A 56,538-nucleotide genomic window follows, 5' to 3' on the forward strand; every position below is an offset into this window, starting at 1 on the left:
GATCGCGAGCGTATAGGTCCCGCTGGCCGGATCATAACCGTAGCAGAGCAGCCGGAGATGGTCGGTCCAGCCGCCGGTCTTGCCTTCGCCAGCGGCAATGAGTGCGAGACGAATGGTCGTCGGATCGACCGCCAAGCCGGATAGCGCGCTGGCAAGATCGCCGGATGGCGTGATGACGAACGCCGCTGCCGGATGTGCGTACTGGTCATGCTCGGTATCGTAGATGGAGCGAAATCCCAGCGCCCGTGCCAAAGTTCCGATTGTAGCGGCGTCGCCCCTCACAAAGTCCGTCGCTGAAAGAACTGCGTCCGAGCCGATCCGTGCCCGTTTCATGGCAGCGGCGTCAGCAGCCGTATCCTTGGGGTCCAGCCCGACCACGACCAGGCGAAAATCGACGCTTGGATGCAGGCCGCTGCGAGCAAGCGCATCTGAAACGATCGAGATCATCGGGCCGCAGAGCGTCGCGCACGTGTAATCCGCGAGCAGCCAGACGGTCGGTTTGTCGTCGAGCCAGAACCGTAGCGGTCTTGGCGCGCCGTTTTCACCGTACAGAACGAGGGAGACAGGCAGACCGGCCTCTGAAGGAGGGGCGACGTCAACATTGCCTAGCTGAAGCGGCGTCACAGCGCGTGCCGGAGCTGTGGCGGTGCCGCCGACGAGGATGACAGCCAGCACGATCGCGAGCAGTCGTATCACGGAGTGGCGCTCCCCGAATGGGCCACTGGCCCATGAAGTGCTCTCGTCTCGGGTTTCAATTTAGGAACGGCCGATTTGTTCCTGCGTTTTGCCGAAAACGGGAGAGCGAGAGTGAATGTTATCGATCATGTCATGCGGACCTTCGCCATGATGGCCAACTTGACTGATGAGGAGGCGCGGGCAGCGCGGAGCAGGCTTGAGCGTCATCTCGCCGCCTGCGAAGGTACCGAGCGTCAGCTTGCCGTAGAGGGTATCCGTTTTCTGCGGCAACCGCGACCGGTCAGGCGCCGCAGAAACAATCTGCAGCGTGATGATGTACGCGGCGGCGCCGATTAGAATGGCGAGGCCGACTGGCATGACGGCGAGAAACAGTTTTCCCAAGACGACGCTCCGTGCTTCCGATGCATGCAATGAATGGCGCCCTGATCCGTTCCAGCGTGGCGAAGCCCGCCAACGGTCCGAGTGTTGTTTCAGCGGTCAATCGAGATGATGATGGCACTGGAAGAGCAGATCCGAAATTATGCCTATCAGCTTTGGGAAAAGGCGGGAAAGCCCGAGGGGCGAGATGAAGAGTTCTGGCGGGCCGCGAAGGCCGAACTCGGAGCCGAAGACGAGGCTGCCGGTACCACTGACCAGCCCAACCGGACCATCCTGCCGGGTTGAAGCGGTCCCGGCGGCGCCGCCTAAATCGAAGAGGAGATTGTCTTGGCGATCGACGTCCGCAAGGGAATGCCGCCCACCAAACTCGACCGGCAGACATTCGAGAAGCGATTCCGCTCCCGTCTCGCCGATCCCGCCTTCGATCACCTTCAGGCCGAAATTGCTGCACTTCTCGACGCAGCGTGGGACAGTTATTCAAATTCGCGCAAATCACCGCATACGCGCAAGGCCGGTCCGGGTTACGCAGATCCGGACTATGATCTGGCTACTGACTGGATCAGAGCCAAAGAAGCAATCGATGACGCACGTCGCCGTCATGATGATCCGGCTCAAAGAGCTCGAATTCTCATCGTCAACGGCTCGTCTCGCAGTGAACATACCTGCCCGGGCGAAATGTCGAAGAGCTGGCGCATGGTGAAGCTCGCCGAGCCTTGTTTTTACGAAATGGGGTTCGATGTCGATATCCTCGACCTGTCACGCCTGACTTCGGAATACGGCAGGCAAATCCATCCCTGCAAATCATGCGTCTCGACTTCCATGGCGCTCTGTCATTGGCCCTGCAGCTGTTACCCCAACTACTCTCTCGGGCAGACGGACGACTGGATGAATGAAATCTATCCGCTGTGGGTCGCGGCGCATGGCATCATGATCATCGCGCCGGTCAATTGGTACCACGCGCCGACCGTCCTCAAGGCGATGATCGACCGTCTCGTCTGCGCTGATGGCGGCAATCCGGATCCGACGTCAACCCACGGCAAGTCCGCGGTTGAAGCCAAGGAACTGGAATTGAAGGGTTGGCCCTATCCCCGCCATCTGAAGGGACGCCATTTCGGTATCGTGGCACATGGCGACAGCATCGGCGCCGAGACAGTGCGCCGTTCGCTCGTAGACTGGCTGACGGACATGGAGCTGATTTCTGCAGGCGGGCTGGCCGAGAGCGACGGCTATGTCGGGTACATGAAGCCTTATGCCACATCGCACGAGGAATTCGACGAGGACCGGAATTTTCAGGAAGAGGTCTTGAACGTGGCTCGTGCCCTTGGAGCGGCGGTAGATCTCGCACGGACAGGGCGTCTGGAGAATCCTGGCAAGGATCTCAAGCAGCCTTATCCCAAGTAGTCTTGCTCCAGCGGACTTGCCTCGCGCCGCAGCAAAGTTTGCGGCGAGCAATGCCAGGTTCCATGGAAGCGGCCTTTGCCGTCAAACAGGAACTGTTCTCCGGATCGTGGTTTAAGAGCTGAGACCGAAGCGAGAGCGCTTGTGACCAAGATGGACACTCCGAAAATTGAGATCGCCTTGACCGTTAACGGCGTCCGCCACGACATCGCGGTGGCACCGTGGGAGACTTTGCTGGATGTTCTTCGCGAACGCCTGCACCTCACTGGGTCGAAGAAGGGCTGCGATCAAGGGCAGTGTGGCGCGTGTACGGTGCTGGTGGACGGCGAGCGGATCAACTCCTGCCTGGCGTTGGTCGTCTCCCGCGATGGGGCCGCGATTACCACCGTGGAGGGCTTGGCCGAGGGAGGAGAGCTTCATCCCTTGCAAGCTGCGTTCATCGAGCACGACGCGTTTCAGTGCGGTTACTGCACGCCCGGCCAGCTCTGCTCGGGTGTTGCATTGTTGCATGAGGGACGTGTCCATACGCGCGAAGACATCCGAGAGCTGATGAGCGGCAACCTCTGCCGTTGCGGGGCCTATACCAACATCGCCGATGCGATCGAGACGGTTCTGGATCGGCAAAATGCTGGCCGGGAGGCTGCTGAATGATCCGGTTCGACTATATCAGGGCAAACTCGGTCGCCGAGGCCGTAACGGCGCTTTCGTCGCCCGGCACCCGGGCCCTCGCCGGCGGTACCAACCTCGTCGATCTCATGAAATACGATGTCATGAAGCCTCGCCGGGTGGTCGACATCAATCGGCTTCCGCTCAAGGACATCTCGGAAAGAGAGAGCGGCGGTCTGAGAATCGGTGCCTTGGTCACTAATACCGCTCTCGCCTGGGACGCACGGATTGCGAAACGATATCCCTTGCTTGCCAGCGCCATTCTCGCCGGGGCGTCGCCACAGCTGAGAAACGCCGCAACGACCGGCGGAAATCTCCTGCAAAGGACGCGATGCTATTACTTCTACGATACGTCGACGCCCTGCAATAAGCGAGAACCAGGGTCCGGCTGCTCGGCCATCGGCGGCCTCAATCGCATCCATGCGATATTGGGCGCCAGCAATAGCTGCATCGCGGTCCATCCCTCCGACATGTGCGTCGCCTTGGCCGCACTGGACGCAGAGGTCGAGGTCGAGGGCCCGCAAGGCATTCGCACGATCCCGTTCCCGGAATTCCATCGGCTGCCTGCGGACGATCCAAAGCAGGACAATACGATGCAGGCCGATGAACTGATTACTGCGGTGATCCTGTCGCCTGCTAATTTCGGCCGCAACCACACCTATCTAAAGGTCCGCGATCGTCTGTCCTACGCGTTCGCGCTGGTCTCTGTGGCCGCAGCCCTCGAGATGCGCGATGGAATCGTGAGGGATGCACGTGTCGCGCTCGGCGGTGTGGCGCATAAGCCCTGGCGCGACAATGAGGCTGAAGACCTGCTCAAGGGCGAGAGGCCGGACGAGACCACGTTTCGTGCTTTTGCCGAGCGCCTCATGCGCGATGCGAAGGGGCAGGGCCACAACGACTTCAAGATCGAGCTGGCGCGGCGCATGATCCTTCGTGCGCTGATGCAGGCTGCCGCAGGCACGCCTCAGAACCAGTCAGACAAAGTCATTCGCTGAGGGCGCATCGTGGAAACGGCAAACATTCACCACATCGGCAACCCGACCAACCGGGTCGACGGGCGGCTCAAGGTCACCGGCGCGGCTCGCTATGCCGCCGAATATGAGGCGTCTGGTCTTCTTCATGGCGTCATCGTTTCGGCGACTGTCGCTGCCGGCCGCGTCGTGAGCCTTGAGACCGAGCGCGCCTTGTCTGTGCCGGGCGTCGTCGAAATCTTCACGCACGAGAATCGTGGAAGCGGTGCGTGGCTCGACCGCAATTGGAAGGATGAAGTCGCGCCGCCTGGCCATCCATTTCGGCCCCTGCATTCCGACCGCATCCTGTTCGCTGGCCAGCCTATTGCTCTCGTCGTGGCGGAGACTTTGGAGGCAGCCCGGGATGCCGCCTCGCTGGTGACGGCCGCCTACGAGGTCGAGCAGCATTGCACCGAGCTGGAGATCAAGCGATCCGAGGCTTACGAGCCCCCGGAAAAGAGATCAGGCATCCCGCCATCGCCAGAGCCCCGTGGCAAGCCGGAAGATGCTTTCGAGCGCGCCCGCCATCGCATTGCCGCAGACTACAGGATTCGCGCAGAGCACCACAATTCGATGGAGTTGTTTGCGACGACTTGCGTCTACGAAGGCAAGGACAAGCTCACGATCTACGAGAAAACGCAGGGTTCTCAGAACAGTCAGGGCTATGTCGCATCCGTTTTCGGCTTGAAAACCAAGAATGTGCGGGTCATCAATCACTATGTCGGCGGCGCCTTCGGATCTGCGCTGCGGCCGCAGCAACAGCTGTTCTTTGCCGTCATGGCGAGCCTCGAGCTCAAGCGGTCCGTGAGGGTGGTTCTCACCCGCTCGCAGATGTTCTACATCGGCTACAGGCCCGAGACCCGCCACGCCATCTCCCTGGCGGCAGACAACGAAGGGCGCCTGACCTCGATCATTCACGGCGCCGTTGCCGCCACCTCGCATTACGAGGACTACCAGGAAAGCATCGTGAACTGGTCGGGCATGATGTACCATTGCGACAACGTCAAGCTGAGCTACGGCCTCGCCAAGCTGAATACTGCGACGCCGTGCGACATGCGGGCACCGGGAGCGGCTGTCGGTGTGACTGCTTTTGAATGTGCCGTCGACGAGCTCGCTCATGAGGCGGGCATCGATCCGCTGGAGTTTCGCAAGCGCAATTTCGCGACGCTCGACGAGAACACGGGCAAGCAATTCACGTCAAAGGCACTCAGCGCCTGCTATCACCAAGGAGCGGCAAGAATTGGATGGGAACGGCGTTCCACCGAGCCGGGCGCGGTGCGGGACGGCCATGAGTTGGTCGGGCTCGGGATGGCGACCGGCATGTGGGAGGCCTTTCTCATGAAGGCATCAGCCGAGGCGAAGTTGACGCCGGATGGACGCCTTCAGGTATCGACCGCCGCCTCCGACATCGGGACCGGCACCTGGACGATCCTCGCTCAGATCGGTGCCGACGCACTCGGCCTGCCGGTCGAGGATGTCACGCCCATGATCGGGGATTCCTCGCTGCCAGCCTCTCCCGTGGAAGGAGGGTCATGGACCGCCGCATCGAACGGGTCGGCGGTCCTTGCCGCATGCGAGGCGATAAAGCAGACACTTTTCAAGCATGCCAGGAAGATGGCCAACTCTCCGTTGACAGCAGCCTCGTTCGATGAAGTGGTGTTTCTTAGCGGTCGTATCGCCCTTCGGACCGATCCGGATCGCGGATTGTCTCTTCCTGAGGTGATGCATGCTTCGGATCTCGACGAGATCAGGGGGAGCGGGAAGGCCGCTCCGAAGCTGTTGCAGATGCGCAAGTACGTCAGCTACACCCACTCCGCAGTGTTTGCCGAAGTGAGGGTGGATAGAGACATCGGTATCGTTCGAATTCCCAAAATCGTCTGTGCCGTGGCCGCGGGCAAGATCATCAACCCTAAGACGGCCCGCAGCCAGATCCTGGGTGGCGTGGTGATGGGCATCGGTATGGCGCTTCACGAGGAGGCCATGACCGACCACCGCCTGGGCAAAATCATGAACCATAGTTTGGCGGAATATCATGTTCCGGCACATGCCGACATCGCCGACATCGAGGTCATCTTTGTGGACGAGCAGGATGAGAAGGTCAGTCCGTTGGGCGTGAAGGGACTTGGCGAGATCGGTATCGTCGGAACCGCAGCCGCTGTTGCAAATGCGATCTTCAGCGCGACGGGGAAGCGCGTACGGGATTTTCCCATCACGCTCGACAAGATCATCAGGTAGTCGTGGGTGAGTTGCTTGCCTCTCCCGGTGCAAACGTCGTGCATCTTTGCATCGACATGCAACGATTGTTTGAACCGGGCGCTCCCTGGGCCACGCCTTGGCTCGAGCGCGCGTTGCCCCAGGTCGTACGTCTTGTCGAGCACGATTCACCGCGCACCGTCTTCACCCGCTTCATTCCGCCGCGTACCAAGGAGGAGGCGTGCGGCGTTTGGCGAGCTTATTATGAGAAATGGGAAAGCGTCACCCGTGAGAAGCTCGCGCCCGCTCTGCTCGACCTCGTGCCGCCATTGGTAAAATTTGTGCCGCCTGCCGTCGTCGTCGATCGTCACGGTTACAATGCCTTCGGAAATGGGAGTCTGCGGGCCTATCTCGTTGAGCACAACGTCGATGCGCTGATTGTTTCCGGCGGCGAAACGGACGTGTGCGTTCTGGCGACCGTCCTGGCTGCCGTGGACTATGGCTACCGCGTCATACTCGTCACGGATGCGCTCTGCAGCTCCTCGAACCAAAGTCACGATGCGTTGCTCGGTGTCTACAGCCAGCGCTTTAGCTTGCAGATTGAGGTCACGACGACCGAGTGCGTTCTCGAGCGGTGGCGGACGGCGATGTGATGGGGATTGGAGCAAATTTACTTTGGCGGCCTCGGCGCCAAGTCTTTGGCGTCGGCTGGCGTCGGCCTGGCTTCAAGATCGGCGATCAGGTTCTCCATTTCCCCGATCTCCCTAACCTGCGCTTCAATAATGCCATCCGCCAGCTTGCGGACACGAGGGTCTCTGATGTGAGCCCGTTCGCTCGTGAGCACGGCAATTGAATGATGCGGGATCATGGCCTTCATGTAGAAAACATCGGTCACCGTCTCTTGACTGCGGACCAGCCATAGCGAGACGGCAAACACAGCAATGCATCCAATCAAAATGGAGATGTTTGCGGTGCGGTTCTTGTACATACTCCACATGAAGCTGAGCATCACGGCGGCCATCACGGCTCCCATTAGAAGCGCCATCCAGGCACGCGTTTGACTGAACCATATGTGATCCATCGCGAACGTATTGAGGTACATGAGCCCGAACATGATCAGTGTGGAAGTCACGATCATGGCGGCGAAACGTCCGTAAGACATCAGGAGAAATTCCTTCACGCGCAGGTCACTTGACTCAGACGATGATCGTTACGCGGCTCTCCCAACATGGCTGGCGCAGACCGACCGGCCCGAACGAACACTGATCACTGCCAAGCGCTTTCGTTTTTGTTTTCATAGTCTTTGAACGGCTTTTCGAGGCCACCCAGAACTTCGGCCGCGGTCTCGAACATCGCCTTTAGCTAAGGCTCGTCGACCTTCTGGATGTCCTTGCGGAGATGGGTTCGAATTTCCTCGAGCGCCTTCTGCATCTTCTGCGTATGATGACGAGGATCGCGGTCTGCGGAACTTGCCATGTTGAATGTCCTCGTTGCGATGCGGCTAAAACCATCTGCAGAACGCCGGGTTCCAATCACGAAATACTGCTGGGATGGTCGGTGACCGGCGGAAAATCCGATTGGGGTCATTCATGACCAGGGCGAGCCAGTAGCATTTTCTAGGCCGGCAGGATGCGACCGGAATGACTGAAGACGTCGTATTCATGGCCTCGCGCGATTCCGATAACCGTTATGCCGCAGGCCTCGGCCGTTCGGACGGCGAGAGCCGTTGGCGCGGAGACCGCGATCAGAAGTCCCGCACCCATCATGGCAGCCTTCTGAACGAGCTCGACCGAGAGGCGGCTGGTCAGAACGAGGGCGCCGTCGCACCCGGATATGCCGCGCACGGCCAGTGCGCCAGCCAACTTGTCGAGCGCATTATGGCGACCGACGTCCTCTCTCACCAAAATCGTTCGTTCTTGCGGCAGATAGAGGCCGGCTGCGTGGGTGGCTCGTGTCCTGCGATTGAGCTCCTGCGCGTCGACCATCGCTTGCACCGCGGCTGCGATCTGGGGCGGGCGAAGCGATATGCCGCGCGGCACGGACGGCAGCACTCTTGTCGCGGACTGCAGGCTTTCAATGCCGCAAAGGCCGCACCCCGTCGGCCCGACGAGTTGTCGCCGCCGCTCCATAAGTTCGCGCCCGCGCCCGGTCGTCAGCCACGCCCGTAACTCGGTGCCTTCGGGATGGCAGATGATCTCCGTATCGCGAATTTCCGCAGGATCGCTGATGATGCCTTCGGTCAGGCTGAAGCCGACCGCCAGGTCGGTGAGGTCCGCCGGCGTCGCCATCAGGACCGCCAGTGATATTCCGTTGTAGATCAGGGCGACCGGCGCCTCTTCCGCAAGGAGGCGTGAGGACGCCTCATGGCGATGATTGAGACGGCCTGCATTCACCATGGCAGGCGGGAGGGCGGCACGGTCCTGATCGAGTGACGTGGGATGCAAATGAGCCTCCTGTGAAGTGGTGACGCCCGAGCTATCCGAATGGTTCCTTGACGACGAGCGTCGGTGGGATTGGCTGGATGGTCCCTGGTCGATGCGTTGGAACGAAAGATGCCGCCCGGTTTTCTCCCTTTAGGGGCAGGGGCTTTTTGGGAATCGGTCAATGGCAAAGTCACGCAGACTCAGCCCCAATCTGAAAGTCGAGCGATACGATGCGCCTGCGGGCGGATGGGGATCGGTCAGGTCGCTGGCCAGAAGCCTCGCACGCTCTCACGTTCCTTTCAGTGGTTCGCGCGTTCTTCTGAAGCAGAACAAACCCGATGGCTTTGCCTGCGTGAGTTGCGCCTGGGCGAAGCCCGCCGATCCGCGCGTCTTCGAGTTCTGCGAGAACGGTGCGAAAGCAACGACGTGGGAGATCACCCAGAAGCGGGTGACGCCCGGGTTTTTCGATCATCATCCCGTGAGCGAGCTGGACTCGTGGGACGATCATCAGCTTGAGGCGGCCGGGCGATTGACGCACCCGATGCGCTTCGACGCTGCAAGCGATAGGTATTTGCCTGTGAGCTGGAATGAGGCTTTTGCGGAGATCGGCCGGGAGTTGCGCGAGCTCACGCCCGACAGTGCCGTATTCTACACCTCCGGACGGGCCTCGCTCGAGACGTCCTTCATGTATGGGCTTTTGGCCAGAGCCTATGGCACCAACAACCTGCCTGACAGCTCCAACATGTGTCATGAGACCTCATCGGTGGCGCTTCCCGAGAGCATTGGCGTTCCCGTGGGAACCTGCACGCTGGATGACTTCGCCAAGACCGATTGCATCTTTTTCTTTGGTCAGAATGTCGGTACGTCGAGCCCGCGGATGCTGCATCAGCTTCAAGAGGCGGTGAAGCGGGACGTCCCGATCATCACCTTCAATCCCTTGCGAGAGCGGGGGCTGGTTGAGTTCACCAATCCGCAAGCGCCGGGCGAAATGCTCAGCGGCGCAGCGACGCCGATCAGCTCGCAATATCATCAGGTCAGGACCGGTGGCGACACCGCCGCGATGATGGGCATCGCCAAGGCGTTGCTGCAGCTGGAGGAGGCCAGCCCTGTGGGTGGCTCAGTCATCGATTGGGACTTCATCAAAGAGCATAGTCATGGCTGGGACGACTGGTCGACCGCCGTCAAGGCGTGCAGTTGGTCCGGTATCGAGGACAGATCCGGCTTGACGCGGGGCGCGCTCGAGGCAGCTGCTCACGTCTACGCGCAGAAAAATTCGGTGATGTTCATCTATGGAATGGGGCTGACGCAACATCGCAAGGGCGTGGAGACCGTGCAAACCATGGTCAATCTCGCGCTGATGCGCGGCAATGTCGGCCGCCCGGGTGCCGGCATCTGCCCGGTGCGTGGCCATTCCAACGTCCAGGGCCAGCGTACGGTGGGCATTACCGAGAAGCCTGGGATGGTGCCAGCTGACAAGATCAAGGCGCTGTTCGGCATCGACGTGCCGCAGAAGAAGGGTCTCACCACGGTGGAGGCCTGCAAGGGTATCATCGACGGATCGGTTCGGGCCGTGATCCAGCTCGGCGGCAATTTGGTACGCTCCGTACCGGAGCATCGCCTGGTGGTTCCAGCGTGGCGCAAGCTTCGGCTCACAGTGCAGATCCTGACCAAGCTGAACCGGTCGGCGCTCGCCCATGGCGAAGTATCCTATATTTTGCCGTGTCTCGGGCGGACCGAGATCGATCTGCAGGAAACCGGCCAGCAAGCTGTCGCCGTCGAGGATTCCACCGGTTGCATGCATGGCTCACGGGGACAGGCCCGGCCCGCAAGTCCTGACCTTCTGTCCGAGCCAAGGATCGTTGCCGAGCTCGCCAAGGCCACGGTGTCTGGCCGAACGACCATTTCCTGGGACGCCTGGGTTGCGGACTACGCCCGGATCCGCGACGCCATCGCGTCCACGTATCCGGACATTTTCCACGACTTCAATGAGCGAATGTGGAAGCCCGGCGGCTTTCACCGTCCGATCGCTGCCCGGCAACGATCATGGAGAACCAAAACGGGGAAAGCCAACTTCATCGTCCCATCGTCGCTCGTGACCGACATCGACACGCCCCCGGAGGCACGCGACGTGGTGCAGCTGATCACACTGCGGAGCAACGGCCAATTCAACACCACGATTTATAATTATGACGACCGCTTCCGCGGCATCTACGGCTCGCGGCTTGTGGTGCTTATGCATCGCAATGACATCGAGAGATGGGGATTGAAAGAAGGAGTGACGGTGACGCTGGCGACTGCGGTTGACGACGGCGTAGATCGTCAGGTGAGCGGCCTGCGCGTCGTTGCCTACGATATCCCGGAAGGCTGCATCGCCAGCTACTTTCCGGAATGCAACCCGCTATTGCCGCTGTGGCACCATGAGGAAAAGGCCAAGACGCCGGCCGCGAAATCGATCCCGGTCCGGGTGAAAGCCGAAGCCGCTGCGGTCTGACAGCCATGGCGGTTGAAGGAGGAAACGATGCTTGAAGAGAAGCTCAAGGAAGCAATCATCGGTGAACTGAAGCGTCAGGCCGCAAACAGCCCTCAGATTCTCAGAGTGGAAGGCTCGGACGAGTTGGTCGTCAACGGCAAGATCGACCTGTCGGAGCTCGTCATGGTCATCGCAGGGTCTGTGTCTGGCGGTCCGTGATGCGTCGAATGTCAGCCGAAAATGCCTAGACTAGTTCCTTCAGCCGTTTGGCATCGGCCGGCGCCGCGCTTTTCTGGTCGTTGTCGAAATAGACATAGACGTCGCAGCCCTGCCGCTTCCAGGACCTGATGCGTCTGGCCCATTCTTCCAGAATGGCCGGCGGGTAACGACCGTGATAGCGGCCGCTCGGTCCGTGGCCTCGAATGTAGACGAAATTCGCGGTTCGCTTCCAAGGCGCTGGTGCATCGTGATGATCGGAAAGACAAAGCGAGATGTTTGCCTTCCTCAGTATTTTCAGAATGCCCGGATGATACCAGCTGGGATGCCGAAACTCGAAGCTGTAACGTCGTTTGCGAGACAGAAGTTCAAGAAAGGAGGCGAGCCGATCTGCATCGGCCTCGAATTGCGGTGGAAGCTGGAAGAGGATGGGGCCGGCTTTCTGCCCCAACAGCGAACGGCGCTCTTCAAGTAGCTCAAGACTGTTCACCGACCGATCCGACAATCGCTTCCAATGCGTAATGAACTTTGAAGCCTTCCACGCGAAGACAAAATCCTTGCCGGTCTGCTCGCGCCAGCCTTTTACGGCCTCCGGCGTCGGCGTCCGATAAAACACCCCATTGAGCTCGGTCGTATCAAACTGGCTGGCGTAGTGGCAAAGCTGCTGCTTGATCGGCAGCTCCTTGGGAAAGAAAGGCCCCCGCCAAGATGCGTAGTGCCAACCTGACGTGCCGATATGAACGCGTGGCATGTGGAATTTCAACTCAACTCAGGACACCGCAAGCACGACCTTTCCCGCCGAATGCCCGCGCTCGACCGACGCAAGTGCCACCATCGCTTGCTCGAGTGGAAAGCTTTTCTCGACGTGCGGTCGGACGTTTCCAGTCGCGATCAGCGCGCCAATCCCGGACAGTTCGTCTCCGTCGGGCTCGACGGTATATCGCATCGCCTTCACGCCCGCGGCGCGAGCCCTATCCTGCGACGGTGCCGTCAGGGTGGAGATCAGCCGTCCGCCTTGCTTCAGCACGGCCCAGGATCGCTCGCGCGTCTCGCCATCGATCAAGTCGAACACCAGGTCGACGTCAGAAGCGGCGTCTTCAAAGCGTTGGTTCTTGTAGTCGATCACGACATCTGCCCCGAGGGAGCGGGCAAACGTGACGTGTTCTGTCGATACCGTGGTCAGGACACGCGCCCCGCTTGCCTTGGCAAACTGAACGGCAAAATGGCCGACGCCGCCGGACCCGCCGTGAATCAGGACGGATTCTCCGGCCCGCAATTGGCCGTGTCTAAACAGGCCCTGATGCGCCGTCTGTCCGGCCAGCGGTATTGCAGCCGCGTGGATATGGTCAATACCAGCGGGTTTGATGGCGATGGCGCGCTCCTCGAGGACGACCTGCTCGGCATAGCCTCCGCCCCAGACCGGGACCATCCCGATCACCTCATCGCCGACGCGCACGCGATCGACCTGGGCCCCGCATTGCAGAACGATGCCGGAGACGTCACGGCCGGGGGTATAAGGCAGCCGGTCATCTTTCACCGAGGGATATTTGCCGGAGCGGATCTTGAAGTCGACCGGGTTCACGCTTGCCGCGCGGACAGCCACCAGAATTTGGCGAGCGTCCGGCCCCGACTGCTCGACTTCGTCGAGTTGGAGTACCTCGTTGTCACCGAAACGGTGAAACCTGATCTTCCGTATCCTGGTCATCTCTGAACCGTTCCTCTCGCCATGACTGGACGATCAACGGTGTCCGTTACCCCTCGTTCCGAAAGACGGGCCGGGACCGAGCGCGACGCTTGGTATCCTCTTTGGAACGTCAGTTTATGGCACCGGGTTAGTCGAAGACTGGAAACCCAGGGAAAACCCCAGAACGAATGGTCGCTCGGTCTGGATGGCGAAACGACGAAAGGAATGCTGCATGGACATCACACGATGCCGGGCACCGTGGGCACGGCCTGATTCCAGCTCTGTCCAAAGGCTGCCGGACAGAACTCTCGCGCCTCTCGTGCGAAAATCAGGACCCCTTGAAAACTGATGCCGCGAGATCGGTTGAAGGTCCGTTCTCTACCCGCGCGCTGATATCGCCCGAATCTGAGACGGCCTAGTTGCGCCGCCAAGCCAGGAGGTCCGATGTACGCGTTGTTCGAACGCGACAGACAAATCGGCGCTGCATTTCCGACCGAAAAGGAAGTGTGGGAGGCGGCGCTGATAGAAGGGCTCGTCACCGACGTTCCGGTGGCTGACGAGGAAGGTGGCCAAATCCTGCCAGACGGCTACCACGTTAAACGGGTCGAGCCGTGAATCGGGAAGCTCTGGAGCACCAAGCCGATCGAGCCGAAGCCCTCGCTGCCGAGGCCGCCGATGACGACGTCAGGAAGGATCTCCTGGACGCGGCAAGACGATACAGAGCTCAGCTCAAGGTCGGAAGATGCAAGCCAAGGCCCGAATGGAAGCTTTCGGACGAGATTTCCTGACGGGCTATCTTATGTTGCTCTTGAGAAAAGTCAGGCCGTCGACGGTTAGCCGGTTCTCGCTGGTCTCGCCGTCCGCGACGAGGCCTTCCAGGTAAGTCTCCAGTTCCGGCAGTCTTTGCTCGAAGTCGGAACCACGACCCATCAGATCGCAGGTCTTCTTGATCCGTTCGATTGGCTTTTCAAAAATGTTGATCTGCGCGTTCATCACCCCCCGAACACGCTTCCGAGGCAGTGGTTCCTTGTGTCGCAGAGCCAAGGTTCGTCAAATGCAGCGCATCTGTTGGCTAATGAACGAAGCACAATGGTCTTGCGACGAACGCCCGGCTCCGGTCGGACGATCCCCAGATGCCATTCCGACACGCGGTCAGCGGCTCCGACAAACCGGCTGTCTTTGTTCGCTCCTCGCGACGCTTCTTCGTGCTCGAAATATGCTGCTTGCGCGTGCGCTTCGCGTATGTCGGGAGCTGTCTCGACGACCGGTGCCGTCCGGCCGCTCGCAATTCAGCATCCGTGAGATCGCTGTCGGCTCCTCAGTGAGCCTGCCGTGGCGGAAAGAGGTGAACGACACCCTTCACGAAGACCGGCGGAGCGGGTGATCTCCTTCACCACATCGCGGAGATAGCCGAGAAGCGCCACGAACGATCTCCACGCAACACGTGATTCAAAGTGGCATAGGCGGAATCGTTCCAGAACCGCGTATCCTTCCCGGCGTTGGTCGCAATTGTGAAGGTTTTCGGATGCCGGCCCCATGACGGTGGCTCGGCGCACACCGGGGCCGGCGTACGCAAACCTCCAAGGGAGGAAACCGCGGGAGTTATGGCGAGGTGGGGCGTCAGACGCTATGGGGATTTCGTCGCTGACGATGTGCGTGCAAGGTTTCGTTGCGCGCGTTTTGCGGACGCGATTGAGCAGCTTGGCCGTTTGATCGGACGACCGCGATGGGCATAGGCAGAGCCGGCGTTGAGCGTCGATTTGTTGATAGGCCTGTAGCCGAAGTTGCCGTGACGGCAAGCAATTTGGTTGCCGGTCGAGGGCCGGCGAAATTGGTGCGCAGATTTGTGATGTTGGCGCACCGCCGCGATCATGACGTGTCGATCCTGATCACGATTGGGGATGCCGCCGGCCGGTAGCGCGGCGAGCCATGGCTTCGTCTCCCTTTCTGGCGGGTTTTGTCGGCTTAACTCGGCTGCTATCGGGGCGTTCCAGCTTCGGAGAACATGTCGCAGCGCCGATCGCCAATCTATCGTCGCTGACATCGACTCTGACAACCTCAGCTCCAATGACCCCATGGCGAGAGACCTGCATCGAGATCGCGGTGTCCATTCAGCCTCGCTGACGGAAGTTGCCCTTGAGGCTCGCCAACTCCGCCACTCTTCAATGTTGGCGCTGCTCTCTCGCGCGCTCGGAACGGAAGGCCTGTATTTTTGTTCAATCGTCCAGAGAGCTCAAAGGAGAAGAGCTATGATCGCTAATAGACTTATGATCTTGGGCGCGGTGCTCGCCTTCGGTGCCAACTCCGCTTATGCCGGTCCCTGCAACACGGTGAGCCGCGATGCAGGATCAGGGAATGTCCCTGGCTATACCGGACAAACCACTGGTTCCACAGCAACTGATTCCAGGCAGCATCCGCCGACATCTTCGATGGGCAAAGCCTCGGAGCATACCGCAACGTCGTCGGAAGACGCGCAGCGTCAGATGCAGGGCCAGCCCACTGCTGCCGAGCAATCAACGGCGACCAAGCCTGCACCCTCCGCACAGTCGCCGGATCGGACGGCAGGCACAGTCGAGCAGACCCGCCCCGCGCCCACTGAACAATCAAAGAAGGCGACGGCTGGTGCGGCCGAGCCCGCACCGTCCGAGCAAAAGATGACGGCGGCCGAGCAGGACTGCGACTGAGCGCGGCGACAATGGTTTCATGGGGGCAAATCGAGGGCGGCCGAACGCCTTTTCCGCTTCTGTGCAGGTTTTCGGAGGGCGCTGGGAAGTAGACGGTGCAAGTCCCTTACGGTGAAGGAGTAGCGACCCACATCGGCCCTGAGCCGTGCGCAGACGTCCGCAAGGGCGACGGCGAAGCGTCGGCAGGATTGTACAGGCCAGCCATTGAACCGCGAAAGACCTATCATCCCGGGTACCGACACAGTTCCGGCTCCATGAAGGTTGCGCTGCGCACACCGGGCCGGCGTCCGCAAATCTCCAAGGGAGGAAACCGCAGGAGTTGGCACGTAGGTGGCGCGGCGTGGGCTATGGGGATTTGTGCGCCACCGCCCGCCGCAGTGGCCTACCGCGCGAGCGGTTTAGTCCCTTGGCGCTAAGCGGCCATTGAGCATACGAATGGGCGAACGGGCGCGTTTGAGCGTCGGCGAGCCAATCGATAAGCTGCCGAGAGCCTATTCGGCGAATGTCGGAGCAATGACGCACGGCAATCGCAGCGGATAGCGCTGGCGTGTTGCGTGGCATCATTAGCATCCGACAGGAACCTTCCGAACCAAATGCAATTATCAGGCCGGAGCGGAACTGGAGGACTGAAATGAACCAGGTGATCTATCTGATCGGCCTGATCGTCGTGATAATGGCCATCCTTTCGTTCTTCGGTCTGCGCTGAGGACTTCGATCATGACCATCGAAGCTCCCACGCTCATCGAAGACGAAGCGCTGACAATTCCCGATCAAGGGCAATATTTGCGATGGACGCCCATCGTCTTAGGCGCGTTCGTCGCGACGGCATTCAACTCTACTCTTGTGACCTTTGGCGTCGCCATCGGTCTCGGTGTCAGCTCAACCTCGCCAACATGGCGAGACGCGTCTATTGCACTGTCGCTGCTCTCCGGCCTCTATTTGATCTTGCAGGCGCTCGTCAGTTTTGGTCTGGGCGGCTACATTGCGGGGCGAGTTCGCGGCGACATCGATGCGACCAGTAGTGCGGAAGGCGAGATGCGTGACGGACTTCATGGGCTGGCGGCATGGGCGCTCGCGGTTCTGCTTGGCGCTGTTCTGGCAGGCATTGTTAGCGCAGCCCCGGTCAATCGCGCATCTTCACCAACGACATTGGCCAACAATACGGTTGCCGAGCCGCTTCTGAGCTACGAACTCGATCGGCTCTTGCGCTCGTCGCGTCGATCTGCGAATGCCGATATCAGTGCCGAACGCGCCGAGGCAGGCCGGATTCTCATGACCTCGTCGAGCCACAACGGTGTGAATGGTGATGACCGGACCTATCTGATCCAGCAGATCCAGGCGCTCACGAGCCTTTCGGCCGGGGACTCCGAGCGACGGGTCGATCAGGCGCTCGCGAGCTCGAAAACGGCGATCGCTCATGCTCGTCGCAGCACGATCGTTCTCGCGTTCTCCTTGGCCGCGGCCACACTGCTCGGGGCTGTGAGCGCTTGGGCCGCGGCAGTTGCCGGCGGTCGGCACCGCGACGGCGCGCCGCTCCCGGAGTGGATGGCCTTTGCCGACAGATTAGAGCCAAAGAGAACGGCCGCGCCATAGGCTCAGTCCGTGGGCAGACCGGCGTGCCAGCCCATTCGATCGTGGCGGCGCCGCCGGACGCCAGGGCAGCGATTGCGCCCTTTCGGGCCAGATATTCGTGCGGCACATCATCAGAGAATTCCGGCGAAATGGCTGAAGATCTCGAATTCGCGTCCGCTTGCGATGCGGACCAGCGTGATGCCGTTGCAGCCGCCCGTATTGCGAGCCGGTAGGCGCCGAAATTGCGACGCCGGCACCGATCGCGGCGGTCCTTTGCACCATCTCCATCGATATCCGGCTCGTGAGGGTGACGGCGCCAGCGCGTCCCGACACTCCCTCCACCGCGAGGGCACCGGCAAGCTTGTCGAGCGCGTTGTGGCGGCCGACGTCCTCGCGCACGATCATGTCTCTCCTGTCGGGCTGGAAAAATCCGGCGGCGTGGGTGGCGTATGTCTTGTGATTGAGGAGTTGCAGCGCAGCCAGGGTCTCGATGGAAATGCAAATCTGTTTGGGCGTGAGGTAGACCTGCCGATGAACCGGTCGAGCAACCCGGTTGGCCTCACGCAAGCTTTCGATCCCGCATAGCCGCAACCCGTCGGCTGCGGCCGGAGTTCGATCGCAGCCACATTCGCAGTTCGCCAGTGCGCCGTAGAGCGACTCAGCCATGTTGCTCCTCCTCTTTCTTTTCGTGGAGAAGCTCCTTGCGGACGGATACGGCGGAGTTTCCAAGCTTATCGATCGCCTTTTGCAGTTGCGTCGTCGTCCAGTGCTTGGCCCCGTAATCTTCACTCATGTTGATCTTGCTGGGGTCGGACGGTCCTTTCTTGTTAAGTTAAGATTGTCCACCCTCGGCCTCCGCGATGGGGTGCCATGTTCCGGCGGCAAACCTCGTCAATGGGCTTCGCCAAGTCCAGCCGACTAAGCGGACATGACTTCGCTTTGAAAATTGGAGCGCAGAGCGCGGCGGCAGACATCTCACACGATAGCTCAAGCGACGCTACACCGAACCCGGCGCGGCTCGCAGAGCGGACATTTCAGACCATCCTTACGGCAATGTCGAAATCCAAGTATCAACATCCTTGCGGGCTTGATCCTTTGCATAGCCGTATCGCTTCTGTAGGCTGCCTTCGAGTTGATCGCGCTTGCCGTTGATCTCGGTCAGATCATCGTCCGTCAGCTTGGCCCATTTCTCCTTGACCTTACCTTTGACCTCTTTCCAGTTTCCTTCCACTTGGTTCCAGTCCATGTGATTTCCTCCTATTATAAGATGATAAAATGCCGAAATTGCCGCCCCAGTTCCTGTCCTATCCGGAACATCTCGCGACGCTGCTATCCTTGTACGGATCACCTGGGTCCCCTCTCCAGCTGCACGTTGTCCAGATCTGCGCATAACTCGTCGAAGGCATCACCGCCATTGGTTTTCCCGCGGCGGCCGTTTTTGCTAACCGTGAGGTGCATCAGTGACGAAGCCCGCTTCGAAAATAATGCGTCGCCCGAAGATGGTTGTTGGACCTCAAAGCTTGCGCGGGAGCGGGACTGGTTCGCGCGGAACCCATTGACTGCCCACTGATTGTCACGTGGCCGCCAAGACATCCGGCTGGACCAACGAGGCAGCACTTGATCGACGACCTCTGGTACAAGAATGGCGTTTTCTATTGCCTTTCCGTCGGCACCTATATGGATGCCAATGGCGACGGCATCGGCGATTTCAAGGGGCTGTTGCGGCGGCTGGATTATCTGCATGGGCTCGGTATCACAGCGATCTGGCTGATGCCGTTCCAGCCCTCGCCCGGCCGGGACGACGGCTACGATATCTCGGATTATTACGGCGTCGATCCGCGCTACGGCACGCTCGGTGACTTCGTCGAATTTACCCACGGCTGCCGGCAGCGCGGCATTCGCGTCATCATCGATCTCGTCGTCAATCACACGTCCGACCAGCACTCATGGTTTCGTCAGGCGCGGCGTCACAAGGATTCGCCCTATCGCGACTGGTACGTATGGTCCGACAGAAAACCCGCGAATGCCGACAAGGGCATGGTGTTTCCCGGCGTCCAGAAATCGACGTGGACGCACGACAACGAAGCCCGCGCCTGGTATTTTCATCGCTTCTACGACTTCCAGCCCGACCTTAACACCTCGAACCCGTATGTGCAGGCCGAGATCCTCAAGATCATGGGTTTCTGGATCCAGCTCGGTGTCTCCGGCTTTCGCATGGACGCCGTCCCGTTCGTGATCGCCACCAAGGGCGCCAAGGTGCGCAAGCCCATTGAGCAATACGACATGCTGCGCGCCTTTCGAGAATTCCTACAATGGCGGCAGGGCAATGCCATCATCCTCGCCGAGGCCAACGTATTGCCGGAAACTGACATGGAATATTTCGGCCGTGACGGCGATCGGATGCACATGATGTTCAATTTTCACGTCAACCAGCATCTCTTCTATGCGCTCGCCTCCGCGGACTCCCGGCCGCTTGCGAAATCGCTGACGGCGACCAAGCCGCGGCCTGCGACCGCCCAATGGGGCCTGTTCCTGCGCAACCATGACGAACTCGATCTCGGTCGCCTGACCCAGGCGCAACGCGAGGCCGTATTCAAGGCGTTCGCTCCCGAGACGAGCAATGCAGCTTTACGACCGCGGTATCCGGCGGCGGCTTGCGCCGATGCTCGGGGGCGACCGGCGGCGGCTCGAGCTCGCCTACAGCCTGATGTGCACGCTGCCGGGAACGCCGGTCATTCGCTATGGCGACGAAATCGCGATGGGCGACAGTCTCGATCTGCCCGAGCGAGCTTGCGCGCGCACGCCTATGCAATGGTCGACCGAACTGCAGGCCGGCTTCACCGAAAGTGACCATCCATGCACGCCCGTGATCGACAATGGGCCCTACGGATACGAACACGTCAATGCGGCCAAGCAACGGCGCGATCCCAACTCGATGCTAAATTGGACCGAGCGCATCATCCGGATGCGCAAGGAGGTCCCGGAAGTTGGCTGGGGCAACTTCAAGATAATCGCGACGCGTGACCCGGCCGTGCTGGCGATCCGCTACGACTGGCGCAACAACTCGGTACTATTCGTGCACAATCTCGACGAGGCGCCGCGCGAGGTCTCCTTCGCGGTCGGTCTTCCCGGCAAGGCTGGTAATCTTTTGGTCAATTTATTGACGGAAGATCACAGTCGCGCCACTGAACACGGCCGGCATACGCTGCTGCTCGAAGCTTATGGTTATCGCTGGTATCGCGTCGGCGGCCTCGACTACCTGCTCAAGCGGAGCGATATCGATGCAGATGCCGCGGGCGAAATCGGTCATGCTGCGTAGCTAGTCGTGCGTGAACAAGCCTCTAAGCGATTGAGCGGGAATCTGACCTACCGGCCTAAGCCCCCAATTATCCGCGACCGAGGGTAAATGGCCGCTTCCGCGATTGCGATCTGCTACGAAAGGTGTTCGCGACCGTGGTCCCGGCGCTGCATGGCAGAAGGGGTGGGTCGAGGGGGCCGCTTTTGCGGTCGACGCCAGCTTGATTGCCGCCGATCCCAATAAACAGTTTTGCTGCTGGGTCAGACGACGTCGACTGGGAGGCAATCGCCAGGACGCGCCGATCCGTCCTGTCTCGACATCCCAGATGAGGCTGCGTGGGGCGCGGCGAGCGAGGCGAAGTTTATCTCCAAGTCGGATCCAGCCTCACAATGGACCGGCGGTTACAAAGGGCATGCCTTAATTTGCCTACGCCGACAATTACCTGATCGACCCGAAGGCCGCGATCATCATCGATGTTGAGGCGACGCGAACTATCAACAGGCCGCGGTCGGTGCGGCGCGCCCAATGATTGAACGCACCGACAAGCGCCTCGGCTCTCTCCCGAGCGCCTGGGCGCCGACAGTGCTTATGGTTTGGCCGAGATGCTGGGGCGGCTCATTAACGAGCATGCGATCAAGCCGCATATTCTAGTGTTCGATAAATCGGCCCGCGAGGATGGGACGTTGTCCCGCGAAGACTTCGCCTACAATCAGGAACGCGATCTCTACGTCTGTCCGGCAAGGCGACCTCCGCCCCGCCCAATCGCGCTCTTGTCCCCACGCCGCCTCGCAGCGCTTGGACACGAAGGCAGTCCATTTTAGATCGTCGCACCAACCTCTCAGCAGATTTGGTGCTGGCCTGCATGCTCCGGAAATCGGGGAACTCTGAACTCTCGGACGCGTTACAGAACCGCCGAAAGGATTGAAGGATGAGCGGTCGTGTAGCGCAGTGGCACGCGGCATCTCTCGTGATCGCGCTCGTCCTTTGTTCGGCGGTACTTGAATAGAGAGGCGACAATGAAAGCACCACTTCTGCTCGCTGGCGCATTAATCATCGGATGCGCCGCCCCAGCACTAGCCGATGAATACTACGTCGTACAAGGTCCGAGCCATCAATGCACGATTACCACCACACGGCCGGCGGACAAGGAAGTCGTGACGCAGATCGGTCCAATGGCCTTCAAGAGCCGCGTGGAAGCTGAAGACCGCATCAAGCAGACCAAAGTCTGCGAGGAAGGCACGGTTGGTAGCAGCAGCACGACCGTTATCAAAGAGAAGTAATCGACGGCTCATTCCTAATCGAATTTGGCAAATTCGAGAAAGGTCGCGCTTGTTTCTGTCGGCGCGACCTTATTGGTTTGCAAGACCACCTGGTTGGACAGCCGGTTCTCAGGCTTGAACCAGCCGCGCCAGTGCGGCGATGAGTGTTGCGAATGGTGGTGACAGGCTGCCCGTCCGTGCGCGGCGCGCATCAGCGCCAACCGAGTGCATCGAGATTGGCCCCGGCGCGATTGGTCGCGCCGGGGATGGGAATCGTGTGACTATCGCGCGCCAACAGCCAGTTCAGTGCGACCTGGCTGATGCTGGCCCCGTGCGCAACGGCAATCTCGGCGAGACATGTCATCGCGTCAATGCTGTCCGACGGCTGCGTGAGAGTGGCCCCGGTTGCGCCGATCATGTCCGCCGCGAGAATGGTTGCCTGGTCTTCATGAGGGATCTCTGTACGTGTCACGCCGTCAACGTGGGCGGAATTTGCGCGGGTGCTACCGGCAGAAAGATGCCGGCAGATCGCCGGCACCAAGTTGTCGTCTCGATAGACTATTACTTGCTGGACTGGCCGACGCTCGGGGCTTTGCCGAGCTCCTGGGCCATCTCGAGATGGTGCCTGAGGGCGGGAAGCGTCTTGCCGGCCCAGTCCTTGAGATCGGCATTATCGCCCCCCTTGGCATAGCGTTCAAACAACGATACCGCGTCCTTGTGGGCGCTGACCTGATAGGAGTCGAAGTCGGAGCTGAAATCCTTGCCCGAAGCACCCCTGAGCTTGTCAAGCTTGCTCTGGTGGGAGCTGTCGATCGTCGTCGGCAGCTCGGCCTTGACCTTGCCGCTCGTCACGAGTCCCTTCAGATCGTTGCTGGTCTTGGTGTGATCGGTCACCATCTGCTGCGCGAATGTTTTCTCCTGCGCATTGCCCTTCTGCTCGGCGAGCTTGTTGGACTCGATCTCGAACACGTCGCTGATCGCGACCTCCTTGACGAAATCGGCCGTTGTCGGTGCGACCCCGAGCATGGAGTTCACGCCGGTCTTTTCGCCGACCGACTGAGCGAGCGCCGGGCCTGCCAGCAGAATGCAGCCCAGGACGATCATGGTGCGTTTCATGCGTCACATCCTCTTAAGCCATGCCGCGCGTGCGCGCGGCGCGTTGGATTGTGCCGACCAACCGTAGCTGGAGGCGTTTGTTCCAAATGGGTGGGCACCCGGCCAAGGGTGCGTCGTCTGCCTACGTCTTGTCGGGCAGGATGGACTCGAGCATCTGGCGGGCAGCGCCCTTAATTACGCCTTCCTCGTTCGGGTCGCCCTTGATCAAGGCCATCGAAAAATTCTTCGCCTGCTGGAGCGTAATATGCGGCGGTAGAGGGGGGACCTCCGGATCAGTCTTCACTTCCAGCACCACTGGCGTCTCGCTCGCAAGCGCTTGCTCCCAGGCCGAGGCCAAAAGCTCGGGTTGATCGACATAGATGCCGCGCAGCCCGATCAGCTCGGCGAAGCGCGAATAGGACACGTTGGGAATGCGCCGCGATGCCTCGAATTTTGGGTCGCCGTTGATGATCCGCTGCTCCCAGGTCACCTGGTTGAGGTCCTCATTGTTGAAGATGCAGACGATCCAGCGGTGGTCCTGCCAGTCGCGCCAGTATTTGGCGACCGTGATCAGCTCGGCCATGTTATTCATCTGCATGGCGCCGTCGCCGACCAGGGCTATCACCGGACGGTCCGGATGGGCATATTTTGCTGCTATCGCGTAGGGAACGGCTGCCCCCATCGACGCCAGCCCGCCCGACAGCGATGCCTTCATGCCGGGGCGCATCTTGAGATCGCGGGCAAACCAGTTGGCACATGAGCCGGAATCGCTGGTGACAACGGCGAGGTCCGGAAGTCGCGGCGACAACTCCCAGGTCACGCGTTGCGGATTGACGGGGGCGGCAGGCTGCTTGGCGCGCTCTTCCAGCATCTCCCACCAGGTCCGGACGTTCGCCTCGATGGCCTTGCGCCAAGTATCGTCGGTCTTCTGACGGAGCCGGGGCAGCAGGGCGCGCAGCGTCTCTACCGCGTCTCCGACGAGGCCGACTTCCATGGGAAAACGGATCGAGAGCATGCTGGCGTCGACATCGATCTGAACGCCGTGGGCACTGCCTTCCTTCGGCAGGAATTCCGCGTAAGGGAAGCCTGAGCCGACCATCAGGAGCGTGTCGCAATCCATCATCATCTTGTAGCTGGGTTCGGTACCCAACAGGCCGATCGACCCGGTCACCCATGGCAGGTCGTCGGGCAGGGCTGCCTTGCCAGCAGCGCGTTGGCGCAGCCGGCGCCCAGCCGGTCGGCAACGGCGATCACATCGTCGGTTGCGGCCAGCGCGCCGGCGCCGATGAGCATCGCGACCTTGGTGCCAGAGTTGAGAATTTCAGCGGCGCGATCGAGATCCTCGTCATGCGGCATGATCCTGGGAGGCAAGTACCCTGTGCTCGATCGCAGCGTGCCGTGAGTGCGGGGAGGATCGGCATAGGTTTCTTCCTAAAGGTCGTTCGGCAGGACAAGCGCTGTCACCGTCTTGCGCGCAAGCGCGATACGCGCGGCGCGATCGACCAAATGCCGAACCTGGGCCGGCGAGGAGGCTGCGCGACATAGGCGCCGGCAACGTCCTTGAACATGGAGACGAGATCGAGCTCCCGCTGGTAGTGGCCGCCGAGCGGGTCGCGGGCCTGTCCCACGATTGCCAGCACCGGCTGATGATCCAGCAGTGCGTCGTAGAGGCCGGTGATCAGATGCGAAGCGCCGGGGCCCGAGGTCGCAATGCAAACGCCGAGCTTGCCGGAGAATTTCGCGTAAGCGGTTGCCATGAACGCGGCCATCTCCTCGTGCCGCGCCTGGACGAAATTGATTTTGCCATTGGCACGGTTGAGCGCACCGAACACGCCGTTGATGCCGTCCCCCGGATAGCCGAAGACGTGGCGCACACCCCATTGCGTCAGGCGCTGGATGATGAAGTCGGATACGGTCGGGGACATCGCGATCTGATTCCCAGTTGGACTGCTTTGATGTGGGAGAACCGGAACGGTTTCGCGTTGTTCCTGAATGCCGGGGAAGCAAGAAGCTTACCGTCGCCAGGCGGCCTCGTTCTTCTCATATTGCCCGGCAGGCCCTTGACGTTTGAAGAGTCCTGCATCTGAACCGGCGGGTTCTTCTGGTTCGTTGTCGAGCTAGAACCAACCGTTTCTCCTGATTTGACGGCAGGACCACTTTTGTTTCCCGGTTGACCCGGTATTCCATGAAGTCGAGCTTTGGGACGGCGCGCGCAAGAATCGCGACATACAAGCCAGAAGAGTGATTGCTGCTTGTAACTGCCCAGCTCATCGTTTCGAGGGCCGGACACGAGAGACGCGGATGAATGGCGAGGTCCCGCGGCTAATCTACCAAGTCTGGATCGGCGGTCTTAATCCCGACGATGAGAGCTCTCTGCTTCTTGACCGCACGCGTCTTTCCGCGTGAAAGCAGCGTGAATTCGGGCGGCCGCTTGCTTAACGGTGTTCTCGGCTTGCGCCGTCGCATAACCTTGTCCTCCTACGCCCGAACAAGGCTAAAAACACGCCGAGCAAGTGGCGCGCGAAGTCCAAGGAATACCCGCTCCACAAACCGACGACGAGGCGAACCGTACACTAACCCGTCGCGCCACGGTGCGCCTTACGTACTCTCTCGGTTCTCCGCTCGACCTGTCTGTTCGTGGCGACAGCCTTCGCGCGTTCCTCGCAACGCTTGCGCAGATCCTCGAGTTCGTCCGCGGTTAAATGCTCGATTCCGACGAATGAATTCTGGACGGCGCCTGTTCGGATAAGTTCATCTAGCTTCACCTGGATGGCTGCGCTGTCCCGGTTCTGTGAGTTCTGGATCAGGAAGACCATCAGAAACGTCACGATGGTCGTTCCGGTATTGATGACCAGCTGCCAAGTGTCGGAGAATCGAAACAGAGGCCCTGTAACAGCCCAGATGACAATCACCGTGCAGGCCAGAATAAAGGCCGATGCACGGCCGGCCGCTTGCGATGCCCTGTTCGCAATCGACGCGAAAAGTCGACGTGGTCGCTCGCTTTCCTGATGGCGCTGCTGCATTCAGTCCTCCTATATCTGGAACGACTGGCCGTAAGCATCACTGGAGCGATGAGCGTCCCGCGGCGGCCGCTAAGGTTGGTCAAGGCCTCCCTTAGCGCTGTCCTGCCCCCAGCGTCTGAACCGGCGTTCGACCTTCTTACGGTTGCTCCCGACCTTCTTTGACCGGCTGCTTTCATTGGCCGGTCTTCACCGCTTCGAAGCGAACTTCGTGCGCTTCTTCTTTTCTCCGGCCAACGCGGCGGAATTCATCTAAGTTCCCGCCGATTCAATGGGTATCGACGGTGGTTGAGAGGTTCGCGTGAAATCGCGCACCTGCTGGCGACTGGACACACATGGCGGCTGGAGGTCGCCGTCCAGTCGCGTCAATCTGCCGCCTTCTGCTGCGGTCAGCACTTGGCCTGAAGCCGTGTCAGCGGAAGTACCTCATCAAAGCAAGGTTTTTATTGAACGGCTTCTTGCCTCGTCCGGGTGACTCGCCCGAGAAAACTATCCTGACTGCACTATTGGACTTACCGTAGGGAATATTGGACTTACCGTAGGGAACATGAAGCTTCCTTAGCCTGACGGTTCCGTCTGGGGCTGCGGTCAGGAACATTCCCAGTATCGTCTCGTTTCCAAACAGACCGCAAAGTCGGATTGCGCTTCGCGCCGCGTCGTAGCGCGCGATGGATTTCAAGTTTTGTTAATCCGAAAGTGCCGATCGAAGACACTGCGAGCAATGAATATCGGAGGAGATGCAGATGAGCATGAGAAAGAGTAGGTTCCTGCTGTCCACAGCAGTACTGCTCGCCGGCGTCAGCCTGGCGGCAGCGCAAGACATGCGTGAAGGTGGCGGCGGCGGAATGAGTGCCGGCGGCGCCGCGGAGCACGACAAGTCCGGAGGCGGAACGTCGCAAGGTCCGGGCGGTGCATCGCGCGGTGAAGGCATGACGCAGGGCCGGGCCGCAGAGCCGCGCGGAGGCCGAGCGGAAAGCCCTGCGGCCGGTCAGTCACGCACCGAGCGTGACGAAGGTATGAGAGAGGGCGGGCGCGCTGCTGAGAGAGACCAGATCGGCAAGGATCAGCACGGTCAAGCGACTGGTCCGTCACGCACCGAGCGTAGCGAAGGTACGAGGGAGGGTGGCCGCGCTGCGGAGAAAGGCCAGATCGGTAAGGATCAGCAGGGTCAAAAGGACCAAACCATCGGCCAGCGTCGTGGCGATCGCGACCAACCTCGTCAATCCGAGCAAAAGGCGCAAGACAAGGATCAGTCCTCGGGCAAGCAAAACAGTCAGGCCGTCGGACAGCGCGGCGAGCGCGAGCAGACGCGACAGTCCGAGCAAAAGGCGTCGCAGGGCCAGAAGGACCAAGGCCAGAAGGACCAGAGCACGACAGCCGGCGCCAACACCAGGCCGAGCAATGCCCCTACCCAGGGTCAGGCCGCGCAGGGTCAGATGACGCAGGGTCAGACCACGCAGCAGAACCAGGGCGCAACGACCGGCACCCAGGCCACTGCGCCAGCGCAAAACCAGACGACGACTACCCAGAGCATGTCGGGCCGCGTATCGGTAAATGCGCAGCAGCAGACAACGCTACAGCAGTCGGTACTCAACTCCCGCAATGTGGCGCGGATTAACGCCAGCTCGATCAACTTCCAGATCAATACGGGTGTGTTGGTGCCGAGCAATATCAATGTGGTGTCCGTCTCGGCCTTCCCGGCGCTGATCGACGTGTTCCCGGACTTCCGCGACGACAGCTTCTTCGTGGTCGACGACGAGATCGTGGTCCTCGATCGCAGTCGCCGGATTGTGGATGTTGTTCCGGCAGGGCCGCGGACGCGGTTCAGCCGCGCCGGCAGCGTGGGCGGTGGCGGTGTCAGCGGTGGCAGCGTCGCTGCGCTCAATCTGAGCCCCGAAGAAATCCGTGTCGTGCAGCAGGTGCTGATCGAGCGCGGATTGCTGACCGGTGAAGCGGATGGCGTGCTCGGCTCGCGGACGCGCGAGGCGTTGATGACCTTCCAGCGGCAGCAAGGCATCCAGGCCAGCGGTTCGATCGATACCAGCACGGTCTCGGCGCTCGGCGTATCCAACAAGATCAGTGCCACCCAGAGCCAAACCACGACTGGTCAGGGACAGGCGAGCCAGCAGCAGCCGGCGCAGCAGGGCACGACCGGACAGAACACCGGTCAGGCCAATGCTCCGGCCCAGCAGAACCAGCCGACAACTGGCCAAGCGCAGCAGAACCAGCCCGCGACAACCGGGCAGGCTCAGCAGAACCAACCGGCAACGACCGGGCAGGCCCAGCAGAACCAGCCGACAACGACCGGACAGGGCGGGACGCAACAGCCTTCCGGTCAGACGACCGGACAAGCGGCGCCTCCGGCCCAAGGTAACAATCAAGGCAACAATCCGCCGGCCGCCAACCAGAACATGCCGTCCGGGCAGCCCAACCAGAACAATCCTCCGGCATCGAGCCAGCCCGCCGACAATCAGGGCAAGAAGTATTGAGCACATCATGCTGAGCCCCGCTTCGGCGGGGCTCTTTTGCGCCGCGGTGCCGCGGAGCGTTGCAAATCCAGGCCGGTCAATCGCGTCCGTACGATCCACCGCGGCCGTAGCTGTCCGCGAAGGCGGCGAGAAGGCCGTCCGAGCGACGGCTCGCGTTCGACCGCCACGACTTCTCTGGCGGATGGTAAAATCGGCAAGCTCATTCGGCCCACGGCGACGTCGATCGGCGCCAATCTCTGGTCGATTCAGCAGAACCGGAACCGGGCGTGCCCCCCTCCTATGTGCGCATCCTCTACCGAGCCGGCCTTGGGAGCAAGCAAACGCCTCTCCTTTTTCAAATGCTAAAGCTGCACCACGGCATTCCATTCGGGCGTCGTCGGCACACATGGGCTCGAACGCGAAGGCCTCTATTCAAAGGAACGGTTGCGCTTTGCCCTTCGTTTGTACGCCGGAGGACAAATGCCATGAACGTGCTGGATGAGGATACCAAATCGCTTTGGATGGAGACGTTCATCCCGGCGGCTTCGCGCTTTTCGGGTCAGGAACGTGCCGATGTCGGCGTGGTCGGCGCCGGCATCGCCGGTCTGTCGGTGGCCTATGAACTGGCGGCGCGCGGGCGCTCGGTCATCGTGCTCGACCGCGGCAGAATCGGCAGCGGAATGACGGCGCGCACCACCGCGCATTTGGCGACAGCCCTGGACGACGACTACAAGGAGTTGATCAGGGTCCGCGGTGAAGATTGCGCCCGGCTGTACTACGAGAGCGTCGCCGCCGCGATCGACCGCGCGCAGGCGATCCAGTCCGCCGAGGGAATTGACTGCGATTTCCGCCGCGTCGATGGCTACTGGGTGTTGGCGCCGGAGACGCTGCCATCGCATCTGGATGAGGAATTCGAAAGCTGCAGGAAGCTGGGAATCCCCGTCGAGCTCTGCAGCGATCCGACACCCATCCATCACGGCGGTCTTGCGCGCTCGCTTCGGTTCCCCCGGCAGGCCCGCTTTCATCCGACCAAATATCTTGCCGGATTGGCCAAAGCGCTGCATCGGCGCGGCGCCAGGCTTTACGGTGACACCTGCGTCGAGACGATCGAGCACGGCCGCGGAGAAATCGTTCTCAAGACGTCAGGCGGCGAGGTGCGGGTCACGGACGTCGTCGTGGCGACGAACTCGCCGGTCAATCTGCGCGTCGCGATCCATACCAAACAGGCGCCCTATCGCACCTATGTGATTGCGGTCAAGGTCCCGGCCGGTTCGCTGCCGGATGCGCTGTATTGGGATACGCTCGACCCCTATCATTATGTCCGCCTGCAGCCGAGTTCGGCAGACGAGGACATCGTGATCGTCGGCGGTGAAGACCATAAGTCCGGCGAGGCCGACGACGGTCAGGCGCGCTTTTCCGCACTTGAGCAGTGGACGCGCGCGCGGTTGCCGAACATCGGCGAGATCACCCATCGCTGGTCGGGGCAAGTGCTCGAACCCATGGACTTCACCGGCTTCGTCGGACGCAGCCCGGACGAAGAGCATGTCTTCCTCGTCAGCGGCGATTCCGGGCAAGGCATGACCAACGGCATGGTGGCGGGCCTGCTGATTGCGGATCTGATCACGGTCGGCGGCAATGGCTGGGAGGCCGTCTATTTGCCGGAGCGCAAGGTCTTCAAGAACATCACCACCTTCGTCAGCGAGAACATCACGCCGCTGAAGAACTTTGCGGAGTATCTCGGCGCCGATGCACTTGCCTCGGTAGAGCGGCTTCGCTTGGGCGAGGGCCGGCTGGTTCGCAGCGGATTGAAGAAGATTGCCGCCTGCCGCGACCGCCAGGGCGAATTGCACCTGCTGTCGGCAAGCTGCACTCATCTTGGTTGCGTTGTGCATTGGAACTCGCTGGAGCAGTGCTGGGATTGCCCCTGCCACGGGTCTCAATTCGCGCCGGACGGCACCGCGCTCAATGGGCCCGCCGTATCTCCGCTCGCGCCGGTGGAAATTTCGCCAAGTGTCCAGGCCGCGGAATAGCGACAGGTGACAGCCGCGGAGGAAGAGGCCTGCCACCGCAATGGGTAGCAAGGTTCGTTCCGAGCATTCGTTTGCATTGGGCGAGATCATGCGGCGGAAGGCTGGTTGTCGATGAAAAGCAGCGGAGCTGCGATCAGAGGTCTTTATGGAGCGAAGTTGATCGCTTGAGCCATGTTCAAAATTGCTAGAGTTTCACCAAGTCGCCTTAGAGGGCCAAGCTTTCCGGTCACTGTCCGGCCGACCAGAGCTGATGTCGTGGCCGCGCGCTTCATCGCCCGCAACACTGCGCCGGCTCCGGAGATGGTAGCCCGCGCCCTGACTTGGGGCGCCGACGAGAAGGTCCTTCTGGTCCTGGCGGCGGCTGGTTGGCTTGCGTCGCGCGGGCGAGGCGAGCCGCTGCGGCGCGCCGGCAACCATGCTCTCCTGGTCACGGTCTCGGCGTCGCTGCTGCCTCATGGTTTGAAGCTTCTGTTCGACCAGACCCGACCGGACCGCAGGACAGTGATCGGGCACCTCCACGGCGTCCCATTTTCCGGGAAAAGTGAGGACGCCTTTCCCTCCGGCCACGCGCTGCACATGGGAGCCTTGGCATCGGCGGCCGGCGCGATGCCAGCCGGCCCCCGTCGGGCGATCCGCACCGTTGCGGTCGGCATCTCGCCGACGCGCTTAGTCGTCCTGGCGCACTGGGCGAGCGATGTCGTCGCAGGTTTCGCGCTGGGAGCGGCTCTTGAACGGTTCCTGCGGCTGTGCACCGGCTACCCGCTCGACGCTTCAACGGAGAACGATCATGCCGACCCTTGAGGATCTAAAGGGGTATGCGGAACGCGCCACAGGTTTGCGGCGCCCCGGCAAGCGGAAAGCTATGGACCTTGCGCAAGCGCGAAAGCCTCACACTATTTGCTTCAAGGACGACGGTCTTGTTCCCAATCATCCGCGATGGCCACTGGTCATCTACCGCGGCGCCGTCGATCTCGATGAGCGCCACGACCCTGCCGCCGTTCTCGAAGATCTGTTCGAAGCGAACGGATGGGGCGATACCTGGCGCAACAGCATCTACGACTACGAGCATTACCACTCCCGGATCCACGAGGTGCTCGGCGTTGCGCGGCAAGGGGCGCGTCCGTTTCGGCGGTAAGAAGGGTAGAATATTCACGTTGAAGGCCGGCGACATCGTCATTCTGCCGGCCGGCACGGGTCACGAATGCCTATCAGCAGACGATGACTTCCTCGTCATCGGAGCCTACCCGCCGACGGGGACGTACGACGAGTGCACCTCGGTCGAGGACCGTCCGCGCGCCCTCAAGACCATTCCGAAGGTGCCGCCGCCGCGCAAGGATCCGGTCTACGGGACTGGCGGGCCGCTCGCGAAAATCTGGAGGAAAGTGAAATGACCGAGTACGTCATCCGCTTCCTCGCCGGAGGCGCCATTGTGTCGGCCTTCGCGATGCTGGGAGATCTTCTACGTCCCAAAAGCTTCGTCGGTCTGTTCGGAGCAGCACCCTCGGTCGCGCTCGCCACACTCGGAATCGCGGTGTACCAGCATGGGGCCGCTTACGCAGCCTTGCAAACGCAGGCGATGATTGCGGGAGCGATTGCGCTCGCCATCTACAGCGTCGTCGTTTGTCAAATCCTCGCTCGCGCGCGGCTGCGAGCATTGCTTGCCACTGTGCTATCCCTCGTCGTCTGGCTGATCGTCGCCTTCGGCGTACTGATGTTTGCCGGAGGGCAGACATGACGCCGATCCATTTTTCGCCGTCATCTCTCAAGGAAGGCCGCTGGTACGAATACCTGATCCGCTTCGCGCTCGGCGGCGCCGCGACCATCTTCGCTGGCCTCGTCAGCAGCCGCTATGGAGCCTCTATCGGCGGGCTTTTCCTCGCCCTTCCGGCGATCTTCTGCGCCAGCGCGACGCTGATCGAGAAGCATGAAATTCGCCGCAAGCGTGAGGCGGGCCTCGCCGGCGAGCGTCGCGGGCAAATGGCGGCCGCGGTCGATTCCGCCGGCGCCGCGCTCGGCGCGCTCGGCATGCTGGCCTTTGCGATGGTCTTTTCGTTAACGGCGGAAACCAGCATCGCAGCCGCCTTCATAGGTGCATCGCTTGCTTGGCGGGTCATCTCGATGATGGCCTGGTACGTGCGGCGCAAGACGCGATCAGTGCGGAGAGGGCGGATGGAACAAAAAGGCAGCGGCTCCGCGATTGTGCGAAGCCGCTGAGGTCGATCCACGCTGCCATCAAGCCGCGCTCGACGCCTTCCTGTTCACGCCCTTGCGTAGCGCAACCGTATTGAGTTTGGTATTCGCCGCCTTCTCCTCGTTGAGGTTCGTGGTGAGAAAGCGCACGATGTCGTCGTGCCCGAGCTCCTCGGCCCAGGCTATGAGCGTGCCATAGCGGCAGATTTCATAGTGCTCGACGGCCTGTGCGGCCGCGACGAGGGCGGCATCGAGTACGGCTTTGTCCTCGATCTCGCCGGCAATCTCGTCGGCCTCCTTGATGATTCCGTCGATCGCTGGACAGTGCGTGCCGCCAGACTCCTTGCCGAGCTTCTCGAACACGTTCTGAAGCCGCTCGACCTGCTTGTTGGTCTCTTCGAGATGGCCTTTCAGCCCCGCGACGAGGTCTCGGTTGGTCGCCTTTTCGATCATCTTGGGTAGTGATTTGATGATCTGCTGCTCGGCGTAGTACATGTCCTGCAGACCGTGCATCAGCAGGTCTTCCATCGATTTTATGTCCTTCGTGAACATTCCCATATTTGAATCTCCTCTCCCAACGATGGCAATGGAACGCGGCTGACCGGCTGCCGTTCCTGTCCCTGCAGCGCATTCGGAGGATCGAAATGAACGGGAAGAACATTTCGTCAGCCTGCTGGTATGGGCGCGGTGGACGGGCGATATGCCGCGGGCATCCAGGAGGCGTTGTTCGAGACCGCGATGAAGGGGGCAGGGCAGGGAGCGTCAGGAGGTTTGCGCGCCTGCTTCTCTGTCTCCCAAGCGTGCACCGGTGAGACCGGTCTAGCCAGGCGAGGAACGGGATAACCCTAAGCGTCGTTGATACAAACCGCACGTTTACTTGCGGCTTGTCTAGGGCTCAAGATGGCTGACGAAACGATCAAGACCACCGGCATCGCCGCTCACGGCGCCTCCCGCCTCCCGTCAGTGGAGGTCGACAGCTTCAACATTGAGCTGAAGGATGAGGAGGGTTTTCTTGGGGATCGTGCCAGCAAGGGCGCTTTCCGGGATGCTCTCGAAAAGTGGCGGAAGCCGCTGCGTAACACCGGCGAAGACCCGCTCGGCAAGGAGCTTTCCGAAAACATCAGTAAGAAGGAACTCGACGCCATCCTGGTCGGCGACGATACCGACGCTTGGGCGGTCGTGCAGAGCGCGATCGAGGACTTCGCACAGGAGCTCGCCCACGTGACGCGCCGCTTCCTCAAGACCAAGGCCTGGGAGAAGACTGAGCGCATCGTGGTGGGCGGCGGCTTTAGCAATAGCCGGCTCGGCGAACTCGCCATCGCGCGCGCCGAAATCATCCTGAAGGCCGAGAACTTCAAAATCGAGATGCTGCCGATCCATCAGCACCCGGACGATGCAGGCCTGATTGGCGCGCTGCATCTCGCTCCTTCCTGGATCTTCGAAGCTCATGATTCCATCCTTGCCGTCGACGTCGGCGGCACGAATATCCGCTGTGGCGTCGTCGAAACGCGTCGCAAGAAGGCGCCGGATCTCTCCAAGGCGTGCGTGTGGAAATCCGAGCTGTGGCGTCATGCCGACGGCGAACCGAGCCGAGAGGAAGCGGTTAAGCGTCTCGTCAAAATGCTCAAGGACCTGACCACGAAGGCGGAGAACGAAGGCTTCAAGCTCGCGCCGTTCATCGGCATCGCGTGTCCTGGCGTCATCGAGAGCGACGGCTCGATCGCAAAGGGCGCGCAGAACCTGCCCGGCAACTGGGAGAGCACTAAATTTAATCTGCCGGCAGCTCTGGTCGAAGCCATCCCTCAGATCGGAGAACACGACACGACGATCGTCATGCATAACGACGGCGTGGTGCAGGGCCTGTCCGAGGTTCCGTTCATGAAGGACGTGAAACGCTGGGGCGTGCTGACGATCGGCACCGGCCTCGGTAGCGCCCGCTTCACGAACCGCAACGGCAAGAACGGCAAGAGCGAACGCTGAGCCTAACCTTCTTTCGAGGCAGGCCGGCACAGCAAGAATATCCGGAAGGGAGGAACGTCGCGCCCCGCCAACTGTTTGCTCAATCATCGCGGAGCATAGGAGGAGCATCCATGCCTACGCAGATTGTTTTGAACCATAGCGGGGACACGCGGCAGGAATTTGACGCGGCAGACCTGGAAGCATTGGCCGAGGCGGAGCAGCGCTTTAAGAAATTGACCGGCAAGGGATTCACGGCAGCAACGCGGACGAGGCCCGGCGAAGTCGCCGTAGTGCGGGCGTTCGATCCGACGGCCCAGGAGACGTTATTTTACCCGCGCCTCGTCGGCTAGGTGAGCGCTGTGCCATGCTTCTGTTCGGAGCTCAACGCCGGGCGGGTTCGCGGCTGCAGACGCTCCGCGAACTCTATGCCAGCTTCATCGGAGAAAACTCGCCAGAGGCCCGCGGCCGCCATCTGCTGCGCGAGTGGCTGTCACCGGTACAACTCGCCCAGTTCGATGAACACCGGTACTTCGATGTGGTCGGCTGCGATACGGCTAAGCGCTACCACATCAACTATGGGACGGCTGCGAATATCCACGAGCTCGACGGGGCGGGAACGCCGAGGGTACGTTGGTGCTTCGCGCCTTCAGCACGCCTTGTGCCCGGCGACGTGATGCTCGCGCAGAAGATCGCTCTAGAAACCAATGAGAATGCCGCGCTCTCGGTGGCGAACGAGTTTCCGCCGCGGATGGCGTTTAACCGATAACCGCAGGGAGAATGCCATGCTCGATTATCCGCGCCCGCCTTATCCCAGCCAACAGCAACCGATGCCCGGTTCGACCTCGGCGATGAAGCCACGTCCGGACCATGGCGAGGACAGCTACAAGGGATCGGGCCGTCTTGCAGGCAAGAAGGCCGTCATTACGGGAGGAGATAGCGGGATCGGGCGAGCGGTGGCAATTGCATATGCCCGCGAGGGAGCCGACGTGCTCATTTCTTATCTCGATGAGCATCAAGATGCCGAGGAGGTGAAGGCTCTCATCGAGAAGGCAGGCCGCAAGGCTGTCTTGTTTCCCGGAGACCTGCGAAAGCCAGATTACTGCCGCGCCGTCATCAAGCGTGCCGTCGATGAGCTCGGCGGGATCGATATCCTCGTCAACAATGCGGCCCATCAGGCCACGTTCAAGGATATCGCTGATATCAGCGATGACGAATGGCAGAGCACGTTCGAGGTCAACATCCATGCGATGTTCTATCTCTCCAAGGCTGCTGTTGCGCATATGAAATCGGGGTCCGCCATCATCAACACCGCCTCCGTGAATGCCGACATGCCAAATCCCATCCTGCTGGCCTATGCGACCACAAAGGGTGCGATCCAGAACTTCACGGGCGGACTTGCCCAGATGCTTGCCGAAAAGGACATACGCGTTAACGCCGTCGCGCCGGGCCCGATCTGGACGCCGCTGGTCCCGTCAACCATGCCGTCGGACACAGTAAAGAACTTCGGCAAGCAGGTGCCGATGAAACGCGCCGGGCAGCCGGCTGAGCTCGCAACCGCCTATGTCATGCTGGCCGATCCGCTCTCGAGCTATACGTCCGGTGCGACGCTCGCTGTAACAGGCGGGAAACCTTTCATCTGATCGCGAGAGCGACGAGACGGAAGCTTGGTGTGGCACAGCGCCCAGCGCGCACACCACTGCTAGTGGTCGCGGATCTCGTCCTGCTTGTTTGTTCTTCTTAGGTTTGTCGGTCGCGGATAGCGAACCCCGGCATTGAAACCCGCAACCTTCACGGACTGGTAGCTGCTCACCACGAAATCCTGCCCGGCAGTTTTTGAGCGCCGAGCTTTGGGCTTCATCTCCGATCGATTGCTGGCTAACGCCAGAACAATGCAAGCAGCAGGATCACCGGAAGCGGAATGCCCAGCAGCCACAATAAAGCGCCTCTGCCAAGTGTCATGGCGCTATCCTCCTGTTGTTTCCCGGAAAACCAAGTCCAGAAGCCGCCCGAAGTTCCTGCAACAGGAACGGACGATTCAACCGCGCGTTGGAACCAGAGCATAAGCTACTGGAGGAGTTCGCCATGGCTACACGCACCGTTCCCAATGTGTTTTTTGGTTGGACATGGTCAGCCGTACTGGCCGGCGAGTTCACTTCGTTGGTTGTCCAGATCCTGCTGACCATGCTGGGGTTTGGCATCGGTCTGCTCGCGATCGACATTCCCACTGCTGCATCGGCGCCTGCTGGCGTAGGCTGGGCCGCATTCGTGTGGTGGGCGGTCTCAGGGATCATCGCCGCATTTCTGGGTGGCGCCGTTGCGGCAGCCAATTCGCCGGATCAGACCGCCCTCGGTCGAGTCGGGCATGCGATGGCCGCCTGGGCGGTCGCAACCGTCGTGGTGGTCGGTGCGGCGGCGATGTTGCCGGCTTCGGCGACCAGCATCGCCAGCAACCTCGTCGGCCCGTCATATTCCGCCAGCACGCGCATCGCGTACTGGTCGAACAATACGGGACGGGAAACCGTCGGCGCGACAACGAGAGCTGCAACGCCCGCTCAAATTGATGCAGCCCGGACGCACTTCGCATATGCAATGTTTGCAAGCTTCTGCGCCCTTCTTCTTGGCGCGGGAGCGGCCTACGCCGCCGGAATGGCGACCACGGCCCAGGCTGTCAAGGAAGCGGCCCGACCTGTGACATGACGGGTCCTAAATGGCCGAGGTTTGGTGCAGAGCTCCGTGCACTGTTGATAACGTGTCCGTATCGTGAGTTCCGCCTTGGGATGGGAGCGGCGGTTTGGTGTCGGCGAAATCCTCCTACCGCCCAACCGATGTATCTCGGATTCTTTCCGTCCTATTTCCCGTACGTAGTACCAGCCATCGCGCATCTGGGGGCGACCGAAGCCACTGGAGCCAATGAAGTGCATCCGGCATTTGGCCTGCACAAACGGGGAGGCTAGAACCCAAGAGCATATGGCTCAAGCGAATGAGGACGAGATACGAACCTACGCCCATCAGCTCTGGGAAAAGGCCGGGCGGCCTGAAGGCTGCGACAAGGAATTTTGGGAATTGGCCCGACAAGAGTAGCGAAATCAGAACAAATCTTCTCGGATGCGCACCCCCGATAGCCTCTAGGAGCAAGAATAGCCCAATCTGCGCATTTGCTGGGTTCGTGAAAACGATCCGCAGCTAGCTTGGACCCAGGACCCAATGGGCGTCAGTACGGCGCGGGATGCCATAGTTGTCGGCAGGAGGAGGCTCACGATGTAAGGGCTGAGCCCAATGAGGCTTAGCGACGCGAACCGCGCCGATTGTAGGGTGAACGGTTGACGGGCTTCACGGAAATCCCTTCGCGCTGCGCCTTGCTGCGGATAGCCGCGACGGGACGTTGAAGTTTGACACTCATGACTCCGGTCGGCGTGTTGCCCTTCGCGAGCTGCTTGAGCATTTTTACATCCGCGGTCGACCACGGTTCACGCGTACGACGCTTGTATTATGAGGGATTTGCCTTGCGCGGGCCCTTCTTGCCGATCGGCGAGCCGGGTCGCTTCCATGATGCTCTTGCCATTAAAGTCCTCCTGTAGGTCATTCTTGAACGAAGGAATCAGCAATTCGGTTCCGATGAACAGGAACGGCAAGATCGGCGGCAAGTTCTTCGTTGATCAGTGTCAACGGAGGTGTCAGTGCGCGTCCGACTAGCATCGATATGTCTTGTGCTGTCCGGTGGCTTGGCGATAGCACAGCCTGTCAGGCCGGCGGACGACCTTGGCGCGCCGAGCGGGCGTTCGGCACCCGAAGACAAGGGTCAATTGCAGCCGCAGGGCTGGACCGGGCCTACCAACACCGGTTCAGGTGGTGCGCCTCCGGAAAGTCCCCAAGGGCAAAGCCCGCCACGGATGCAGCCGGCGCCGGACGGATCGACAAAAACCACGGTCGAGCCTCATGGGGCTATTGCGCGTCGGCGTGGGTAACGCCGGCGCGGCGTGGAGGGAGGAACAAACGATTCACGTTGCCGTTTCAAAGGCCAGACAACGCAGCGACTGCAGCCCATGACGAACCTGAGCAAGCTCCCGACGTGGGCCGACGAGAACAACATCTACGCCGTGATCGAAACGCCCCGTGGAAGCACCTGCAAATTGGAGTTCGATCCGGAGCTGAAGGTGTTCACGCTTGCGAAGCCCCTAATGGTGGGGCTCACCTATCCGTATGATTGGGGCTTCATTCCCTCGACACAAGCCGAAGACGGCGACCCGTTGGACGTCCTCATCATCCACGCATCCCAGACGTATCCGGGCGTTGTGCTCCGATGCCGGCCGATCGGAATCCTCGAAATCCTCCAGAAGCGGAAAGGCAAGGAGGAGCGCAACGATCGCATCTTCGCTGCGCCAGAGCGCTCGCCGTTAGAGAGCAATCTTGAAGACATCAGGGATCTGCCGTCTCGGGCCGTCGAGGAGCTCGAACAGTTCTTCCGCGCGACGAACGCGCTCGAAGACAAGGAGCTTAAATTCCTAGGGTGGCGCGGCCCTGGAGCCGCCATCAAGGCCATCAGGCGGCTATCAATTGCGATGGGTGGCTAGAGCGTCCACCAAAAGGATCCGTCGGCCGTTCCAATCTGCTTGCCATGGGGCCGATTTGTAGATCCCAGAACCCCTAGCAACTCATGCGTCCGAGGCGTCATCCTGCATGCTCTTCCTCACGTGAGAACATGCCGTCAGTTCGACGGCCCGCCCGTCACGATCCTTGACGAGTACGATTGATTCATCCAATCGGAAACGACCCGTAGACGTTTGCTTGGGCGCGACCGGCAGATCATGTGACAAACCGCGCATTCCCGCGGCTCGCAAAAGGCCATGTGAGAAAATCAATGTTTGAGCCATGTTCCTGCCGTGTTGCAACAAATTCTTCTGGCACGTAAGGCAGATACGCCGATCGCAGCCGAGGAACAAAAGGGAACATCCGACCGTAATTAGGGGGTGAGCTGAGTAGAACCGAAACCGAGCCTTTGAGATATGCCGGGTACATCCCGCCTGTGGACTTTGCCTGGAAGCCACATCGCGAGCTCTCTCTTGCCTGCGGTGGTCGCGAGCAATCTCTTCATCGGTCTGGCCCTTGTGGCATTGCTCTATTTCGGGCGTGAGCTCTTCGTGCCGGTTGTCGTTGCGTTGCTGTTGAGCTTCGTGCTCGCTCCGGTCGTTCGGCTTTTTCGTCGCTTTTATGCCGGCCGTGTGGGCTCAGTTCTTGCCGCAGTGGCGCTTGCATTTCTGCTGATTTTCGGGCTCAGCGCCATTATGACCCAGCAGGTCGCACAACTCGCCGAGAACCTGCCCCGCTATCAGCTGACGATCAGCGATAAGATTCATTCGGTCCAAGACGTCGCGCTCAGTCCGGGAATCTTCAATCGGCTAAAGGATATGCTCGGAGATCTGCGGCAGGAAATGTCCAAGCCGCAGGAGCAAGGACGAAAGAATGCTCCTGGACCCGCCCAGACTTCTGCAGGAGAACCCGAGGCTAAGCCACTGCCGGTGGAAATCCAACAGCCGCCGCCTAAACCGTTCGATGTCGTGCAAACAATCGTCGGGCCGCTGTTGGCGCCTCTGGCGACGACGGGCATTGTTATCGTTTTCGTGATTTTTATGCTGCTTTTTCGCGAAGATCTGCGGGGCCGTTTTGTCCGGCTCGCAGGCGCAGAGGATTTGGGGCGCACGTCTGAAGCAATCGACGATGCCGGTCGACGGCTGAGCCGGTATTTCCTGACGCAAACCTGCATCAACGCAACGTTCGGGATTGTCATCGGGATCAGTCTTGCGGTGATCGGCATTCCCAACCCAGTGTTGTGGGGCATCTTCGCGGCTCTAATGCGCTTCATTCCTTATATCGGCGCATTCATCGCTGCCGCAGTCCCTGCGGCGCTTGCCATCGCGGTTGATCCGGGTTGGTCCATGTTCTTATGGACGTTGGCATTGTTCGTGATCGTAGAACCAATCCTGAGCCAAATTGTGGAACCCATGCTGTATGGCCACAACACAGGGCTCTCGCCGGTAGCTGTGGTGGTGGCTGCAGCCTTCTGGACCTGGTTATGGGGACCAATTGGACTTCTGCTTTCGACACCCCTGACGGTGTGCCTGGTCGTATTGGGGCGTCACGTCGAGCGATTGGAGTTCTTGGATGTGATCCTAGGTGACCAGCCGGCGCTCACGCCAGAACAGAATTTCTTTCAACGTATGCTGGCCGGTGATCCCGACGAGGCCGCGGACCAAGCCGAGAAGTTTATGAAGGAAAAATCCCTCTGCGCCTTTTACGATGAGATTGCGATCCCTGGGTTACTGCTGGCGCGGTCTGACGCGCGACGCGGCGCTCTGGACCTGGAGCGCCTGCAACGGATTAAGGAAACTGTCGAGGGCGTTATCGACGATCTTTCCGATCACGATGACTGCGCACCACCTGTCATGAGCCACGAGGGCCTCCATGATTCCAACACACTTGAAATCGAGGTGATCGAAACTCCCGATCTATCGCCGCCCGTTGTACCGACTGGAACGTCAAGACCCGATTGGCGAAACGGAAAGCCTGTATTGTGCATCGGCGCGCAAGATCCTCTTGATGAAGCGACGGCGAACATCATCGCGCAGCTTCTCGCAAAACATGGCATCGGCGCCCGCGTCGAGCCTTCGACGGCTGCCTCGGCTTCCAACATCTTTGGGCTTGATACAGCCAACATCGGGATGGTGTGCGTATCTTGCCTTGGAAGCGGAAGTCCGGTGCATCTCCGCTTCCTTCTTCGGCGTCTGCGTCGCAAAATGCCACACGCCACGCTGCTTGTCGGCCTATGGGGGTCGACCAAAGATTCGGAGAATGAAGAGAGCCTGGATCACGAACCGATCGGCGCGGATTTCTATGCGAAGTCCCTCCGCAAGGCGGTAGAGCTTTGCATCGAAGCGGCACACCGCTCGACCGCCGCACCCGAAGGAGAAACAAAACGCACTGAAGCGCACCGGTCTCGAGCACCGCGATCTGCTGGTAGGAGAAGGGGGCGCAACTGAGGACGCCTCCGCCTGCTAGCAGTGTGGGACGATCAGATCGGAGAGCAAAAATGCGCTTATGCTGCTCCAGATGGCCGTTATCCTGACTTTCGGCGCCGGCCGGGAACTGCGCCGCCGACGTACGAAGGCGGCAACATAGAGCGAATAGATTCATGTTCTGGGCTGGCCCCGCGGTGACGCCGACCCTGCGAGCAGTCCACCATCGATGGTCAACTCGCCGCCGGTCATGTAGGGCGCTTCATCGGACGCGAGCATCACGGCGAGTGCGGCGACCTCGTCTAGCCGGCCGAAACGTTTCAAGGGCGTGTCAGCGACCAGGGCGGTCATGCGCGCCTCGCGGTCCGGGCCGATTCCCGGCGTTGTCTTCCACATTGTCGTGAGGATCGCGGCGGGGTGGATCGAGTTGCAACGGATTTTCCAACCCTGTTGCGCAAAATAGAGCGCCACTGTCTTCGTGTGGTTGCGCACCGCAGCTTTGGACGAGGCGTACGCGGCCGCCAGCGGAATGCCCACCAGACCGGAACGCGAGGAAATGTTGATAATAGACCCCGTTCCGCGTGCTTTCATCGCGCGGATGGGCATAGTGGCAACCCAGAAATGTCCCGTCAAGATTGACCTGATGAACCTCGCGCCAGGCGTCCAGGGTCGCGTGCTCCGGATCGTGCGCAATTGTGCCGGCTTCGAACCCCGCGACACCGGCATTGTTGACCACCACATCGGCCTCTGGAATCTCACGCGCGAGTGCCTCCCAATCAGCTTCGCGTCGAACGTCGAGGCCGATGAAGCGGCAGCCCGTGCTTGCAGCCATGGACGCACCCCCGGCCGCATCCTTATCGGTCGCAACGACGGTTGCACCTTCCGCACGGAATGCCTCAGCGATAGCGCGGCCAATGCCTCGCGCGGCGCCCGTGACGATACAAGCCTTGTTGTCCAGCCGTTGCATGGCGATCTGCGGGCTCCAAGTTATCGCCGTACCGCCGACGCGTCTATGGAACGGGATCCTGGACGACGCGTCCGTGCTCCAGCCGATCGAGCGTCCCGTCGTAAAGCGAGATCGGCGGATGACCGCCCGCGTCGGTCAGCACGTCGAGAAGCGCAATGACATCGGACCTGGCCGCCCGATCGAACGCGGCATCGAGATGGCTTGCACGCTCGACCGTTTCACCATGCCCACCACAGGCACGCGCGATGGCCGCATGGTCGACGTGACCGAGATGGGCCGCCGCCGTGTAGCGGCCGAACTTGGCCTTCTCGGCGTCCTTCTGGTAGCCGAGCACGCCATTGTTGAGCACCACCACCGTCACCCTGATGCCGCTTCGCACAGCGGTCTCCAGCTCCGCCCAAGCATGCGCAAAGCCGCCGTCGCCAACCACGACGATGACCTCTCCCGCGGGACGCGCCAGCTTCGCGCCGAGCGCGAGCGGCAAGCCCCAGCCGAGACCCGCTAGTCCGCGTGGCGAGATCACGCGCGTGGTCGAATGGGTGATGCGAAGCTGGCCGGCGACCCAGCTCGACGCGTAGCTGGCATCCGATACGACGATGGTTTGGGCGCCGAGGCGCTTCTGGATCGCGGCAAGGACGCGTTCGGCACGGATCGGTTCGGCATCCGCCAAGAAAGGCGCACGTTCGCGCTCGAACGTAGCCCAGGCGTCGGCGACGCAGCGCTCAATCGCATCCCGGTCGCGGGAATGGCCGCCGAGCGCGTCGGTGAGCGCTTCGAGTGTGGCCCGCGCGTCGCCGACGAGCCGCATCGCTTCGTAATTGCGGCCAATCTCTTGCGGATCGATATCGATGTGAAGCACCCGCGCGTCGTCCGGAATCAGCGACCAATGGTCGGTGCCGTCCTCGTTGGTGCGATTGCCGATCAGAAGCACGACGTCGGCCGGCTGCACAAGCGGTTTGGTATACCTCCCGAGCCCGCCCGGACCGGTGAGATTGCCGATCACGCCCATCGCGAGCGGATGGGTTTCGGGTATCGCTCCCTTTCCCATATTCGTCGTGGCAACGGGTGTAGCGGCTTTCTCCGCAAAGCGGAGCAGCGCGTTGCCTGCGCCGGAGTTGAGCACCCCGCCGCCGGCGATGACGACAGGAAAACGGGCGCCGTCGATGAGCCTTGCCGCCTCTGCGATCATCGTATCGCCCGGCCGCGGTCGGTCGAGCGGCCAGCTGCCGAGCTGCATTTCACGATGCGCCGACTTGCCCTCGCCATTGAATGTTTCGCCGGTCGCCGTTTCGTCGTATTGCCCATTGAGCTGCACAAGGAAATGGAAGCGGAGTGCTTCCTGGCCGAGGTCAGCGAATGCCTTTGGACTGTATTCCATCACCAGTGCCATATTCTGCATCACTGAAAGGATGTGCTGATAGGTCTCCTCCGCCAGGACATACTGCTGTTCGAGAGGGAGACGGAAATCAAACGGCGCAGGTCGGATTTGCTTGCGAACCGGTAGAGCGGGCAGATCAGGCGCATTCTCGCGCCGCTTCGGCTTGAAGGTCAGTCCGGCTGAAATGGACTCGGCTTGCCTTAGGCGGCTCAAACGGATGTTGGCCGCGCGGATGACGGCCTCTCTAAACTCCATAGGGCCAGTCGCGCAAGTTTTCGCGTTGCGCCTGAAGGTTCGCCTCAATGCTTTCGATAATGGCGTCGAACCTGGCCTGCACGTCAGACAACGTATAATTCTCCGGCGGTACATAGATCGCCAGCGTGTTGTTTTCAGTGATGGCAGCGAGGGGGACAGGGATCGAAGGGTGGGGCTTGGTGCGAAAGTATTTTCCGTCTCCCTTGAAGGGCATCTCGACCGAAAAAACGACGCCGCGCCGCAAATCCTGAAGCTTAGTCCGTGGATCGAACCCTTTGAGGAAAGGCTCATAGAACCACTCGAATTGCTCATGAGTTGCCTGATCATTCAGTAAGTATGGCAACTGAGGTTCGTTCTCGCTGTAGAGCGCCTGCACGATGTCGCCGAGCGGCTTGCTGCTCAGCGATGCGAGAGTGGCGTCGCCAAGCGAGTTGGTCACCTTATGCGTTATTTGGTTGACCTCTTGTCGGAGAGAGAAGCCTGAAAAGAGTGGTTGTGGATATGGTCTGTCCATAATCCGGTAGCCTCAGTTGCAATGCTTGCCAATAGCATCAATCCCGTGTGCATCATAGTGGTGTGGCCAGGCGTGGACGCCCGTCCGACCACTAGACTGAGTTTGCAGACTAGGCTGAGAAGCTTTGCCGTCTCGGTGCCACCGATGCAGAGATCGCCGACTTCTTCGGAAAGGTCGAGCGGACCATAAACCGCTGGAAGGTTGACCACCCCGATTTCTGTCAAGCCCTTAAGGACGGCAAGCCTGTCTCCGATATGGATGTGGCCGATCGGCTGCACCAGCGCGGCTCGCAGGTACGATAGCCGCCACGGGCAATAGCTGGGTAGTAGATGAGCCTTTGCATTTCTCCGTGCTGTCAGCCAAGCCAGTCGTCCCAAGGAAAGGGAGATTGGCTAAAGCTGGTGGAGAACGGAGTCAGTTCGCAAACTGATAAGGTTTCTAACAAAACCTTATCAGTCTGACGAAAAGCTTGCCAGTAAGGCACGATATGCAGTCGCCACTCCGCTTTCTCATGGCCGAGGCTCGTTTGGCCTCCGGAGGGAGGTGGGTCGTCTGAGTTCGTGCGCTATTTCCTTTTGAGGGTTGTCGTTTCCGATGTCGGCTTCTGGGAGGGAAGCAGACGAAGGACGAGAATACCAATAGGCACTTATTGCCCCTGAGCTGACCTCGCTCATCGGTGACAATTCCGAGGGCCGCTGCGCTGTTGAGGGGACGATTTCGGGTTCAGGACCTCGGAAGAGATCGAGTCAGGGAACGTTGCCACGGCAGGCCCATGCGATGTTTGCAAAGGATCGCGGGCCATCGGGCCGGCCGGCCTCGTAGGCATCGCGCACGGCGGCATCGGTGCGCGCTCGCTCCGCAGCGTCGAGCGCTGCCACATACTTGCCGAGCGGCCCTTCGCCAGCGGCAATCGGACCCCAATAGTCGGCAAAGCTTTGGTAGTCCATGCGGATCATCAGCTCCATTTCCGCAATTTCCACGAGACCCTGTTCGGCAAAAGTCCGTCTCAGTTCGCCCGGCTGCATCATCGGTTGAAAGCAATAGCGACTGCGAAGCTGGCGTCCGCTTTCACCGAGTGCCGCCACCGTGTCGACCATCATGCGCATTCCGGGCATGCCGCCGAGATGGTCCCACACCGCTGCCGCGACCACGCCGCCCGACCGAACGGTGCGGCGCATCTCGGCTACTGCCTTGCCGGCTTCGGGAACGAAGTGGAGCACGAGAAGCGCCAAAGCTCGGTCGAACGTGCTGTCCTGGAAGGGCAGGGCGCAGGCATCCGCCTGTTGGATTTTAATTCGTGGGTTTGTGTTGCGCCGGATCACCTCCTCGACAAAGACTGGTGAATAGTCGACCGCGGCAATCTCGGCGAGGTCCGCGGCTTTGGCGAGCGCGAAGGTCAAGCTCCCAGTGCCGCAGCCGACGTCGAGAATCCTTTCGCCGTCGGCAACCCCTGTGAAGTCGATGAATAGCCGCGCGAGTCGTTGGCTCCAGCGGCCCATAAGCTGCTCATAGCCGGCAGCGTTGTGAACGTTGAATTCCGAGGTCATCGAAGCCTCCGTGCGCTGGCCAAATTCCTAAGGCCTCGACGGGGTGGCTACCAAGCCGCTAAAGCAATCGCGGCGAGCGCGTCGTGCGGCTGCTCCATGATGCGTATGAGAAGATCTGTCACGCGAGCTCCTTTTGATGGCTACCATGCCTCATCGAGGCCGAGATGCTCGAACACCTCGCGACGAAGCTCAACGAAGTGCGGGTCGCCCCGGTGGCGGGGGTAGGGCTGGCTGTTAACGACCTCGGCCTTGATCCGTGCAGGTCGGTCGCTCAGCACGATGACGCGGCCGGCGAGCAGGAGCGCCTCTTCGACATCGTGCGTGACCAGCAGCGCCGTGAAGCTCGAGCGCTGCCAAAGTGATACAAGTTCCGCCTGCATCGTGATGCGAGTCAGCGAGTCGAGCTGGCCCAAAGGTTCATCGAGAATGAGCAGCTTCGGGTCGTTGACAAGCGCACGCGCCAGAGCTGCGCGTTGCGCCATGCCGCCGGAAAGCTGGTGCGGGTAGGCATTGGCGAAGCCCGTGAGCCCCACCAGGCGCAACGCGTCTTCAATACGTCCGCGATGGGTGCGCAGCATGCCGCGTGCTTCCAGACCAAGCGCAACGTTGCTCCACACCGTGCGCCATGGATAAAGCGTGGGGTCTTGAAAAACGACGACGCGCGATGGGTCGGGTGCTTCGATCTCCCTTCCCTCCGTTAGCAGGGAGCCAGCTGTCGGAGTGTCGAGTCCCGCAACCAGCCGCAGCAAGGTCGATTTTCCGCACCCACTTGGCCCCAGGAGAGCGACGAAGTCGCCACGGCCGACCTGCAGGCTGATGCGGTCCAATACCGGCAGGGGCTGCCCTTCGAAATTGAAGCGATGGCTCACTTCGCGGAGCGTTAGCGTCGATCCACGGACCGCGTGATCGCTTGCGATCGCCGCTACCATCGCACCAGACCTTTCTGCCAGGACAGAAGGCGGTCACGCAAGCGGAACAGCAGCGTGATAAGCCCAGAGCACAAGAGCGCCATGAGCAGAAGCGCCGCGTACATATTGGCATAGGCCGCCCAACCCTGCGCCCATTGCAGATACCAGCCGAGGCCCGCCTTCACGCCCAGCATTTCGGCCACGACAAGAACCGCAAACGAGTTGCCGAGTCCCATGAACAGGCCAACAAAGACATGCGGCATTGCCGCCGGAATGGCAACCTTGAACACGAGGAAGCGCTGGGTTGCGCCCAAGGTCCGCGCAATATCGTAATAGGCGCTCTTCACGCAGGCGACACCCGACCAGGTGAGAACGGTGACCGGAAACCCAGTGGCGAGCGCAATCAGGAAAATGCTGGCGCTGAAGCTCGACGGGAAAACGAAAAATGCGAGTGGCAGCCAGGCTGTCGCGGGCAGTGGCCCGATGAACCGCAAAACTGGGTGAATCCAATACCCGGCGAGCGGCGACCAGCCGATCGCGACGCCGGTCACGAATCCCACCGCCGCACCGAGAAAATAACCGGTCGCGAGCAGACGAGCTGAGGCGAAGATACCTTCAGCCAGGCGCCCCCAATCGTCGATTGCGACTTCGAGGATGGCCTGCGGTGGCGGAAAGAAAGGTAACGGCAGCAATCCGAGCTTTGCTGTGACGGCCTCCCAGGCGGCAAAAAAAAGCGCCAGCGCAAACAGCCACGGAGAAAGCCGCTGGAGACGCTGAAAAGCAACAAATCGAACGCCGACAAAGGCCGTTAAGGCAAGGGCAACGGCCAATACGCCGCAGGCAATGGCGAAGCTGCCCGTGTAGGCCCAATCACTTTCGAGCTTATCCGGCCAGAATGCTGTGAGCGCGGCGACCATCGACCATGCGGCGGCCACAGACAGTCCGCCGATCAAAGACCGCGGGGTTGAACTCTCAAAAGAGCCGAACCCCGATTTCTCTGATGGCCTCGGCACTTCATTGATGACCGAGCTCACTGCGGATCTTCCCAATTGGCTCAGCTAAGAACGTCAAGATAAATCCGCTCGGCGAACTTGGCTGGGTCAGTGCTTCGCTTCATGACGTTCACTGCCTTGAGTTCATCGGTGTAGAGCAGAAGTTGCTTCTTGAGCGTCGCCCCGACCGGATGATTGTGGTGAGTATGGCTGCGATACATGGTGGCGAGATCCTCTACGGATCCTCTCCCGCCGTAGCCCGAATAGATTGCCGCGGCATCGGAGGGATCGCTGGCAACCAGGTCTGCCCCCTCCAGTATCGATCGGGTCAGAGCGGCCGCCACCGGCATTTCGCTTCGAGTGAGGCTGCCACGTATCGCGAGAACGCAGCAGGTGCGGTCGGCGAATTCACCCGTCAAGTTCGTCGCGATCTCGTTGAGTTTGCCTTCCTTGAGCCAGAGGTAGGGCAGCGGATCTATCTCGGCCAGCGCCTGTACTTCGCCCTTGTCGACGGCAAGAGCGAGCAGATTGGCCGGGTACTGGCGCCACTCAACCTCTTGGGCCGGGTCGATACCCTTTTTGGCCAGGTAGATCGAAAAGAAGTTCTTCGCTGGGCTCGCCTGATCGCTAATCCCGATAGCCTTGCCGCGCAGGGACTCCAGGCTGTCAATATTCGCTGCCTTGGAGCCAAGGAGCCGGATGCAGCCGCCGTGCACACCCGCAGTGATCCGAACGTCGAAACCTTGCTCCAGAGGTTTGAGCCAGCGCAGGGCCAATCCCAAACCGGCATCCGCCTTGCCAGTTGCAATCGCCTCCAACAACTGGTCGGTGGAACCGCCGAAATTGACGAATTCGACATCGAGGTTGTGCTTGGCGAAGATACCCCGCTCCTTTGCGACTGCCGCAGCGACCGTGCACGCCGCGTTCGCGTTCCAAGCGAGTTTAAGTTGGCGGGGTGGGCCCTGCAGCTCTTCACCATTCGCAGCGGTGCGGCAAATAAAAGGCTCGCCGGGAATATAAGACAGCGATCCAGTCCCGGATGCCGTCAGCGCACGAGCCGCTCCGAACATCCCTGGCGCCGCGGCGCCGAGAGTGCCCATTAAGGTGAGCACCGTGCGGCGGGAGAAGGCGCTTCGCTTCGCCTCGGGTAGACCTTTCGTTGAGTTGTTGCCAATTTCGCGCTTTTCCATGATGTCGCTCCCAAACTCGCGTGTGAGTGGAACAAATCCATTGGAACGGGTGCACTTCGCGGGACCCTAGCTCACCTCTCCGTGGGCATCATCCGAGCCCGTCTGCTACACAGGTGTGAAGGCGTTCACATTAACCCAAAACATTGCGCGGAGATAGCGGCGCGGCGATTAAGGCTCTTGTCAATCGTGTTGACCTACTCACTCGCGATTTGGTCGCGCTGCGCGAGTAGATGATCAATATTTCGGGTCGAGCGCACGCTCCAGCGTGGAGCTTGCGTTGCGCGAATTGAACGACGCCTACATCAAGATCATGCAGGATAAGGCTGAACCTGCTAGCGCGAAGTCCAGCATGCTATGGAATAGTTGGCCGGTCGCAGCAGAACCGAAGCTACTGGCTAGGCTTTGCGCATTTGCCCCATCGGCTTCCCGCTTCGCTTGCTTGATCCCGGGAATGCCATCAACGTTGCGCCGGGGACATACTTACAAGGAGGTGGCATGATTACCGCCGTTGTACGATACAAGCTGCCGCCGCAGATCGACTGCGCCGCGTGTCGTGAGCACTTTCACAAGATCGCACCCAACTTCCGCGAGGTGACGGGGCTGATCAGCAAGCACTTCATCTGGTCTGAAAGCGGCTGGGCCGGCGGCGTGTACCAATGGGAGCGCATCGAGGACGCCAAGGCGTTCTACACCGGGCCGTGGCTCGAGGGCATCATCAAACGCTACGGCATGACGCCGCAGATCGATTTTTGCGAGGTCTTTGCGGTGACAGACAACACGTGCGGCAAGGTTGAACTGTTCACGGAGACCGTTGCCTCCAATTGACCCCTGAGCAGATCACGCTGATCTGCTGTGCTAGCGCGTAGAGGTGGCGGTCCGTCGGGCAGGCGAACGCCGGCGCTCGCTTCCGCCTGTAGGGCGAGCTCATGGCGCAATCCGTCACGCCGCAGGCTGCGACCGCGACGCGCAGTGTCGCCGAGGCGGGGTCGCGGACGTCAGCTTCAGATGACCAAGCGGAATCTTACGATCAGTCAGAGCACTGCCGCCCGTAACCACCTCCGACATGGCGACGCGCGTCGTCGTGCAGCCGATTAACTTGACCTTTACCCCATTGAAGCCTCCAAGTTGACGTTCGCCGCCGTGTCGCAGGTCTCAATTCGAGTCGGCAGTTCTGGTGGATAGCGGACACGGTTGGCGATGCGCACGATGTCCGCGGCAATCTGATCCTTCGGTAGCCTGATGTTCAAAAACTGGCCGTGGACGACCGCAGGGGTGCTGTTGGCGAGGATGACGCTATCCGCATTCCGTGAGGATTATTCTTCGGATTCCGCTTACTCACTCGCGTGAAGCATTCCGGGATCGTTGACGTCCTATCGCAGGCTCACTGCACTAAAAGGTTGTTTAAAAATATTTGGCGAGAATGGTGCAGTGGTGGGGGACGCGATCTCGGATGGCAGTCTAGGACTGCGCTCTTGACGGAAAATAGTGGCACTGCCCTGCTTCAGGTGAAGAGCAGTCGCTACATCGAAATCTATCAGGCCGCTGATGCATTTGTTCGGTCGGCTATCGTTTCGTCTCGTTCTCGACGGCCTTCGCACGCGCAGGTGAGGATTTCCGCGCGCCGGGGCCCGGATGCACGTGGACGGCTTTTGCGCTCAGCGGCTCACCGCATTCCGAGCAGACCATGACGGGGTCGAACATCTTGTGGCAGTTCTTGTGTTCGTGCAGCAACGGCCGGCCGCGCGAATCTACCATGTGGGTATTGCCCCAGTGCACAATCGACATGATGATCGGATAGAGGTCGAGACCCTTCTGCGTCAGGATATACTCGTAGCGCTTGGGCGCGTCCTGATAGGGAATTTTGCGAAGGACGCCAAAGCGGACGAGCTTCTTCAGCCGGTCGGCCAAGAGGTGCCGGGTCACGCCAAGCGACGACTGGAACTCGTCGAATCTGCGGATCCGAAGAAAACATTCACGCAGGATGAGCAGGCTCCAGCGGTCGCCGATGACCGCCACGGTGCGGGCCAGCGAGCACGGCTCCTCCTCGAGAGCATCCCATTTCATCAACGTCTCCAGTCGACCTGCGGCATCTAAGAAAATAAATTCTAAATCAGAACTCACTAAATTTCAATAGGATGCCTCATTCTACGCAGAAACGGCGGCATTGAATGATGATGATCATATTGACAGTTCTAAAATAGAACTTTAAAGCTCGGGCAATGATCAATCGGGTGGCGAACGATTGCCGCCATCGAAGGGAAGGGCGTTCCATGGCAGCTCCGCTCAAGGTCGAATTTCACTTCGATTTCGGCAGTCCCAACGCCTACCTCGCCGAGCTTGCGCTGCCCGCCATCGAGCAGCGAACGGGAGTCAAGTTCGACTACGTGCCGGTGCTGCTCGGCGGCGTCTACAAGGCGACCGGCAACATGTCGCCCGCGGAGTCGCTGCGCGGGATCAAGAACAAGCCGGAATACAATGCGCTCGAGACCGAGCGTTTCCTGCGCCGTCATAGCATCACCAAATTGAAGACGAATCCGTTCTTCCCGGTGAATACGCTGATGCTGATGCGCGGCGTTGTCGCGGCCGAGTTCGAAGAGATGTTCGAGCCCTACTTCCGTGCCGCTTATCACCACATGTGGGTCGAGCCCAAGAAGATGGACGATCCGCAGGTGTTCCGCGAGGCGTTCCTGTCATCCGGGCTGGACATCGATCGCATCATCGCTCGCGCCCAGGAGGACGACGTCAAGAAGAAGCTGATCGAGAACACAGGCAGCGCGGTGGCGCGCGGCACGTTCGGCTCTCCAACGTTCTTCGTCGGCAACGAGATCTACTTTGGCAAGGACAGCCTGCGCGATGTCGAGGATGAAATCCTTGCGCAATTGAGCTCGGCGCAGCGCAAGAGCGCCTGACCGCGCGGAGGCATCCGGAACGAACCGAGCCCGCCAAGGGCCTTTCAACGGGAGGTGTCATTGTCGAACTGGCAGCAGGCTGCGGCCGAAATCACGAACGCGTTGCCGCATCGCATCCATGAGGTGGTGGACCACTATGTTGACGCCACACCTGACCGAACGGCGCTGATCGAAGACAATGCCACTCTGACCTATCGCGAACTCGACCGGGCGGTTGGTGCCACGGCGGACGCGCTCCGCGCGCTCGGTATCCGCGCTGGCGATCGCATGATGATCGTCAGCGAGAACTCGATCGCGCTCGCCTGCCTCCTTTTCGCTGCAAGCCGTCTCGATGCTTGGACGATCGTGGCCAATCCGCGGCTGTCGCCGCGTGAGCTGGATCAGATTAGGGATCATAGCGGCGCCCGGCGCATGTTATTCACGGCCAAGGTTTCCGAAGAAGCGGCCGCGCACGCGATGCGTTACGACGCTCGGGTGCAGGACGTCGGGCCGCTCCGCGACATCGGCGTTTCTGCCCTGAACCAGGAGACGCAGGCCGAGCCGGTCGAGGCCGACGGCGCGCGGCAAGTGGCGGTCCTCATCTACACGTCCGGCACCACCGGAACGCCGAAGGGCGTCATGCTCACGCACCGGAACCTGCTGTTTTCGGCCAGGACCACGGCGACCTTGCGCAGCATGACGGCGGACGACGTGCAATATTGCGTATTGCCGATCTCACATATTGTCGGCATCTCGCTGCTGACCATGACGCTGATGGTCGGTGGCGTCACCCGGCTGGTTACCAAATATAATCCCGCTGCACTGGCCAAGGCGCTGGCCGAGGAAGGCATCACGCTCCTGAACGGCGTGCCCGCCACCTACCAGCGGCTGCTGGAATACAAGCAGATGGCGGGCTTACAGAGGCTGGAGCGCGGTGCGCTGCGGCTGATGAGCGTCGCCGGCGCCCCGCTCGACCTCGAACTCAAGGCGAGGGTCGAGAAGGAGCTCGGTCTTCCGCTCGGCAACGCCTTTGGCATCACCGAATGCTCGCCAGGCATTTCCGGTGTGCGGCCGGAGGCGCCGCGCAGCGACAATTCTGTCGGCACCCTCGTGCCGGGCATCGAGGCCAGGATCGTGGCACGGGACGGCGCTATCGTGACGAACGGAGACATCGGCGAGCTGCATGTCCGCGGACCGAACGTGATGCGCGGCTATTACCGCGCGCCCGACCTCACGGTGAAAGCGATCGACCCGGACGGGTGGTTCAACACGGGCGACCTCGCGCGCTTCGAGGGCGATGCGATGTTCATCGTTGGCCGCACCAAGGAGATGATCATCCGTTCTGGCTTCAACGTCTATCCCGCCGAGATCGAGGCGGTGCTCAGCACCCATCCCGACGTGGTGCAATGCGCCGTGGTCGGGCGGCCGGTCGTGGGCAACGAAGAGATCGTGGCCTTCGTCCAGCTTCTCAAAGGCTCGTCGGCCACCGCGCAGGACGTGATGGCGCATGTCGCGCCGGAGCTCACCTCCTACAAGCGGCCGTCAGAGATCATCCTTATGGACGCGCTGCCGGCCACTTCGACTGGCAAGCTCCTGAAGCACAAGCTGGCGGAATCGCTGCGCACCTGAAGCGCGCGAGATCGCCTCAATAACTCACAAGGCCGGAGACGACCATGCAGAAGAGAAACAGGACGGTTGCGGTGATCGGCGCCGGCGACTTCATCGGCGGCGAGATTGCGAAGAAGTTCGCCTCGGAAGGCTTCACGGTCTTCGCTGGTCGGCGCAACGGCGACAAGCTCGCGCCCCTGGTTGCGGACATCGAGGCCGCCGGCGGCGAGATCCACGCCCGCTCGCTCGATGCGCGCAAGGAGGAGGAGATCATCTCCTTCCTCAATGACGCCGACAAGCACGCGCCGCTTGAGGTCTGCATCTTTAACATCGGCGCCAACGTCAACTTCCCGATCCTGGAAACCACCGAGCGCGTGTTCCGCAAGGTCTGGGAGATGGCCTGCTACTCCGGATTTCTTGCCGGGCGCGAGGCAGCGCGGCTGATGCTGCCGCGCGGAGGCGGCAACATCTTCTTCACCGGCGCCACCGCATCCTTGCGCGGCGGTTCCGGCTATGCCGCCTTCGCCAGCGCCAAGTTCGGCCTGCGGGCCGTCGCGCAGGCGATGGCGCGCGAACTCGGACCGAAGAACATCCATGTCGCGCACCTCATCATCGACTCCGGCGTCGATACCGAATGGGTGAGGCAGCGCCGGCTCGAAGCGCTCGGCCCCGATGCGCTCGACAATCCGGACCTGTTGATGCCGCCCGCGTCGGTGGCCGCGTCCTATTGGCAGCTCTACCAGCAGCCCAAGAGCGCCTGGACGTTCGAGCTGGAAATCCGGCCCTTCGGCGAGAAGTGGTAGGGAGCAAGTCTCATGGAGCTCGCGCTCTCTCCTGAAGATGCGGCGTTTCGCGACGAGGTTCGAGCCTTCATCAAGGATAGTTATCCGGCGGAGATGCGCGTCCCCAATCCGGAGACTGATCTCTCCAAGGAGCAGATGCTGCTGTGGCATCGCATCCTGCACAAGAAGGGCTGGATCGCGCCGCTCTGGCCCAAGGAACATGGCGGGCCCGGCTGGTCGATCACCCGCCGTTTCCTGTTCGAGCAGGAGACCAGCCGTGCCGGCACGCTGCCGCCTCTGGCGTTCAGCGTCACCATGGTCGGCCCGGTGATCTACACCTTCGGCAATGAGGGGCAGAAAAAGAAGTTCCTGCCGCGCATCTTGTCGGGCGAGGACTGGTGGTGCCAAGGCTATTCCGAGCCGGGCTCGGGCTCGGATCTCGCCACCGTCCGCACCAAGGCGGTGCGCGACGGCGACCACTACATCGTGCACGGCCACAAGACCTGGACCACGCTGGCCCAGCATGCCGACTGGATCTTCTGCCTGGTCCGCACCGATCCGACGGCCAAGCCGCAATCCGGCATTTCGTTCCTCCTGATCGACATGAAGTCGCCGGGCGTCATCGTGCGCCCGATCATCACCATCGACGGCTCCCATGAGGTCAATGACGTCTTCCTTGAAAACGTCCGCGTTCCCGTCGAAAACCTGATCGGCGAGGAGAACAAGGGCTGGACCTACGCCAAGTTCCTGCTCGGCAACGAGCGCACCAGCATGGCCGGCATCGGCCGCTCGACGCGTTATATCGAGAAGCTGAAGAAGATCGTGAAAGCGGAGATTCCCGCAGACGATCCGGCGCATCTCGAGTTCATCAGAGACATCGCCCGCGTCGAGCTCGACGTGCTGGCGCTGGAGGCAACCGAGCTGCGCGTCGTTGCCCAAATGGCCCGCGGCATAGATCCGGGGCCCGCAGCCTCGCTGTTCAAGATCCGCGGCACTGAGATCTTCCAGAACATCACCGAATTGACTCATCGCGCGATCGGCAACTACGGCCTGGCGATCCGCGAGCATCCGGTCAGCGCCAACCATTTCATGCCGGGTCCGGACTACGGCCACACCGCGGCGGAGAAATATCTCAACGCGCGCAAGCTCTCCATCTACGGCGGATCGAACGAGATCCAGCGCAACATCATCGCCAAAGCAGTGCTCGGTCTCTAGCAATAGCGCCACAAGAGGATCGGATGGATATCCAGTTCACGGAAGAGCAGGAATTGTTGCGGTCCAGCGTCCAGCGCCTGTTGCGCGACAAGTATGATTTCGATGCGCGCCGCAAGATCGTCGCGAGCGAGGAAGGGTTCAGCCGAAAGCAATGGGCCGAATTCGCCGAACTCGGCTTGCTCGCTGCGCCGTTCTCGGAAGATGTCGGCGGGCTCGGGGGCGGGCCGCTGTCGACCATGATGATCATGCAGGAGTTCGGCCGCCATCTCGTCGTCGAGCCCTTTGTCGAGACGGTCGTGGTGGCCGGCAGCTTGATCGAGCAGGCAGGTTCCGACACGCAGAAGCAAGCCTACATCGCCGACATTATTGCGGGAGCGAAGCTCTGGGCGCTGGCTTGGACCGAGAAGGGCTCGCGCTTCGATCTCGCCACCGTGACCACGACGGCGCGCCGGGACGGCAACGAGTATGTTCTCACCGGCAAGAAGACCGCGGTGCTGGCCGCACCCTGGGCGGATTATCTCATCGTCTCCGCCCGTACCTCGGGCCATCATCATGATCGCGGCGGCGTCAGCCTG

The 56,538-nt window shown here is 60.8% G+C and carries 54 protein-coding genes and 6 pseudogenes (2 of these 60 running past the window's edge); 34 read left to right on the forward strand and 26 right to left on the reverse strand.

Annotation, left to right across the window (positions count from 1 at the left end):
* Together ABID58_RS30235 and ABID58_RS30240 are read right to left on the reverse strand one after the other, a co-directional pair.
* A protein-coding gene (locus tag ABID58_RS30235; RefSeq protein ID WP_354036495.1) for a thioredoxin domain-containing protein crosses the window boundary here: on the reverse strand, positions 1-675 show its 5' portion. It extends 147 nt beyond the left edge of the window; 675 of the gene's 822 nt are visible here — the first part of the coding sequence; it begins with the start codon at positions 673-675; the stop codon falls past the left edge of the window.
* A gap of 81 nt (positions 676-756) precedes the next feature.
* Positions 757-1,077: a hypothetical protein gene (locus ABID58_RS30240; RefSeq protein WP_148752495.1), complete on the reverse strand. Its 321-nt coding sequence runs from the start codon at positions 1,075-1,077 to the stop codon at positions 757-759.
* Positions 1,078-1,182: 105 nt separating this feature from the next.
* On the opposite strand from ABID58_RS30240, the gene ABID58_RS30245 reads away from it, so the two are divergent.
* From ABID58_RS30245 to ABID58_RS30270, 6 genes are all read left to right on the forward strand, one after another.
* On the forward strand, positions 1,183-1,359 hold the full coding sequence (locus tag ABID58_RS30245; RefSeq protein WP_354036497.1) for a DUF2934 domain-containing protein: 177 nt from the start codon (positions 1,183-1,185) through the stop codon (positions 1,357-1,359).
* A 66-nt stretch (positions 1,360-1,425) separates the two neighbouring features.
* Positions 1,426-2,475 carry a flavodoxin family protein gene (locus ABID58_RS30250; RefSeq protein WP_354036569.1) on the forward strand — a complete coding sequence of 350 codons (1,050 nt, stop codon included), beginning with the start codon at positions 1,426-1,428 and terminating at the stop codon, positions 2,473-2,475.
* A 150-nt stretch (positions 2,476-2,625) separates the two neighbouring features.
* Positions 2,626-3,123 carry a (2Fe-2S)-binding protein gene (locus tag ABID58_RS30255; RefSeq protein ID WP_148752623.1) on the forward strand — a complete coding sequence of 166 codons (498 nt, stop codon included), beginning with the start codon at positions 2,626-2,628 and terminating at the stop codon, positions 3,121-3,123.
* Positions 3,120-4,133, forward strand: a complete 1,014-nt coding sequence (locus ABID58_RS30260; protein WP_354036499.1) for an FAD binding domain-containing protein — start codon at positions 3,120-3,122, stop codon at positions 4,131-4,133. Before ABID58_RS30255 ends, ABID58_RS30260 begins: the two co-directional genes overlap by 4 nt.
* Positions 4,134-4,142: 9 nt before the next feature.
* The gene (locus ABID58_RS30265) at positions 4,143-6,383 is read left to right on the forward strand and encodes a xanthine dehydrogenase family protein molybdopterin-binding subunit (RefSeq protein ID WP_354036500.1); all 2,241 of its coding nucleotides are present in this window, start codon (positions 4,143-4,145) and stop codon (positions 6,381-6,383) included.
* A gap of 2 nt (positions 6,384-6,385) precedes the next feature.
* Complete coding sequence (locus ABID58_RS30270; RefSeq protein ID WP_354036502.1) at positions 6,386-6,994, forward strand: cysteine hydrolase family protein; 609 nt, start codon at positions 6,386-6,388, stop codon at positions 6,992-6,994.
* Positions 6,995-7,011: 17 nt separating this feature from the next.
* On the opposite strand, the gene ABID58_RS30275 is transcribed toward ABID58_RS30270, so the two are convergent.
* Together ABID58_RS30275 and fdhD are read right to left on the reverse strand one after the other, a co-directional pair.
* Positions 7,012-7,503, reverse strand: a complete 492-nt coding sequence (locus ABID58_RS30275) for a DUF305 domain-containing protein (RefSeq protein ID WP_354036570.1) — start codon at positions 7,501-7,503, stop codon at positions 7,012-7,014.
* Between the two features lie 454 nt (positions 7,504-7,957).
* A complete protein-coding gene (gene fdhD / locus ABID58_RS30280; protein ID WP_354036504.1) occupies positions 7,958-8,785 on the reverse strand; it encodes a formate dehydrogenase accessory sulfurtransferase FdhD in 828 nt (275 codons plus the stop codon).
* 160 nt (positions 8,786-8,945) lie between these two features.
* Here fdhD and ABID58_RS30285 point away from each other — a divergent pair, with 160 nt between their 5' ends.
* Positions 8,946-11,255 (forward strand): FdhF/YdeP family oxidoreductase, encoded by a 2,310-nt coding sequence (locus ABID58_RS30285; RefSeq protein ID WP_354036506.1) that lies wholly within the window; start codon positions 8,946-8,948, stop codon positions 11,253-11,255.
* 27 nt (positions 11,256-11,282) lie between these two features.
* On the forward strand, positions 11,283-11,453 hold the full coding sequence (locus tag ABID58_RS30290; protein WP_187434986.1) for a hypothetical protein: 171 nt from the start codon (positions 11,283-11,285) through the stop codon (positions 11,451-11,453).
* Positions 11,454-11,478: 25 nt separating this feature from the next.
* On the opposite strand, the gene ABID58_RS30295 is transcribed toward ABID58_RS30290, so the two are convergent.
* Both ABID58_RS30295 and ABID58_RS30300 read right to left on the reverse strand, forming a co-directional pair.
* Positions 11,479-12,201, reverse strand: coding sequence for a DUF72 domain-containing protein (locus tag ABID58_RS30295; protein WP_354036507.1), 723 nt, complete (start codon positions 12,199-12,201; stop codon positions 11,479-11,481).
* A gap of 18 nt (positions 12,202-12,219) precedes the next feature.
* The gene (locus ABID58_RS30300) at positions 12,220-13,155 is read right to left on the reverse strand and encodes an NADP-dependent oxidoreductase (protein ID WP_354036508.1); all 936 of its coding nucleotides are present in this window, start codon (positions 13,153-13,155) and stop codon (positions 12,220-12,222) included.
* Positions 13,156-13,578: 423 nt separating this feature from the next.
* Between ABID58_RS30300 and ABID58_RS30305 the strand changes: the two genes are divergently transcribed.
* On the forward strand, positions 13,579-13,749 hold the full coding sequence (locus ABID58_RS30305; RefSeq protein ID WP_187434985.1) for a hypothetical protein: 171 nt from the start codon (positions 13,579-13,581) through the stop codon (positions 13,747-13,749).
* Between the two features lie 177 nt (positions 13,750-13,926).
* Here the strand turns inward: ABID58_RS30305 and ABID58_RS30310 are convergent, their stop codons facing one another.
* Entirely contained in the window at positions 13,927-14,127 is a 201-nt protein-coding gene (locus ABID58_RS30310; protein ID WP_354036510.1) for a hypothetical protein, read from the reverse strand.
* A 1,436-nt stretch (positions 14,128-15,563) separates the two neighbouring features.
* Here ABID58_RS30310 and ABID58_RS30315 point away from each other — a divergent pair.
* On the forward strand, positions 15,564-15,818 hold the full coding sequence (locus ABID58_RS30315; RefSeq protein WP_354036512.1) for a hypothetical protein: 255 nt from the start codon (positions 15,564-15,566) through the stop codon (positions 15,816-15,818).
* A gap of 717 nt (positions 15,819-16,535) precedes the next feature.
* Positions 16,536-17,411, forward strand: a complete 876-nt coding sequence (locus ABID58_RS30320; protein WP_354036513.1) for a hypothetical protein — start codon at positions 16,536-16,538, stop codon at positions 17,409-17,411.
* Here ABID58_RS30320 and ABID58_RS30325 read toward each other — a convergent pair.
* The 3 genes and pseudogenes from ABID58_RS30325 to ABID58_RS30335 all read right to left on the reverse strand — a co-directional run bounded on the left by ABID58_RS30325 (position 17,382) and on the right by ABID58_RS30335 (position 18,636).
* On the reverse strand, positions 17,382-18,056 hold the full coding sequence (locus ABID58_RS30325) for a formate dehydrogenase accessory sulfurtransferase FdhD (protein WP_148753410.1): 675 nt from the start codon (positions 18,054-18,056) through the stop codon (positions 17,382-17,384). The two genes, ABID58_RS30320 and ABID58_RS30325, sit on opposite strands and share 30 nt — an antisense overlap.
* Positions 18,049-18,207: pseudogene (locus ABID58_RS30330) on the reverse strand (DUF3606 domain-containing protein); the annotation flags it as partial. The pseudogene ABID58_RS30330 and the gene ABID58_RS30325, both read right to left, overlap by 8 nt.
* Positions 18,208-18,435: 228 nt before the next feature.
* Positions 18,436-18,636 (reverse strand): CsbD family protein, encoded by a 201-nt coding sequence (locus tag ABID58_RS30335; RefSeq protein WP_148753408.1) that lies wholly within the window; start codon positions 18,634-18,636, stop codon positions 18,436-18,438.
* Positions 18,637-19,007: 371 nt separating this feature from the next.
* Here ABID58_RS30335 and ABID58_RS30340 point away from each other — a divergent pair.
* The 3 genes and pseudogenes from ABID58_RS30340 to ABID58_RS30350 all read left to right on the forward strand — a co-directional run bounded on the left by ABID58_RS30340 (position 19,008) and on the right by ABID58_RS30350 (position 21,968).
* Positions 19,008-20,709 (forward strand): annotated as a pseudogene (locus ABID58_RS30340) (alpha-amylase family protein).
* 86 nt (positions 20,710-20,795) lie between these two features.
* A pseudogene (locus ABID58_RS30345) lies at positions 20,796-21,437 on the forward strand (transposase); the annotation flags it as partial.
* A gap of 267 nt (positions 21,438-21,704) precedes the next feature.
* Entirely contained in the window at positions 21,705-21,968 is a 264-nt protein-coding gene (locus tag ABID58_RS30350) for a hypothetical protein (protein ID WP_187435099.1), read from the forward strand.
* Positions 21,969-21,982: 14 nt separating this feature from the next.
* Here the strand turns inward: ABID58_RS30350 and ABID58_RS30355 are convergent, their stop codons facing one another.
* The 5 genes and pseudogenes from ABID58_RS30355 to ABID58_RS30375 all read right to left on the reverse strand — a co-directional run bounded on the left by ABID58_RS30355 (position 21,983) and on the right by ABID58_RS30375 (position 26,065).
* Complete coding sequence (locus tag ABID58_RS30355) at positions 21,983-22,168, reverse strand: hypothetical protein (protein WP_354036514.1); 186 nt, start codon at positions 22,166-22,168, stop codon at positions 21,983-21,985.
* Entirely contained in the window at positions 22,159-22,485 is a 327-nt protein-coding gene (locus ABID58_RS30360) for an aldo/keto reductase (protein WP_246230081.1), read from the reverse strand. The genes ABID58_RS30355 and ABID58_RS30360 overlap by 10 nt, the downstream gene beginning before the upstream one ends.
* Positions 22,486-22,508: 23 nt before the next feature.
* The gene (locus tag ABID58_RS30365; RefSeq protein WP_354036516.1) at positions 22,509-23,063 is read right to left on the reverse strand and encodes a DUF4142 domain-containing protein; all 555 of its coding nucleotides are present in this window, start codon (positions 23,061-23,063) and stop codon (positions 22,509-22,511) included.
* Between the two features lie 121 nt (positions 23,064-23,184).
* Positions 23,185-24,967, reverse strand: a pseudogene (locus ABID58_RS30370) (thiamine pyrophosphate-requiring protein).
* Between the two features lie 648 nt (positions 24,968-25,615).
* Positions 25,616-26,065, reverse strand: a complete 450-nt coding sequence (locus ABID58_RS30375) for a low affinity iron permease family protein (RefSeq protein WP_148753404.1) — start codon at positions 26,063-26,065, stop codon at positions 25,616-25,618.
* A gap of 740 nt (positions 26,066-26,805) precedes the next feature.
* Here ABID58_RS30375 and ABID58_RS30380 point away from each other — a divergent pair.
* From ABID58_RS30380 to ABID58_RS30405, 6 genes and pseudogenes are all read left to right on the forward strand, one after another.
* A complete protein-coding gene (locus tag ABID58_RS30380) occupies positions 26,806-28,551 on the forward strand; it encodes a peptidoglycan-binding protein (protein ID WP_354036518.1) in 1,746 nt (581 codons plus the stop codon).
* A 464-nt stretch (positions 28,552-29,015) separates the two neighbouring features.
* A complete protein-coding gene (locus ABID58_RS30385; RefSeq protein WP_187435097.1) occupies positions 29,016-30,560 on the forward strand; it encodes an FAD-dependent oxidoreductase in 1,545 nt (514 codons plus the stop codon).
* Positions 30,561-30,731: 171 nt separating this feature from the next.
* The gene (locus ABID58_RS30390) at positions 30,732-31,361 is read left to right on the forward strand and encodes a phosphatase PAP2 family protein (protein ID WP_148753402.1); all 630 of its coding nucleotides are present in this window, start codon (positions 30,732-30,734) and stop codon (positions 31,359-31,361) included.
* Positions 31,348-31,951: pseudogene (locus ABID58_RS30395) on the forward strand (cupin domain-containing protein). The gene ABID58_RS30390 and the pseudogene ABID58_RS30395 overlap by 14 nt, the downstream one beginning before the upstream one ends.
* The gene (locus tag ABID58_RS30400; protein WP_354036519.1) at positions 31,948-32,295 is read left to right on the forward strand and encodes a hypothetical protein; all 348 of its coding nucleotides are present in this window, start codon (positions 31,948-31,950) and stop codon (positions 32,293-32,295) included. Before ABID58_RS30395 ends, ABID58_RS30400 begins: the two are co-directional and overlap by 4 nt.
* On the forward strand, positions 32,292-32,774 hold the full coding sequence (locus tag ABID58_RS30405) for a DUF3147 family protein (protein WP_354036520.1): 483 nt from the start codon (positions 32,292-32,294) through the stop codon (positions 32,772-32,774). The genes ABID58_RS30400 and ABID58_RS30405 overlap by 4 nt, the downstream gene beginning before the upstream one ends.
* 18 nt (positions 32,775-32,792) lie before the next feature.
* On the opposite strand, the gene ABID58_RS30410 is transcribed toward ABID58_RS30405, so the two are convergent.
* Positions 32,793-33,308, reverse strand: coding sequence for a YciE/YciF ferroxidase family protein (locus tag ABID58_RS30410; protein WP_148753399.1), 516 nt, complete (start codon positions 33,306-33,308; stop codon positions 32,793-32,795).
* 342 nt (positions 33,309-33,650) lie between these two features.
* Here ABID58_RS30410 and ABID58_RS30415 point away from each other — a divergent pair, with 342 nt between their 5' ends.
* The 6 genes from ABID58_RS30415 to ABID58_RS30440 all read left to right on the forward strand — a co-directional run bounded on the left by ABID58_RS30415 (position 33,651) and on the right by ABID58_RS30440 (position 37,790).
* Complete coding sequence (locus ABID58_RS30415; RefSeq protein WP_354036521.1) at positions 33,651-34,730, forward strand: ROK family protein; 1,080 nt, start codon at positions 33,651-33,653, stop codon at positions 34,728-34,730.
* A 110-nt stretch (positions 34,731-34,840) separates the two neighbouring features.
* Complete coding sequence (locus tag ABID58_RS30420) at positions 34,841-35,059, forward strand: hypothetical protein (protein WP_354036522.1); 219 nt, start codon at positions 34,841-34,843, stop codon at positions 35,057-35,059.
* Between the two features lie 14 nt (positions 35,060-35,073).
* Positions 35,074-35,475: a hypothetical protein gene (locus ABID58_RS30425; protein ID WP_354036524.1), complete on the forward strand. Its 402-nt coding sequence runs from the start codon at positions 35,074-35,076 to the stop codon at positions 35,473-35,475.
* A 16-nt stretch (positions 35,476-35,491) separates the two neighbouring features.
* Positions 35,492-36,349 (forward strand): SDR family oxidoreductase, encoded by an 858-nt coding sequence (locus tag ABID58_RS30430; protein WP_148753395.1) that lies wholly within the window; start codon positions 35,492-35,494, stop codon positions 36,347-36,349.
* Positions 36,350-36,791: 442 nt separating this feature from the next.
* Positions 36,792-37,406, forward strand: a complete 615-nt coding sequence (locus ABID58_RS30435) for a hypothetical protein (RefSeq protein WP_354036525.1) — start codon at positions 36,792-36,794, stop codon at positions 37,404-37,406.
* Positions 37,407-37,676: 270 nt separating this feature from the next.
* Positions 37,677-37,790: a DUF2934 domain-containing protein gene (locus tag ABID58_RS30440; protein ID WP_148753392.1), complete on the forward strand. Its 114-nt coding sequence runs from the start codon at positions 37,677-37,679 to the stop codon at positions 37,788-37,790.
* Between the two features lie 202 nt (positions 37,791-37,992).
* Here the strand turns inward: ABID58_RS30440 and ABID58_RS30445 are convergent, their stop codons facing one another.
* Complete coding sequence (locus tag ABID58_RS30445; protein WP_246230075.1) at positions 37,993-38,151, reverse strand: hypothetical protein; 159 nt, start codon at positions 38,149-38,151, stop codon at positions 37,993-37,995.
* Positions 38,152-38,752: 601 nt separating this feature from the next.
* On the opposite strand from ABID58_RS30445, the gene ABID58_RS30450 reads away from it, so the two are divergent.
* Both ABID58_RS30450 and ABID58_RS30455 read left to right on the forward strand, forming a co-directional pair.
* Entirely contained in the window at positions 38,753-39,280 is a 528-nt protein-coding gene (locus ABID58_RS30450) for an inorganic diphosphatase (protein WP_354036527.1), read from the forward strand.
* A gap of 498 nt (positions 39,281-39,778) precedes the next feature.
* Positions 39,779-41,743 carry an AI-2E family transporter gene (locus ABID58_RS30455; RefSeq protein WP_354036572.1) on the forward strand — a complete coding sequence of 655 codons (1,965 nt, stop codon included), beginning with the start codon at positions 39,779-39,781 and terminating at the stop codon, positions 41,741-41,743.
* 150 nt (positions 41,744-41,893) lie between these two features.
* Here ABID58_RS30455 and ABID58_RS30460 read toward each other — a convergent pair.
* The 8 genes and pseudogenes from ABID58_RS30460 to ABID58_RS30495 form a co-directional block, all read right to left on the reverse strand.
* Positions 41,894-42,686: pseudogene (locus tag ABID58_RS30460) on the reverse strand (SDR family NAD(P)-dependent oxidoreductase).
* Positions 42,687-42,729: 43 nt separating this feature from the next.
* Positions 42,730-44,319, reverse strand: a complete 1,590-nt coding sequence (locus ABID58_RS30465) for a thiamine pyrophosphate-dependent enzyme (protein ID WP_354036528.1) — start codon at positions 44,317-44,319, stop codon at positions 42,730-42,732.
* Positions 44,309-44,758: a hypothetical protein gene (locus tag ABID58_RS30470; RefSeq protein WP_354036530.1), complete on the reverse strand. Its 450-nt coding sequence runs from the start codon at positions 44,756-44,758 to the stop codon at positions 44,309-44,311. The genes ABID58_RS30465 and ABID58_RS30470 overlap by 11 nt, the downstream gene beginning before the upstream one ends.
* Positions 44,759-44,766: 8 nt before the next feature.
* Positions 44,767-45,111, reverse strand: coding sequence for a hypothetical protein (locus tag ABID58_RS30475; RefSeq protein ID WP_354036532.1), 345 nt, complete (start codon positions 45,109-45,111; stop codon positions 44,767-44,769).
* Between the two features lie 468 nt (positions 45,112-45,579).
* Positions 45,580-46,380 carry a class I SAM-dependent methyltransferase gene (locus tag ABID58_RS30480; protein WP_354036533.1) on the reverse strand — a complete coding sequence of 267 codons (801 nt, stop codon included), beginning with the start codon at positions 46,378-46,380 and terminating at the stop codon, positions 45,580-45,582.
* Between the two features lie 140 nt (positions 46,381-46,520).
* Positions 46,521-47,309, reverse strand: a complete 789-nt coding sequence (locus ABID58_RS30485; RefSeq protein ID WP_354036534.1) for an ABC transporter ATP-binding protein — start codon at positions 47,307-47,309, stop codon at positions 46,521-46,523.
* Positions 47,303-48,301 (reverse strand): ABC transporter permease, encoded by a 999-nt coding sequence (locus ABID58_RS30490; RefSeq protein ID WP_502916443.1) that lies wholly within the window; start codon positions 48,299-48,301, stop codon positions 47,303-47,305. The genes ABID58_RS30485 and ABID58_RS30490 overlap by 7 nt, the downstream gene beginning before the upstream one ends.
* Before the next feature lie 41 nt (positions 48,302-48,342).
* Positions 48,343-49,380, reverse strand: a complete 1,038-nt coding sequence (locus tag ABID58_RS30495) for an ABC transporter substrate-binding protein (RefSeq protein WP_354036573.1) — start codon at positions 49,378-49,380, stop codon at positions 48,343-48,345.
* 585 nt (positions 49,381-49,965) lie between these two features.
* Here ABID58_RS30495 and ABID58_RS30500 point away from each other — a divergent pair.
* Complete coding sequence (locus ABID58_RS30500; protein WP_354036537.1) at positions 49,966-50,295, forward strand: hypothetical protein; 330 nt, start codon at positions 49,966-49,968, stop codon at positions 50,293-50,295.
* A gap of 738 nt (positions 50,296-51,033) precedes the next feature.
* Here ABID58_RS30500 and ABID58_RS30505 read toward each other — a convergent pair.
* On the reverse strand, positions 51,034-51,534 hold the full coding sequence (locus tag ABID58_RS30505) for a winged helix-turn-helix transcriptional regulator (RefSeq protein ID WP_354036538.1): 501 nt from the start codon (positions 51,532-51,534) through the stop codon (positions 51,034-51,036).
* Between the two features lie 206 nt (positions 51,535-51,740).
* Here ABID58_RS30505 and ABID58_RS30510 point away from each other — a divergent pair, with 206 nt between their 5' ends.
* The 5 genes in view from ABID58_RS30510 to ABID58_RS30530 are tightly spaced (at most 60 nt apart) and all read left to right on the forward strand, a layout consistent with a single transcriptional unit that may run on beyond the window.
* Positions 51,741-52,379 carry a 2-hydroxychromene-2-carboxylate isomerase gene (locus ABID58_RS30510; protein WP_354036539.1) on the forward strand — a complete coding sequence of 213 codons (639 nt, stop codon included), beginning with the start codon at positions 51,741-51,743 and terminating at the stop codon, positions 52,377-52,379.
* 60 nt (positions 52,380-52,439) lie between these two features.
* The gene (locus ABID58_RS30515; RefSeq protein WP_354036541.1) at positions 52,440-53,987 is read left to right on the forward strand and encodes a class I adenylate-forming enzyme family protein; all 1,548 of its coding nucleotides are present in this window, start codon (positions 52,440-52,442) and stop codon (positions 53,985-53,987) included.
* A 44-nt stretch (positions 53,988-54,031) separates the two neighbouring features.
* Positions 54,032-54,769 (forward strand): SDR family oxidoreductase, encoded by a 738-nt coding sequence (locus ABID58_RS30520; protein ID WP_148770574.1) that lies wholly within the window; start codon positions 54,032-54,034, stop codon positions 54,767-54,769.
* A 12-nt stretch (positions 54,770-54,781) separates the two neighbouring features.
* Positions 54,782-55,963, forward strand: coding sequence for an acyl-CoA dehydrogenase family protein (locus ABID58_RS30525; RefSeq protein WP_354036542.1), 1,182 nt, complete (start codon positions 54,782-54,784; stop codon positions 55,961-55,963).
* A 23-nt stretch (positions 55,964-55,986) separates the two neighbouring features.
* Positions 55,987-56,538, forward strand: partial view of an acyl-CoA dehydrogenase family protein gene (locus tag ABID58_RS30530; protein ID WP_354036544.1) — the beginning only. Its footprint extends 579 nt past the window's final position; the window shows 552 of its 1,131 coding nt (coding positions 1-552); the start codon lies at positions 55,987-55,989; its stop codon lies beyond the right edge, outside the window.

Origin of the sequence: Bradyrhizobium sp. S3.2.6, assembly GCF_040546885.1 — a bacterium.
Taxonomy (GTDB): domain Bacteria; phylum Pseudomonadota; class Alphaproteobacteria; order Rhizobiales; family Xanthobacteraceae; genus Bradyrhizobium; species Bradyrhizobium cytisi.

Bases quoted from the DNA above. Each gene is read 5' to 3' on its own strand.
- ABID58_RS30245 (WP_354036497.1), top strand. From the start codon at position 1,183: ATGATGATGGCACTGGAAGAGCAGATCCGAAATTATGCCTATCAGCTT.
- ABID58_RS30250 (WP_354036569.1), top strand. From the start codon at position 1,426: ATGCCGCCCACCAAACTCGACCGGCAGACATTCGAGAAGCGATTCCGC.
- ABID58_RS30255 (WP_148752623.1), top strand. From the start codon at position 2,626: ATGGACACTCCGAAAATTGAGATCGCCTTGACCGTTAACGGCGTCCGC.
- ABID58_RS30260 (WP_354036499.1), top strand. From the start codon at position 3,120: ATGATCCGGTTCGACTATATCAGGGCAAACTCGGTCGCCGAGGCCGTA.
- ABID58_RS30275 (WP_354036570.1), bottom strand. From the start codon at position 7,503: ATGTCTTACGGACGTTTCGCCGCCATGATCGTGACTTCCACACTGATC.
- ABID58_RS30285 (WP_354036506.1), top strand. From the start codon at position 8,946: ATGGCAAAGTCACGCAGACTCAGCCCCAATCTGAAAGTCGAGCGATAC.
- ABID58_RS30290 (WP_187434986.1), top strand. From the start codon at position 11,283: ATGCTTGAAGAGAAGCTCAAGGAAGCAATCATCGGTGAACTGAAGCGT.
- ABID58_RS30295 (WP_354036507.1), bottom strand. From the start codon at position 12,201: ATGCCACGCGTTCATATCGGCACGTCAGGTTGGCACTACGCATCTTGG.
- ABID58_RS30300 (WP_354036508.1), bottom strand. From the start codon at position 13,155: ATGACCAGGATACGGAAGATCAGGTTTCACCGTTTCGGTGACAACGAG.
- ABID58_RS30305 (WP_187434985.1), top strand. From the start codon at position 13,579: ATGTACGCGTTGTTCGAACGCGACAGACAAATCGGCGCTGCATTTCCG.
- ABID58_RS30310 (WP_354036510.1), bottom strand. From the start codon at position 14,127: ATGAACGCGCAGATCAACATTTTTGAAAAGCCAATCGAACGGATCAAG.
- ABID58_RS30315 (WP_354036512.1), top strand. From the start codon at position 15,564: ATGGGCAAAGCCTCGGAGCATACCGCAACGTCGTCGGAAGACGCGCAG.
- ABID58_RS30320 (WP_354036513.1), top strand. From the start codon at position 16,536: ATGACCATCGAAGCTCCCACGCTCATCGAAGACGAAGCGCTGACAATT.
- ABID58_RS30325 (WP_148753410.1), bottom strand. From the start codon at position 18,056: ATGGCTGAGTCGCTCTACGGCGCACTGGCGAACTGCGAATGTGGCTGC.
- ABID58_RS30335 (WP_148753408.1), bottom strand. From the start codon at position 18,636: ATGGACTGGAACCAAGTGGAAGGAAACTGGAAAGAGGTCAAAGGTAAG.
- ABID58_RS30350 (WP_187435099.1), top strand. From the start codon at position 21,705: ATGAAAGCACCACTTCTGCTCGCTGGCGCATTAATCATCGGATGCGCC.
- ABID58_RS30365 (WP_354036516.1), bottom strand. From the start codon at position 23,063: ATGAAACGCACCATGATCGTCCTGGGCTGCATTCTGCTGGCAGGCCCG.
- ABID58_RS30375 (WP_148753404.1), bottom strand. From the start codon at position 26,065: ATGCAGCAGCGCCATCAGGAAAGCGAGCGACCACGTCGACTTTTCGCG.
- ABID58_RS30380 (WP_354036518.1), top strand. From the start codon at position 26,806: ATGAGCATGAGAAAGAGTAGGTTCCTGCTGTCCACAGCAGTACTGCTC.
- ABID58_RS30385 (WP_187435097.1), top strand. From the start codon at position 29,016: ATGAACGTGCTGGATGAGGATACCAAATCGCTTTGGATGGAGACGTTC.
- ABID58_RS30390 (WP_148753402.1), top strand. From the start codon at position 30,732: ATGTTCAAAATTGCTAGAGTTTCACCAAGTCGCCTTAGAGGGCCAAGC.
- ABID58_RS30400 (WP_354036519.1), top strand. From the start codon at position 31,948: ATGACCGAGTACGTCATCCGCTTCCTCGCCGGAGGCGCCATTGTGTCG.
- ABID58_RS30405 (WP_354036520.1), top strand. From the start codon at position 32,292: ATGACGCCGATCCATTTTTCGCCGTCATCTCTCAAGGAAGGCCGCTGG.
- ABID58_RS30410 (WP_148753399.1), bottom strand. From the start codon at position 33,308: ATGGGAATGTTCACGAAGGACATAAAATCGATGGAAGACCTGCTGATG.
- ABID58_RS30415 (WP_354036521.1), top strand. From the start codon at position 33,651: ATGGCTGACGAAACGATCAAGACCACCGGCATCGCCGCTCACGGCGCC.
- ABID58_RS30420 (WP_354036522.1), top strand. From the start codon at position 34,841: ATGCCTACGCAGATTGTTTTGAACCATAGCGGGGACACGCGGCAGGAA.
- ABID58_RS30425 (WP_354036524.1), top strand. From the start codon at position 35,074: ATGCTTCTGTTCGGAGCTCAACGCCGGGCGGGTTCGCGGCTGCAGACG.
- ABID58_RS30430 (WP_148753395.1), top strand. From the start codon at position 35,492: ATGCTCGATTATCCGCGCCCGCCTTATCCCAGCCAACAGCAACCGATG.
- ABID58_RS30435 (WP_354036525.1), top strand. From the start codon at position 36,792: ATGGCTACACGCACCGTTCCCAATGTGTTTTTTGGTTGGACATGGTCA.
- ABID58_RS30440 (WP_148753392.1), top strand. From the start codon at position 37,677: ATGGCTCAAGCGAATGAGGACGAGATACGAACCTACGCCCATCAGCTC.
- ABID58_RS30445 (WP_246230075.1), bottom strand. From the start codon at position 38,151: ATGCTCAAGCAGCTCGCGAAGGGCAACACGCCGACCGGAGTCATGAGT.
- ABID58_RS30450 (WP_354036527.1), top strand. From the start codon at position 38,753: ATGACGAACCTGAGCAAGCTCCCGACGTGGGCCGACGAGAACAACATC.
- ABID58_RS30465 (WP_354036528.1), bottom strand. From the start codon at position 44,319: ATGGAGTTTAGAGAGGCCGTCATCCGCGCGGCCAACATCCGTTTGAGC.
- ABID58_RS30480 (WP_354036533.1), bottom strand. From the start codon at position 46,380: ATGACCTCGGAATTCAACGTTCACAACGCTGCCGGCTATGAGCAGCTT.
- ABID58_RS30485 (WP_354036534.1), bottom strand. From the start codon at position 47,309: ATGGTAGCGGCGATCGCAAGCGATCACGCGGTCCGTGGATCGACGCTA.
- ABID58_RS30495 (WP_354036573.1), bottom strand. From the start codon at position 49,380: ATGGGCACTCTCGGCGCCGCGGCGCCAGGGATGTTCGGAGCGGCTCGT.
- ABID58_RS30500 (WP_354036537.1), top strand. From the start codon at position 49,966: ATGATTACCGCCGTTGTACGATACAAGCTGCCGCCGCAGATCGACTGC.
- ABID58_RS30505 (WP_354036538.1), bottom strand. From the start codon at position 51,534: ATGAAATGGGATGCTCTCGAGGAGGAGCCGTGCTCGCTGGCCCGCACC.
- ABID58_RS30510 (WP_354036539.1), top strand. From the start codon at position 51,741: ATGGCAGCTCCGCTCAAGGTCGAATTTCACTTCGATTTCGGCAGTCCC.
- ABID58_RS30520 (WP_148770574.1), top strand. From the start codon at position 54,032: ATGCAGAAGAGAAACAGGACGGTTGCGGTGATCGGCGCCGGCGACTTC.
- ABID58_RS30525 (WP_354036542.1), top strand. From the start codon at position 54,782: ATGGAGCTCGCGCTCTCTCCTGAAGATGCGGCGTTTCGCGACGAGGTT.